A 57,671-nucleotide genomic window follows, 5' to 3' on the forward strand; every position below is an offset into this window, starting at 1 on the left:
CAATTCATTTTTTGGAAAATGCCTGGTTCCGTTGAATTGCATATGCTCCAGGAAATGCGCTAACCCCCGCTCGTTCTCATTTTCGACTATCGATCCGACCCTGGTAGCGAGATACATGACAACGCGATCCTTGGGCTCTTCGTTATGGCGTATATAATATACCAGGCCATTGGGAAGTTCCCCTCGTATGACACCGGTGTCCATAGGAAGCGTATCCGTCAGCCGCAGACTGTCCGATGGCGAAAATTGGCATGTGCCCAATGCGGTAGCCTGTGAAAGCGACAAAAGCAATGACACCGTCACAGCACAGGTAAATCGTTGGTAAAAAGACATATATAAAAAACTTTAATGTCAATGACGTTAAGCTGTGTTTTGATACAGCATCGATGCCAAATGTAACATTAATTCAATTGTTATTTGTTAATTGGTGCTAACATCAAGCCTCTACTGTTCATAAAACCTTAAAGTATAAACTTTTTCCATCATTATGTAAACCTTATCCTGCTTCGCGTGCCGATATTTGTTTACATCAATAAATAGCATGGAAAACTCAAAAAACACCATATATTTACCACTGGAAGACGTCAGCAGTGAGCACTGCGCGATGATTGTAGACAATGGTCTGGCCGAATTGCCAAATATCGACCGCCATCACGTGGAGTTGAACAATAAGCGCGCGGTCATCGTTGCCGACAACGTCGCGCCCTTGATACCGCAAGCCGTGAAGAAAATCCGGGATCTTGGTTACGGCGTCCCGTCAACGAAAAAGACATTTCCCGTGCTTAATCTATCCTGTGCTTCTTGTGCCAACAGTACGGAGACCATCCTTGCTGCGCAGCCCGGCGTGATTACCGCTTCGGTAAACTATGCCAACGCCACCGCGCAAGTAGAATACATTCCCGGCGTCACAAATGAGCAGCAGTTGAAAGCGGCCGTGCAGTCCGCTGGCTATGATTTGGTGGTGGAAGAAACGGAGGAAGTCGTTGATACGCTGGAGATGCTGCGGCTGTCCCATTTCAAATCGCTGAAAAAGCGCACAGTCAGTGCTGTCATATTGGCCATTCCCTTGGCTATTATCGGTATGACACCGGTGCTGATGAATCAAGGATGGGCAACTTATGTAATGTGGCTGCTGGCTACGCCCATCGTTTTTATTTTTGGAAGGCAGTTTTTCGTCGGAGCCTACAGACAGGCCAAGCACCGATCCGCCAACATGGACACATTGGTGGCACTAAGCACAGGGGTAGCCTACCTATTCAGTGTGTTTAACATGTTGTTTCCCGATTTCTGGCACAGCCGCGGGCTGCATGCGCATACGTATTATGAAACAGCGGGAGTGGTCATTACCTTTATCCTGCTTGGCAAACTGTTGGAAGATCGGGCAAAGGGAAACACGTCATCAGCTATTAAGAAATTAATGGGGCTGCAGCCCAAAATGGTAACGGTCGTGCACCACAGCGGTCATCAAATGGAAGTCCCCCTCGCTACAGTGAAGGTCGGCGACATCCTTTTGGTGAAACCCGGCGAAAAAATTGCTGTAGACGGCACCGTGATCTCCGGCTACTCTTATGTGGATGAAAGCATGATTAGTGGCGAGCCGGTTCCGGTGGCCAAACAAGCCGGATCCATCGTCTTTGCCGGCACCATCAATCAAAAAGGAAGCTTCCAGTTTCAAACCGAAAAGGTAGGTAGTGAAACACTCCTTGGCCAAATTATTAAGTTGGTACAGGACGCGCAGGGCAGTAAAGCTCCCGTACAAAAGCTGGTCGACCAGATAGCAGGTATATTCGTCCCTATTGTGATTGGCATCGCTGTCCTGAGCTTTGGCTTATGGATGATACTCGACGGTCAACAGGGTTTCACACATGGTCTTTTGGCATTGGTCACCGTGTTGGTTATTGCATGTCCATGTGCGCTGGGCTTGGCTACCCCTACTGCCATTATGGTGGGCATGGGTAAGGGAGCGGAACAAGGCATCTTAATCAAGGATGCCGAAAGCCTTGAGCAGGCCAAAAAGCTTGATGCCATCATACTGGATAAGACCGGTACCATCACCGAGGGCAAACCAGAGGTGATAGCGCAGCAATGGTTTGTGCAAGAAACAGATGAACTGCGCAATATTCTGTACAGCATCGAGAAGTCATCGGAGCACCCTTTAGCTGATGCTGTGGTTGCCGCTTTTCATGAGCAGGCGGTATTTCTGAATGGTTTAGGGATAACGAACATGCCAGGGCAAGGGGTATATGGCACTTACGCGGGAAAAACATATTCGATCGGTAATATAGGGCTGCTGCAACGGAGCGAAATCATCGTCGGCCCGGAGGCCGAGCCGTGGATAAACAAACAGTTGGAACTCGCCCATACCGTCATTTATTTTGCCGATAATACCATGTTACTCGCGGCGATTGCCATTGCCGACAGCATAAAAACCACCTCCAGCGAAGCTGTCCGCAGCCTGCAAGCGGCAGATATCGACGTTTATATGCTGACTGGCGACAATGAACGAACCGCACAAGCGGTAGCTCGGCAAATCGGCATCGCCAATTACCGGGCAAACGTATTGCCTGCAGAAAAGGCTGATTTCGTTAAGGAGCTGCAAAACCAGGGCAAAGTAGTGGGGATGGTAGGCGACGGCATCAACGACAGCAATGCCCTGGCACAAGCCGATGTAAGCATTGCTATGGGTAAAGGAAGTGATATCGCCATGGATGTAGCCAAGATGACTATCATATCCAACGATCTCACTAAGATATCGCAAGCTATTCAGCTTTCGCGAAAAACGGTACGGACGATCAAACAAAACCTCTTTTGGGCGTTTATTTATAATGTCATCGGTATTCCCATTGCTGCAGGGATCCTCTATCCTATCAATGGTTTTTTGCTGGATCCGATGATTGCCGGGGCTGCCATGGCACTCAGCAGTGTCAGCGTGGTGAGCAATAGCCTGCGGCTGAAATGGAGTTAACACAAAAAAACACATATCATGAACGAACAACTCAAATTCAAGACAACTATCCACTGCGGAGGCTGCGTGGCGGCCGTGACCCCATCCCTTAATCAAGCTGTTGGTGAAGGAAAATGGCAAGTAGACATCAACAATCCTGATAAGGTATTGACTGTAGCTGCGGATACGGCAACGGAAGAAGTGATTATTGCGGCAGTCGGCAAAGCAGGATTCAAGGCGGAGCCACTGACCGCTTAATTCATTGACCATCATGAAAACGGGATTATTCCTTGCGTTGCTCTGCTGCTGGGCTTCGCTGTTGCATTATACGGAGAAGCCGGCAGGCGGTGGATTGACGTTTACATATTAAAAACCTACCTTTGCGGCATGGATAATTATGCGGTCATTTTTGACATGGATGGGGTTATTGCCCATACCAATCCTTACCACACGGAGGCATTCAAGCAATTTTTTGACAAATATCGTGTTCCTTACACTGAGCAGGAATTTGAAGATCATATGTATGGCAAGCACAACAGCTATATCATGAACTACTTCTTCAAGCGTGTCATTGAAGGTGACGAATTTATCCGCTTGGAACAAGAAAAAGAAGGGCTTTTCCGTGAAATTTACAAGACTCAGGTCAAACCTATCGATGGATTCCTAACGTTCCTTGCAGCACTTAAGGCCGAAGGCTTCCGTACAGGTGTAGCCACATCGGCTCCTCGGGCCAACCTCGATTTGATTATGGACGGATTGGGCTTCGAATCCCAAATGGAATCAATATTAGCGAGTGAGGATGTCACGGCACACAAACCCGATCCTGAGATCTATTTGAAATCTGCCAGCAACCTTGGCGTATCGCCGGCAAACTGCGTCATTTTCGAGGATTCCTTTTCCGGCGTATCCGCGGCCATCAATGCCGGTGCCAATGTGGTTGGAGTGCTCACTTCGCATACGAAGGAACAACTTCCCCCCTGCCGGTATTATATCAGCGATTATCACGATATCAGCATCGATCACATCAAGCAACTGCTGACCCCCCGCCATGCCTGATTTTTCCGGCCTGTTGCAAGGACCGGAATGGGTCGTTTTTTTTTGTTGCGCCCTGCTTATCGGCATGTCCAAGACAGGCCTACCTAATATCGGTACGCTCACAGTGCCGGTTTTCGCATTACTTTTTGGCGCCAAAAACTCGACCGGAGTCGTACTGCCGATGTTGTGCATGGCCGACTTATTGGCCGTCATTTACTATCGCAAGAAATTCCATCGAGAATTGGTTTTCGGACCCATGCCCTGGGCACTACTGGGCTTGATGACCGCATTGGTGCTGGGGCATGTTGTCCCCGAATCGGGATTCCGGGTAATGATGGCTGGATGCATTCTGCTGGGAATCGGCACCATGTTCGCGTCCAGCCGCACGGAAAAGCTCGAACTCCTCACGACTTCACGGTGGTTCGCTCCTTTTATTGGACTTGCGCTTGGATTTTCCACGATGATTGGCAATGCCGCAGGCCCTATACTTACCGTCTACCTGCTTGCTATGCGCCTGCCGAAATTCGCCTTTGTCGCTACGGGCGCATGGTTCATCATGATATTGAACTACCTCAAAATCCCATTGCAGCTATTCGTCTGGGACAACATCACCACCGCCGGCTTTTTGCTTGATTTGACTGCATTACCCTTCATTGTTTTGGGCGGCTTCATCGGTATCCAAATGGTCAAGGTAATACCTGAACAGCAATTTAAGCGACTCATGATCTGCTTGACGGTAATAGCTACGCTTATTTTATTGATTTAAGGCGACTGCCCTTTGACCGCTTATTAATTTTTCCTATTATTGATTAATTTATCAGGAACGGATGGATGCATATCAAAAAAAAACCAGTGCGTTCTTCATCTACGCGTTGAGTGAATATGCGGTTACACTTGATTTCGGTGAAGAATTGCGGGCCGACCACTTAACGCGCATCACAGCCTTTAACATGCTGTTGCACAGCAATCCATTCGATGGATTCCGTGCCTCGGTGCCTGCTTACACGACATTAAGCGTTTTTTTTGATCCCATGGTGGTTATTCGGTCACCCAATCTTGCCGGTATTCATTGTTTTGAGCGCGTGTCCGATTACCTGAACAAGCTCACTGATGAGGTGGATAATTCTGTGCGGGCCAAATCCCAGCCAATCAGCATTCCGGTTTGTTACGGAGGCGTATACGGCCCGGATTTGGAAGCGGTAGCCAATCAGCATGGCATGACTTCCGAAGAACTCATCGAGTTGCATTGTACGGCAAGCTATCAAGTACATCTGATAGGATTTACGCCTGGGTTCGCCTATTTGGGAGGAATGCCCGAGCGTTTGGCAACGCCCCGCAGACCCACTCCCCGCGCTATGGTTCCTGCGGGATCCGTAGGTATCGCCGGAAAACAAACGGGCATATATTCACTGGACACACCGGGAGGTTGGCACATCATCGGCCGCACGCCACTTCGCCTTTTTGATGCCAATTGCACGCCGCCCGCTTTGTTGAAAGCAGGCGACACGGTCGCTTTCCAAGCCATCACGCCCCGCCAGTTTAAACTTTACAACAAACACTATGGGCATCCGTATACTTAAAGCTGGCATCATGAGTAGCGTACAGGACATGGGGCGCTGGGAATACCTGTCGCAAGGCGTGCCCATTTCAGGGGCCATGGATCGGTTGGCGGCCCGAATTGCCAACTTAGCGGTTGGCAATCTTGGGAACGAGGCTGTTATTGAGTTCACCTATGGACATGCGGCATTCCAAACCAACCAACCGGCACTATTAGCCTATTCTGGCGGCGGTGCTATCCTTAAAGTGGGGTCCGGAATGTTGCCGGCAGATAGGCCCCTGTTTGTTCCATCGGGTACAACCATTCGTCTCATCAATGATGCCCATGGCTGCCGCAGCTATCTTGCCGTAGCGGGCGGATGGGACGTCCCGGAGGTATTAGGAAGCAGGAGCACCTACATAACAGCGGCCATTGGTGGCTACCAGGGACGATTGCTACGGAATGGTGACGCGTTGGAAGCACGCCGTGAACTTACTGACATTGCGGTGGAACTGTACCGTAGGCTGGAAGGGCAGATCATCAACTATCCCAAGTGGGCTATCGCCCGCCCGCTGTTATTACCCAAAGATCGCCATACCGTGCGGGTAGTCCCCGCGCATGAATTTACTTGGTTCGGCGGAAAATCTGTCGTGGATTTCCTATCCGCTCCTTACACGGTCAGCACAGCTTGCAATCGGATGGGTTACCAGCTAAACGGGCCGCCAATACAACGGTTTGTCGACCGGGAACTGCTTTCTACAGCTGTGGCCCCCGGTACCATCCAAGTAACCGGCGATGGCAACCTGATCGTATTGATGGCAGATTGCCAGACATCTGGCGGATACCCCCGGATTGCGCAGGTGGCGGCGGTGGATATGCCGCTGTGTGCCCAGCTGAAGCCCGGCGACACCATCTATTTTCGGGAAATCAGCCGCGCTGAAGCGGAGAAGCTATATATCCGCCAAGCGGATCAATTAAATAAGTTGGCTGCTGCGCTGGCAGCCGACCTACCTGTTGCATTCAAATGACTACGATAGACTTAAACTGTGACATAGGCGAAACTCCGGGGAGCCAGTCCAACGTGATGGACGAATTGTTGCTTGCTTATGCCTCCTCGGCGAATATCGCTTGCGGTTTCCATGCCGGGGATCCATTACGCATGCAGTTGACTGTCCAACAAGCGCTTCTGCGAGGCGTGGCCATCGGTGCCCATCCTGGATTGCCGGACGTCGATAACTTTGGCAGGCAAGAAAGGCCTATTTCGCCCGATGAAGTGTATCAAATCACCCTTTACCAAATCGGCGCGTTATCTGGCTTCACTAAGGCGGCAGGAGCTACCCTTCATCATGTTAAACCACACGGTGCATTGTACAACATGGCGGCACGAGACATAAATTTAGCTGAAGCACTGGTATCGGCTATCTATGAATTTGACAGTAATTTAGTGCTTTATGCACTCGCTGGTAGTGCAATGGTAGACGCAGCACAGACAAAAGGGATACGCGTGGCCACGGAAGGTTTTATGGATAGAACATACGAAGCTGATGGTTCGCTTACACCGCGGTCTCGTCCCGGTGCGTTAATTACAGATACGCTACAAGCCCTTAAACAAGCCTTCACGCTACTCGAAAAAGTAGACACCCTTTGCATTCATGGCGATACACCACATGCCATCGCATTGGCCAGAGTCGTATATCACGCGTTCTTACAGGATGGTATTGCCGTTAAAGCACCGTTCGTATCATGAGCAAATACAATTGGAGTGTTTTATTGGGAGCCTCCTTCCTAATGGCTACTTCGGCAATTGGCCCCGGATTCCTCACGCAGACCGCAGTGTTTACTGCCCAGCTTGGTGCAAGCTTTGCTTGCATCATCTTGCTGTCCATCTTGATTGATGCCGCAGCCCAACTGAATATCTGGCGAATCATTACCGTGGCCAACCAACCAGCCCAGCAGGTTGCCAATCAGGTATTGCCCGGGCTGGGCTACGCGATAGCTATCCTCGTATTTCTCGGCGGAATGGCCTTCAATATCGGTAATGTCGCGGGGGCTGGCCTGGGATTGAATGTGCTCCTCGGACTGGATGTGGCACATGGCTCCATCATTAGTGCAGGTATTGCGATTGCAATATTCATTTATCGAGAGGCCGGAAAAGCGATGGACTGGCTAGCCAAACTACTGGGCATGCTGATGATCGCGCTAACGCTCTATATTGCTTATCGAAGTAGACCGGCCATGCATGAAGTGTTGGTTCAGTCTATTTTTCCGAAGACGTTCAGTTTTAACGCTCTACTGACCATAGTTGGCGGCACAGTGGGCGGTTATATTACGTTTGCCGGTGCCCATCGGCTTCTGGATGCGGGGATCGGGGGCGATCGCCATCTGCGGGCTGTTAACCGCGGAGCCCTCAGTGCCATCGGCATTGCCTCGCTGATGCGTATCTTGTTATTTATCGCTACACTCGGGGTCATTCACGCTGGTGCAGTTCTGGATCCCACCAACCCGCCGGCTGCCGTGTTTAAGCTCGCGAGCGGCGAAGTCGGCCATAAATTATTCGGCTTGGTTATGTGGTCAGCCGCGATTACCTCAGTAGTAGGTTCTGCTTATACCTCAGTGTCTTTTATTCGGAGCTTCCATCCGCGCATCACGCAATGGAATAGACTGATTATCATCGCTTTCATTGTGGTTTGTTGCGCCGTGTACCTCGCCGTTGGCCAGCCGGTCAAGACACTTATTGTGGCGGGCGCTTTCAACGGCTTGATTCTGCCGGTATCACTTGCGGTGATGCTCATAGCAGCCTATCGCCCAGCGATTGTGGGCGGGTACAAGCAGCCGCTATGGCTCAGTGTTTTTGGACTAGCCACGGTCGTCCTGATGGCTTGGATGGGGTGCCAAACTATCGCGCAACTACTGGCATAATACCAGTTTTTCCGTATCTTTGATGATATGGCGTGTATGAGCAAGTAAGCAAATGATTAACACCGATCCAAACCATGTGCACACTTATGATGAGCATGGTCATAAGGCCTGCTGCACGATGGAAGAACAAAGCCAGACTGCGGTCGCCGCTGACCACGGTCATACACACGAACTCGCCCGCGATCAGCATGTTGCGATCTCGAACGTAATAATGATGTTCCGTCCGGCCATCGTTAGCTTGGTGTTATTACTCTTAGGGCTTGCCTTTGATAATAGCTGGATACCGGTACCTCGTTTTTTTGATGGTTGGATACGATTGATTTATTATGCGCTTGCCTACTTCCCTGTTGGCCTCCCGGTCATTATCGAAATGTTCAAGGCCTTCGTTAAAAAAGAGCTTTTCTCCGAATTCACCTTAATGACCATTGCTACGATTGGCGCTTTCTCTATTGGCGAATATCCGGAGGGCGTAGCAGTCATGCTATTTTATACCATTGGCGAAAACTTACAGAGCCTCGCCGTGCGGCGGGCTAAGGGAAACATCAAGGCTTTGCTTGACCAGCGCCCGGAACAGGTGACCATTCTTGAAGACGGCCGCCCCCGTACCATCATGGCGCGGCAAACGGCCGTTGGGCAGACGATTCAGCTGAAGCCGGGCGAAAAGCTCGCGTTGGACGGCCAGTTGCTGTCACAACACGCTTCCTTCAATACCATCGCACTCACCGGCGAAAGCAAACCGGACACCAAGGTTAAAGGTGATGCTGTATTGGCCGGTATGATCAATCTAAACACCGTGGCACAAGTCCGTGTCACTACTGCGTATGCCGACAGCAAGCTCAGCAAAATTATTGAGCTGGTACAGCATGCGGCAACTCAGAAGGCTCCTACCGAGTTGTTTATCCGTAAATTTGCAAAAGTATATACGCCCATCGTGGTCGTATTGGCAGCCTCTATTGCTGTTGCTCCCGCGCTGTTCGTAGCCGATTATGTCTTCAGCGATTGGTTGTACCGCGCACTGGTCTTTCTCGTTATTTCGTGTCCCTGCGCACTCGTTATCTCCATCCCGCTTGGCTATTTTGGTGGGATTGGGGCAGCAAGCCGACACGGCATCCTGTTTAAAGGAGGCAACGTCCTTGATGCGCTGGCCGGTGTGAAACAGGTTGTGCTGGATAAGACGGGTACGCTCACTAAGGGGGTATTCCGCGTCCAAGAAGCAGTCGTCGTTGATGGGTACGATCGCAAGGAAATCCTTGCCTTGGTCAATGCGTTGGAAAGCCATAGTACCCATCCCGTAGCAACGGCTATCCATGCCTTTGTAGGTGAGGCCGATCACACCATTCCTTTGGAGCAGGTAGTGGAAATTCCTGGCTATGGGTTGACGGCGATGGTGGCGGGCAAGAAGCTCGTCGTGGGAAATTTAAGACTGCTCGACCGGGCCGGGATCGTACATGAGGTTGAAACGAGCGGTATTCCCCACACCATCGTGGCAATAGGCTATGATGGCCGTTTCGTTGGTTACCTTATCATCGCAGATGAAATTAAGCCCGATGCGACGGAAGCGGTCAACCGGCTGAAAGCACTTGGGATTACGCTTACCATGCTCAGTGGAGACCGTTCCAGCGTGGTGCAAGCCGTGGCCGGTACATTGGACATACTTGCATACGGCGACTTGTTGCCGGAAGATAAAGCCAATAAAATCAATGAAATGCGATCGATCAACTCCCGTATCGCTTTTGTCGGTGATGGAATCAACGATGCTCCCGCTATCGCACTAAGCGATGTAGGTATAGCTATGGGCGGGCTTGGCAGTGACGCAGCGATCGAAACTGCTGACGTGGTCATTCAAGACGACCGGCCCGGCAAGATTCCGTTAGCCGTCCACATTAGCAAAGCCACGCGCCGCATTATCTGGCAAAACATTACGATGGCCTTCGCTGTGAAAGCTGCTGTACTTATCCTCGGTGCCGGTGGCCACGCCAATATGTGGGAAGCCGTCTTTGCAGACGTAGGCGTAGCATTACTGGCTATTGGCAATGCTATGCGTATACAACGAATGCATTTTTAGGTGTCTTGACATCTATTGATGTAGCCCCCCTGGTTGCCGCGACCGTCCGCTATGGTTTAGGGTTATGGCGATTTTCCAAGTCGACTACTCGTTTTTCTATCGCCTCCATGATCTCGGTTAAACTTGACACGGCTTCCTTAATCTGGGCGTCCGTTACTTTTTGCTCCAAGTGTTTCATTTCTGTGGTTAACGCATCCAGCCGCTCGTGTAATGCACGAAAATCAGCGGTCGATTGCTGATCTTTTTTCTTGAATACGGATAAGGCAGCAATGACCAATGCTATGATTCCAATAGCGAGGGCGAGGTAGGCTATCATGTTATTGTCTGTTTTAGTGTTGTCGTTACGACTGGCAAATTGCTCAGGATTGGTTTGGAGTAATTCGTCAGTACCGGGGAGTGATTCCTGATTGGTATCCACGGCGATTTGCTCCATGGGTGTTTCTTCGACGGCGGGATGTATCAACCGCTCGACCCGAGCCACATATGCCTCATAGCCTGGTAGCTGCTTCCGATAGCTTTTCCCCGGCCGTTCAAAAATATCCGCAAACACCTGATCCCGCAAGGCTACCAATCCAGCTTCATCAGTGACCCTCATGGCACGCCAACTCGCATACCATCGTTCAATGCCCGCTATGGGTTTACTGGCCAGCTGGTCCGTGAAGCAGTCGTAATCCAAGGTCTCACAGGATATGTCGAAGCTGGTATCTTGCGAAACCGCTTTGTCCGTTGCCAAAAAGTTAATCGTTTCCCGGATCAGCTCGTATTTGGCATGGCCTACCTGGTCTTGTGCGAAGACGGACCAAGCAGATACAACCAGGTATACGATAGTTACCAAACTGCCCCTCACATTCTTAAAATTTGTCATAAACGTAGTCGTTGGCTTACTTGACGGCTAAAATAGAAAGAAAATGAGGAGCAATTACGCTTTTTCTAAAAATTATATTGCCTATCCCGAGGTCAAATTTTGCATCAGTCCAACCGGTTCAACGCATTACGCGACAATTCGATCGGAAACCATTGCTGGCTTTTTTTATTTTTATGGCGAGATACATCGATGTGCCGCATGGCGCATGATGGAACATCAAATTCATCCGTTATGTTTTTTTATCCTTCTTTGCTTGCCGCTTTTAGTGTCTCTTTCTTATTCAACAAAGAACCCCACTTTACCGCTGAAACCATCGACGATCAGATCAACGCTGGACTTAGCTTAGCGGTTGGCGATGTAGACGGCGACGGCCGACCAGATATCCTACTGGCCGACAAATCGCAGTTGGTCTGGTACCGCAATGGCGATTGGAAGCGCTTTGTCATGGCGGACGATATCATCCAATCCGACAACGTCTGTATTGCTGCCCGTGATATAGACGGGGACGGAAAAGTAGACGTGGCTGTAAGTTCAGGCGCTGTGCATTACCTAATCCGGCCAGGCGATCCGACACGGTTATGGTCTCCGTTAAAGCTTTGCCATAGATCTTCTGCAAACCGGATAAGTTGGGTTAAGACGGGTGACAGCTCTTATCAGTTGGTCGTGTTGCCCATATACGGCGGGGACGGCACGGACAACCAAGGCCGATCCGCAAATATTGTGGCATACCAAAAGCCAGCGGATCCAACGACGTCATGGGGGCATCGGACCATCTGGCAACCCATGTTAGCGAGTCATTTGGACGTGTACGACTATGGAGACAGGGAGGTCTTTTATGTCTGTGGCGATAGTGGCATGATGGGATTTTCCTTTAAGGATGGACGCTGGATGCGCAACTCGGCTGATTGGTTAGCGCGCGGACGACAGATTAGTGGGGCGCGCATCGGTAGCACGGCTAGCCGGAATACGCATGTCTTTGCCGCTATTGAACCATTTTGTGCAAGTATGGCAACGGTGTATACCCCTAAGCTTACCGACAGTGTATTGGTATACAATAAAATAGGACGGATAGTAATCGACCGGCAAATCAATGAAGGCCGTGGATTGGGAATGGCAGACTTTTTGGATTTAAAAAGAGACCAGGTTGTGGTCGGATGGAGAAAATCAAATGCGAACGGCCATTTTGGGATCAAGTTATACGTGCCATTCAACCACTATTGGGAAGCAATGGATGTCTATTGGATAGACCGTGGCGGTATCGCCTGCGAGGGCCTGCAAATTGCCGATATGGACGGCGATGGCAAGCCGGACATCATCGCATTTGGCCGTTCAACTCACAACCTGAAGATTTATTGGAACCAAAGCAAGTGACATCTGAAATTCCCTGAACCAAAAGATGTCGTCGCAACATTGGCCTATATATGTGCGCACAACGTGACAAAACGGCCGTTGTTTGTCTGACGCCCGTAAAAATGAAGCGGCTTCCACCGCAAGCAGGCCATCTAGACTGCCAAACCGGAAAAATGGCTACAAAATTGCACGGCATATCAAACGGACGCTGCGTGCTGCGCGCCGGTATGATAAGCAATGAAACTATTACTATCCTATTTAAGCAGGTACAAAGGTTTAATCTTCTTAGCCTTGTTGTTAGCCGCCATTAACCAAGTCTTTTCCTTACTCAACCCGTATATCCTGGGTAACTTAATCATTGACCCCTATGCCAATAAGGCGGCCGATTTCCGCGCACAGGGTGCCGATTCGGCGTTTTTTTCCGGTATAACGATTGGGCTGCTCCTGATCATCGGCGTTGCTATGGTTTCGCGCATCGCCAAGGCTTTTCAGGATTACGTGGTCAATGTCATCATCCAAAAATTCGGCGCGCGCTTATATACCGACGGACTGCGCCATGCGTTGCGGCTGCCTTTCCAGGATTTCGAAGATCAGCGTAGCGGCGAAACATTATCCGTATTACAAAAAGTAAGAGCAGATTGCGAAAAATTTATTACCAACTTTGTAAATGTACTGTTTGCTACGCTGGTGGGCATTGTTTTCGTAGTTATTGTCGCTTTTCGCCTGAGCCCTTCACTACCGTTAATTTACCTCATAGGCGCAGTGACCCTGGCTTTCCTTACCAGCTACCTAAGCAGGAAAATCAAATTTATCCAAAAAAATATCTTAAGTGAGACAAACGCATTGGCTGGCTCGACCACCGAATCGCTGCGCAATATCGAGCTGGTAAAAAGCTTAGGACTTACTCAACAGGAAATTCGCCGGCTCAATACCACCACCATGAAAATCCTACAACTGGAGCTACGGAAGGTGAAAAGCGTACGGGCCGTCAGCTTTGTGCAGGGCACTTTTGTGAATTTCCTACAGCAATGCATCATGTTTGCCTTATTGTTTTTTGTGTTCAGGGACCAAATCACCGTAGGCCAAATGATGATGATGCAGTTCTATTCCTTCTTCATTTTTGGCCCATTGCAGGAACTTGGCAACATTATCCTGTCATACCGCGAGGCAGAAGCCTCCCTGCACAACCTTCAAAAACTATTCAGCCGAAAGCCGGAATTTCAGCCCACGAATCCGGAAAAGATCAACGCCATCACCAGTCTGCGGTTTGACAACGTGCACTTTCAACACCAGTCCGCCAACCGATCGGCATTGGAGGGAATTTCTTTTGAGGTGCAACGGGGAGAAACCATTGCTTTCGTTGGTCCCTCCGGCGCGGGCAAGACGACGTTGGTCAAATTATTGGTGGGCCTTTATCAGCCCAGCAATGGCCATATTTTCTATAATGATTTTAGGGGCGACCGCATAGACTTTGATGAGTTTCGTCACCAGATAGGTCTAGTGACGCAGGATACGCAGTTATTTTCAGGCACCATACGGGAAAACCTGCTCTTCGTGAATCCGGCTGCTACGGATGAGCAGATCATGGATGTAATGCATAAAGCTGCGGGACAAAACATACTCGCTCGGGCAGATAATGGGCTGGATACCGTAATCGGTGAGGGCGGGCTGAAGCTGTCCGGCGGCGAACGGCAGCGACTCTCCATCGCACGGGCCTTATTGCGGCGGCCTCACCTCATGATTTTTGACGAAGCGACCTCGGCACTTGACTCCATCACAGAGGAGGAAATTTCCAATACCATACGCCGTATCACGGCAGAGCGGCAGCACATTACGATTATGATTGCTCACCGCTTATCGACTATCATGCATGCCGATCGCATCTTTGTACTGGAAAAAGGGCAAATTATAGAAGCAGGTAACCACGCCAGACTGCTCGATGCAAAAGGATTGTATTACGCAATGTGGCGACAGCAGATCGGCGAACGTAAAGACACCATGCCTGCCGCGGTTTAGCCGCTGTATCCTTGATACAGATCGGCTTTACTCATCTTCAAGTTCGGCTAATTTTATTGATACGCAATTACGAGCATTCTTAAGGAATGGGAATTAAAGGATAAAAAACGTTTTGGGTTTTGCCGGTTCCGGCCATGTATCCTCACCAAGCAACTGCCGGATATTGATTTCAATAGTACGTGCAATTGCCGTCATCGGAATATCGCTCGGACGGTTCCTGAACGGATCTTGTAGATTGTATGCAGTCTTTTCCGCCAGGAAAAACAAGGCAGCAATCAATACCAATAGTGGAATCTCAAATAGTGCGTGGACATCCTGTATCGCAATCGACAAGGTGATGAGGAAAAGATAGATCGCCGCATGCAAGAACAACCGGTATGTGACGGGGAATACCGTTGTGTTAATACGTTCTGCTCGTCCCATCGAATCTACCAGGCGAACGAGTGTCTTATCAAGTTGTACACGACAAAACACATCCAGTGCACCTCGATTGGCCAGTTCCTTGATAGCGTATGCTTGTTGCTGTGTAAGGGCAAGGGCTTTATTTTGGTGGTTTGATAGCTTTGCAATATCTTCTTGCCGCAGGCATCCGGTATCGCGTGTCAATGGATTCAGCCCACGTAACGAATCACCCAATGCATAGCACCAAGCGATTTGCCGGTGTCCGATTTCAGTAATGACAGCCTGATGCTCGGCGGTCAAGTAGCTCTGCAGTTGTATGACCAAGGTCCGCGAATCGTTTACGATGGATCCCCAGATTTTCCGCGCCTCCCACCACCGTTCATAAGACTGGTTCATCTTGAAGGAAAGTAAAATGGAGATCGCGGTACCCAAAAACGCCGGTACACCTAATGGCATCTCAGGTAAACGGTCCGACAAGAGGTAGGTAAAGGTGTTGAAGATCAAACCGACAATAAAAACTACCGCTACTTCGAGTTTAACTTTATTAAACATGTAGCGGAATGGTATACCTTTGGTTTTTATAAGCATAGATAACTTGCGTATGATGAAGCGGGTCCGTGTTTTTCGATAAACAACATTTACCCCCAGATGTTTTGATAAATTAACGTGTTTTATTACGCGTATTTGATGCGTATACTGTACGTAGAAAGCGTTATCCGTACGCACCATAATAGGCTGCCCCGATTAGCGCAGCCTTGCTATTCAATATCGTTTTTATGGATACGCTTTGTAACAGTTCAGACATGCGCGAATTCTGAATAAATTGTTGCCGGAACAGCTCTCTACGCAGCAATGGGTAGATCCTGGGTGGTATACCGCCGCCCAGCAGGAGTCCTCCCGTTGCTTTATGCTTCAACACCAGGTTAGCGGCTTCCCGTGCCATATAGCCTACAAATAACTCCATTGCCATGATGCAAGTACCATCCAGCTCACGCATAGCCGCATGACTAATTACAGCGGCCGGGTCACGGTTATGCTTAAAATTTTTCGTTAGCCAGGCAGGTTCTTTACGGCCCTTTATGTCGCGCAGAAAGCGGTAAATCCGGTAAATACCCGGACCCGACACAACGTGCTCCCAACTTACGATATTGAGCTCCGCTTTCAGGTGAGTCCACAGTTCGATATCGAATTCCGTTCGGGGCGCAAATTCGCAGTGCCCGCCTTCCGTTGCAAATGGTCGGTGGGCCTCGCCATCCCAGAAAATACCCGCCTCCCCTAATCCGGTGCCGGGAGCCAAAATGGTCATATTGCCCGAATTCGTCGATCCATTGTCATATATCGTAGCGATATCTTCTTGCGCCAATCCAGCCAACCCATAGGCTGTAGCTTCCAAGTCGTTGATAAGCACAACACGCTCAACGCCGAGATCGCGCTCCAAACGGCTGCCGTCGAGCTCCCACTGCAAATTCGTCAGCTTCACCGTGTTGTCTAAAACAGGACCTGCAACACCGATGGATAACATGGACGGTACACGCTGGCTATCGGCCCGGAATGTTTCAAAAAGCGCTTCAAATGTAAGATGTTCCCCGGATGGGAAAGTGGCCTCACGCAAAAGCGAAAGCTTTTCGCGTTGCACTTCAAACAAACCCAAGCTCGTCTTGGTGCCACCAATGTCGGCAGCCAAGATCAGCTGTTTTCGCGTATCAGGCTTTCCCTTTTTCGGCAGATACAATAGATATGACATTGTTTTTGTATTAAAATGCAGCATATCCGGTTATAACGGGATAACCGAGAAATGTTGTTAAGATAAGCTATGGGGTTGGGATTTGCAAATCGTACTTTTGTATATCAGATTTGCGATAATGAGAAATCAAGCTGAACAACGGATTGCGGACACTGAAGCGGCATACTCCAGCGTTAGAATCGCTGTTCCGACAGCCTATGCAGACGTGTTTTCCCATTTTTATTTTGCCGAAAATAATACGGATGAAGTCGTCGCCAGAACGTTGCTGCCATCCTATCAAACTATTTTAGTTTTCTGTTTTGGCAAAAATGCATTGCTGCGAACGCAGCAAAACACTCCGCTCGAAGTGGACAAATGCCTGGTTTTGGGCCCGATAAAAAAGGCATTTGATTACGCGTTATTTCCGCAATCCAGCATATTAGTCGCCAATTTTAAACATGACGGTTTTTATCGTTTCTTCGGTACCGCTTCAATCAGCGAAAGACCATTGTTGCATCCCGATGAGCTGTTGGAGGAAAACTGTTTTACGGCGCTATGGGCCGAACTCAATCAAATACCCGAAGTAATGCGCCGTGTGGATTATATGCTTGACTTTTGTAAACCTTACCTGGGCCGGCGCAATATTATTGCCGAGCGGTTAGCAAATTTCAACAAACAAAACCTGGACCCGATTAAAGCAGTTGCCAATGAGCAAACCCAGACTGAAAGGAATATTCAGCTCCACCATAAAAAGCATTTCGGCTATTCAGCTAAAGAACTAAACCGGTATCGGCGATTTTTGAGTGTCATCGAACGGATACAAGTGATTGCAACCAACCACTCCAGAATGGATTGGTTTGAAGTCATCGACGAATGTGGTTATTATGATCAAAGTCAACTGATTCACGACTTTAAGTATTACCTCAATATGACCCCGGTGAAGTACTTGGAATTCCAGCAGGATATTTGCAATCCAATGAGCTGATTTCGTTTTCTTACAATTTACGCGGATAATGGCGTACTAACTTTGTCTCAAACAAATAAGTAACATTATGAGACATTTAATCATTTACGCCCACCCCCATCCGCAGAGCTTAAACGGGAGGTTAACACAAAAACTCGCTTTGCATCTGTCGAAAAACGGACACGATATTAAGGTCAGGGACTTGTACAGACTAGATTTCAATCCGGTGCTATCCCTACAGGATATGGAAGGGCAACGCGCAGGAAAGGTGGCCGATGATGTCAGAAAAGAGCAGGAATTTATTCAATGGGCTGATTGTATCACCATCATTCACCCCATTTGGTGGACGGGCCTGCCGGCCATCATCAAGGGCTACATCGATCGCGTATTCAGCTATGGTTTCGCTTACCGTTATGACCAGGGCATTCAAAAAGGGTTACTTACTGAAAAAGCTGCGGTGATCATCAACACACACGGCAAGTCGCAGGCTGAATATGAAGCCATTGGCATGGATAGAGCACTGTCTCTCACCTCCGATACCGGTATATACGCGTACTGTGGGCTTACAGTTAAACGGCATTTTTTCCTCGATAAAGCAGACCGTGCTACGGATACCCGGCTTGAACATTGGATAAAGCAAATTAACGAGGTATATGACACCGTTTTTATTGCATAATTCATTAATCCTTTTTTACTTTTGTATAAGGTATCCAAGGTGTCCCAAAGCAAACGCATGAAGACAAAATTATCCGGACGGCTCACCAGCATTGTTGATGCATTGCCCTTGACAGACGACATCAGGATTTTGGAAATCGGTTGCGGCTCAGGTGGAATGGCGAGGGAAATTTCAAGGCGAATCGGCAATGGACATATTCTTGCCATTGACCGCTCCGCAAAGGCTATACAACAAGCTATAACAGGCTCTCAAGCTGAAATAGAAACCGGTAAACTTTCCTTTAAGCGAGTTGCCATAGAAAGGTTTGAGCTTGAACCCAACGAAGAATTATTTCACATAGCTGTTGCAATACGAGTCGGAGCATTGGATGGGCGACACCCCGAAATTGAAAAGCAATCGTTGACAAATATTGCAAAAGCGCTGAAGGAAGACGGAAAACTATTTATTGACCGAGGAACCCCATTAAGGGAGATATCACTCGACTTATACAGAGAAAATGCCGGCCGCCAGCATAACGGTCAAACACCTAATAAGAAAGGCAATGAATACAAGCGATAAACACAATGAGCGTATAGCTAAAATGACGTTTGCATCCGTGTATCCGCATTACGTCACAAAGGTAGAAAGTAAGGGCAGAACCAAAGAAGAACTGCATCAGGTCATTGAATGGCTGACAGGTTTTGAAGAAAGAAAACTACAAGCGCTTATCGATGAGAACGCAACGTTTGAAACATTCTTTGAGCAAGCAACATTGAATCCCAATGCTCATCTCATTACAGGTGTAATCTGCGGTTATCGAATAGAAGAAATCGAAAATCCATTGACAAAAAAAACGAGATATTTGGACAAGCTGGTGGATGAACTGGCAAAAGGGCGGAAAATGGAAAAGATTTTAAGAACGCCTTGAAGGGATTTGCTCAAGCACGCTTGGCCGACCTGTTAAAGCCTTCTTCTAAAAAAATTCGGACATTAAGTACATTACCTTGCTGGTTCTCGCTGTCAAACGTGAACAGCTTGCGCTTGTCCACGGTGTAATCCGGTCCCTCGTATATAATCGCTTCTTCGCTGATTTTCCCCTCGATTTCCGCCAATCGACCGAGGCACATATCCCTCGCGAATGTTGCCACCGCCTGAATGATGACGAGTTTTTGGCGGCAATTGGCTTGAAATTTGCCGGATACCGTGGCTGCTGCCTTTGCTTTCCTGTTATTTACCGCTTCCTTTGTTGTTGTGGCCTTTAGGTTGAGTCACTCAGTTGCGGTCGCAAGGGAATCCCGTCTTCATTCGAGGACTGGATGATGGTACCCTTCTTTATTATTCAACGTGATTTGATGGTTTTTCCTGACGAACTTCGAGGGCCGACATGCTTGCTTTCGGGAAGTTAATAATCCGCAGCCACTTCAATAACAGGACAATGGGGTATACCGGATCGATTTCGTGCCAGCGCCTGCCGAAGTTAACCGAAGAAGGGTGTTTATGATGGTTGTTGTGATAAGACTCGCCGAGCATCAGTACGTCAACCACCAGCAGGTTTCGTGAAGTGTTTTTAAGCCTGAAATTGATGTAACCGTATTTATGCGCAAACCAATTGATCACAGCCCCATGAAAGGCACCCATGGTAACGACGATGGGAAGCAGCAGGAACCACCAGAAGCTGCTGGCAAACACCAGAAAAAAGGCTATATAGGCGGCTACCCACAGCACTCTCGAAAGCGGTGTATTGCCCCACCCGGTCAAGCCGCTCCCAATTGGGCAGTTTTTTTGTAAACCGCTCTTCCACCAGCATACGCCGCCTGTCAATGTCGAGGTAAGTATTCCGGGTGCGCCACATCATGGCAAAGATATTCGATGAAAAGTTAGGTGAGTGGGGATCGCGCTCGGTATCGGTATACGCGTGATGCATGCGGTGCATGATGGCGTAGGCCCGAGGGCTCATGTAGGAGGAGCCTTGTGTGATATATGAAAAAAGGAAGAAAAAACGTTCCCAAAACCGGTTCATCGTAAATGATCCGTGCGCTGCATACCGATGCTGGAAAAAGGTTTGCGAGAATAACGAGAGGTACCATATCCCTACGAAAAAAAATAAAATGACCATGATGATGGGCTTTAAAATGTAAACGATGGATGCAGAGATCGAATATTAAAGCCCACTTTGGTTGTGGTAAGAGGAAAGTGGTAACCCGGAGACGTGTATCTGTATCGCATTAATTACCATAAAGGTAGGTTATTTGTTTGGAAAAAACGCCGCAACACCCGTATTTATTTTTTTCATCCCCCCTAATCACGGTACGATGCTTTCATAGGGCTTTTCAAAGGTATGTTGCAGCGCCAGGTACGAAATGAGATAGGCTAAGGTGCTTTCCGCTCCCTGGTTGCGGTTTACGCCGTCGTGTTGCAGCCCATCGCAGCAACCATGGGTATCGAAATCATAAATGCTCACGCGGAGATCGTTCTCGCCCAAGAACCACATGAATGACGTATACAGCCGGCTGAGGTAACGGGGATCTCCCGCATAGTTGTACGCCTGGAAGTAAAGCAGCACCATGGCCATGGCATCAACGGGCTGTTGGGCAAATGGCGATGGAACACCGGTTTGCATATACCAATTCTCGTTTCCGATGAGACTCAGGTGCCCCTTGGACAGGGTATGCGATTCCAAGAATGCCAGGCTTTCAAACGCCACATCCCTGAATGAGGCATTGTTTGTCACCTCGGCCGCACACAGCATGGCCATGGGCAGCAGTCCATTGTCATAGGCCAAAAGCGATTCATACCAATGCCAGGTGTCCGTTCGGTGCAGTTGATAGGCCTCATAAAGACGTTGGGCGAGCTTCCGAGCCAATTCGACCATCTCTTCGTTTGATGGATTGTCTTTCAAATAGTAATAAAGGCCTATAAGTGTATTGGCAATGCTCCGGATAGACTTCAGGCGTTCAAAATGGGGTACCGAATTGGCAAAGAGCCGTTGTACAACCTGATAATAGGCGTCCATCGGCGAATAGGCCGTAGCATATCCGAGCGCCCAGACAGCCCTTCCAAAGGCATCCTCCGAACTCACTTCATCGAGGAAACTCCGATTGAACCCCATGAAGTTCCGGAACGTGCCATCCGGGTTCTGCGCGTAATTCAGGTAGCCAAGGTAAACAGCGATTTGTTTGAGCGCCGCCTCACTGTTGGTCCGCCTGTAAGCCATCAGCATCATGAGCAGCGCGCGTGCATTGTCATCAAGGCAATACCCTTCGTGGTAATTCGGTATCCCGAAGTTGGCATGCTGGAATATGCCCACCCGATCCGTGAGCCGTTCGATGTGGTCGAAGCGCAATGGAGGCAGTATGCTGCGGTCCAATGCCGGATCCTTTTTGAGGATCGCTTTAGGGACGTTGGCCATGAGATCTCTGGTAAGTTCATGGTACCTTGCTCCCGTTTTCGGCCAGGTGATGGTTTTCCCATATTCCCCCGCCTTGTCGCGTAAGGATTCCAATTTATCGGGATGTGCGAGTAAATCCACCAGCAGGTTGGTCAGTTGCCCCTCATCGGCGAAATTGAACAGCTCCCCCCGCCCTTCGGCCAATAGCTCGGCCGCGTGCCAATAGGGAGTGGATACGACGGCTGAACCAACACCGACTGCATAAGACAGGGTGCCACTGGTAATCTGTGCTTCATTGAGGTAGGGAGTGAGGTAAATGTCGGAGGCCGCTAGGTATTTGAACAAATCGTCTTCCGATGCGTACTGATTAAGGAATACCACGTGGTCTTCGAGGCCAAGTTTCTTGACCAGCCGGTGCAAAAATAACCGATATTCTTCGCCCGCGTGCCGGACCACATTGGGATGCGTTTTACCAAGGACAACGTACACGACGTCGGGGTATCTGGCTACCACCTGCGGCAAAGCGCATATAGCCGTTTCGATCCCCTTGTTTCGGCCAAGGAAGCCAAATGTCAGCAATACCTTTTTTGCCTCCAGCCCCAACTCAAGCCGGGCTGCTGTCCGATCGTACCGGATGGCCGGCACACCGTGCGGCACCAGTTCGATTTTTTCGGCCGGTACCCCATACGTTTGCTGCAGTATCTCCGCTGCCTTGTGGGCCATGACGATCAATTTGCCGGCAACCCTGGTGATTTCTTTCATCACCGCCAGCTGATTGTAGGATGGCTTATTGAGCACGGTGTGGAATGTAGCCATCACGGGAACGTCCAGACTATGCAGCAACGTCAGGATGAATATGCCGTTCTGCCCGCCGAAAATACCAAATTCGTGCTGGACAATACATACATCCACCTGGTTTTGGTTAATGAAATCAGCCGCCTTGAGGTACGTGCCATGGTCGTCCTGGTCGATGATAAATTTCACTTCCGGAGGATACATATAAGTACTGCCGGGATCATTGATGGCGACGACAAAATTGCCTGATGTCCCGGAACCGTCGCCGGTAGATTGGAAGAGGTGCTGCGTAAATGACCCGATACCGCATTGGCGGGGGGCGTAAGTGCCGATAAAAGCTATTTTCATTCGAATTATTATTAATTTTTGTCTGCTTTTCGGTATTAATGAATGCTTCGCAGTTTGTTTTAATGGCAATGAAGCTTGCATAAATTAATCATGTCCTTTTGTTTATGGCAATTTATGCAGGTTTCATCTGATTAATTTTAGGAGTGTAGGTTTTTTCACCGTCTGTTTGCTTTCAAACGCGCTCAAGCGATTGCTACGATTAATTTATTGCCTTTTGTTTATGGCAATTTATGCACGTCTCTTGGGGTGTAATTTTTAACTGTAGAAAAGGCGGCAAAAGACCGTCGTAAAGAGCTTGAAGGAAAAACGTGCTGACAAGAAGGAGAAACAGGCAGAGAAACGCAGGAAAGATTAATTCCTGAAGTGGATCAGCTTTTTCCCTTCCGTAGAATGCTGCAACCAAGCCAATGCCTTGGTTTTGATCTGCCTCACACGTTCGGTAGCCAATCCCAACTGCCGACTGATTTCTCCAAGGTTTTTCGGTTCAGACCCACCGAGTCCGAAAAATAGTTTCAGCACCAGTTGCTCCCGTTGCGGGAGCCTGCGTATCGCATCCCCGACAACGATTTCCAGCGAATCGCTCATCGCCTGATGGTCCGTCGGCACCCCGCCATCAGGCAATGAATCCAATAAGCTCATATCCGGCGAATGAAGGGAGGGGGCATCTACCGAAACCTGCTTGTTGCCGTTTAACAATATGCGGCCCAATCGCTCAGACGAAACGCCAAGCACCTCGGCCAGCTCCTCCACGGTAGGTTCACGCTCCAAATGCTGCTCCAGCTCGGATTGCGACCGCTTCACTTTGACCAAATCAGCGATTTGGTTTAATGGTAGACGGACCGTGCGCGACTGCACGGAAATGGCCGACATGATGCTCTGCCTGATCCACCAGACGGCATAGGATATAAATTTAAAGCCGCGTGTCTCGTCAAACCGTTTCGCTGCTGTGACCAGCCCCAGGTTTCCCTCGTTGATCAGATCCTCAAGCACCACGCCCTGATGCTGGAATTGCTTGGCTACCGAAATCACGAACCGAAGGTTCCCATTGACCAACCGGTTCAACGCCGCGGTGTCCCCTGCTCGTATCCGGACGGCCAGCGCAACTTCCTCATCGCCGGTGATCAAGTCATATTTACTTATATCATGCAAATAGCTATTCAGGGATCGATTGGCGCGGTTGGTAATCGATTCGGATATTTTCAGTTGCCTCATGTGCTGCTTTCGTGTGAAGGGTATGCCGTAAATGTAGGCAATTAAGTCGGACAGATTGGGGAAAACCCGATAATATCCTGCCGTTGCGCCATCCTTTCTGAATTTCCGTGCTCACCAGGTGTGAGTGCTGTCGTGTGCTAACACTTTTTTAAACAAGTCATTGCAATTTACATCATTCAATTTCATCGACTGTAAATAGTCAATAACTAAGATCTCGTACACTTTGCGTCCTGCAAGCGCGGTGTGGAAGGAATAAAAAACCACCAGGGTTAATGCCCGGTGGTCTTCATACAATATCTGAAAAATAGAAATTAAATCAATTTTACGTTTACTGCATTGAGGCCCTTTTGGCCCTGCTCGACTTCAAATGAAACATCATCATTCTCGCGGATCTGGTCTTTCAACCCGGAAGAGTGAACAAATACCTCTCGTCCACCGTCTTTTGGGGTGATGAAACCGAAACCCTTAGTCTCATTGAAAAATTTTACTACGCCTTCTTGCATGGCTTTTGAATAAAAATGAATTGAATTATTAATTGGCTTAAAGGTAAGAATAAAATATTGTAATTCAGCGTTTTTTATTTCGGTAGAGCGAGATCGTATACTCCTAGGTATACCGCGGAAGTTGGTGATGCTGCAAGACACCATATTGATATAATAAAATATGCAACACCTTTTGCACAAGCGGAAACCTGCGCGACACTGATAATGGAGCAGGCGGTTAAGCGGTAGGTATTTTATACGCCACGGCATTCATATTCACGCCAGCGCCCATGGAAGCAAATACAATCACACTTCCTTTCTGCAGGACTTGATCAGTTAATTTCCCTTTATGCATCAAGTCGTATAAAGTGGGTAATGTTGCTACAGAACTGTTCCCGAGCCATGAAATCGTCATGGGCATCATGTCTTTTGGCGAGCTACTCAGGCCATATAGTTCAAATAGGTTCCTCAGGATCGCCTCGTCCATTTTTTCATTTGCCTGATGGATCAGCACTTTATCGACTGCCGTGACTGATAGACCCGATCGGTCAAGACACTCCTTCATGGTTTGTGGCACGGCCTTCAACGCATACTCGTACAGCTTCCTGCCATTCATTTTGAGGAACAGGTGATCGTGGCTGTATTCAGGATTAGAAGACTTGCCCATGCGTAATACATAAGCCAGTTCGGCGGCGTAAGACTTAGTGGCATGGCTCAGTACGCCCTCCGGTGTGTCACGCTGCCTGGCTTCCAAGACAACAGCTCCGGCTCCATCGGCGTAGATCATACTATCCCGGTCGTGCGGATCGGAGATCCGTGAGAGTGTTTCCGTTCCGATGACCAATACCCGTTTGGCACTGCCGTTGCGGATGTAAGTATCTGCCTGGATCACACCTTGTAACCAGCCGGCACAACCGAAAGGCAAATCATAGGCGATGGTTGACGGGTTTTTGATAGTTAAACGATGCTTGACCCGGGATGCCAACGTCGGCACGAATTCACTTCTGCGGTTATCTGCCCTGATGTCGCCAAAGTTATGGGCAACGATGATATAATCCAGTGTTTCCCCGTCTATCCCGCTTGACACCAGCGCGTCCTGTCCGGCGAATGCGGCAATGTCAGACGCTACCAGGTCATCGGTCACGTACCTTCTTTCCTGGATACCGGTAATCCGGCCAAATTGCCTGATTATCTCCGCATTCATTTTTTTCAGCCTGGTACCATCTTGGTCATAAAAGGCATGTTCAAGGAAATCTTCGTTTCGTATTCTTCTGGTCGGAATATAACTGCCGCTTCCAACAATAACGGCATAACTCGGATGATCCATTGGGTTGTGATGTATGAATTATTCCTTTCCAAGGAGCTTTAGCATTTTTGCAGATCGGATTATTGCCCATTAAAGAACAAGCTTGCAGAAGTATTGTTTAGCAAAAATTAATCGGACCGGATGTCTATTTTAGTTAGGGCTTGTGCTGCTGAGATACGCGAAAGCATGTATGGGTGTAACTCTTGCCGGGGTGATCCGGGCGATACCCGCCTTGGTAATATCACGGTCGAATGGTCCAAGTAACGCTATTTAACCTTGCTGTAATCATCTTCAGGGTAGTCAAAATGGCTTCTTCCTCTGGTAATTGTCCGTACACTGGGTCTTTGAAATTGCCAGTATAAGCGGTGCGCAGCCCGCGCCAGCTATTTTCCAAATCTTGCTCAAAGATTTTCCGAAACGCGTTATCCGCCTTTTTCAACGCCCAAGACGATATATCCGACTTCAAGTAAAACCCCTTCTTTAATGCCGGGAGCAGCATCAAAGAAAGACGGATAGTATCGACGATCATGATCAGGTCTTTGAAATCCCTGTGATGATGAAGATAGTCCGCGCGCTTAGCGAGACCCTAAACCAACCATTTTTAGGGTCTCGCTAGAACAGGGAATTATTGAATGATCAAAAAGGCTTATAAAAGAAAAAACCCTATAAACGCGCTGTTTATAGGGTTTTGATAGAAAGGATTCCTTTGTTGCGGAGAGGGCGGGATTCGAACCCGCGATACGCTCAACACGTATACACACTTTCCAGGCGTGCTCGTTCGACCACTCTGACACCTCTCCGTAATACCGGGATGCAAAAGTAAGAGTTTTTCAGCATATCACAACACGGAATAATGAATATTTCAATGTCCTCCGCCCTTACGTATCTTGAACACATGCAAGATAGCCGGGAATATTGCGTCCATGGTTTCGCGTACGCCCTTCGGAGAACCGGGTAAGGTGATAATCAACGTGTCTCCCATAAACCCAGCTATCCCCCGCGATAACATGGCCAGTGCCGTGCGCTCTTGGCCATAACGCCGGGCAGCTTCCATCACGCCGGGTATTTCTTGATCAAGCAAAGGCTTAATCGCTTCGGGAGTGACGTCACGGACGGATAATCCTGTCCCCCCACTGAAAAGGACAAGGTCATATCCTTGCGCATGTAGACGCATTGCTGTCTCCTGGATTTGGCTCACTTCGTCCGGCACAACGGTAAATTCGCTGGGCGCTATCTCCCATTGTTGCAGCATATCGACCAGCACCTTCCCCGACACATCGGTTTCAAGTCCGGCCGAAATGCGGTCGGAGCAAATCACCACCGCACACTTGAAGCCAGGCAGTACGGCCACCTTATGATCCGACTTGCCCCCGCGTTTACTTTCAAGCCTTACGGACTTTATTTCCAGTTCTTTATCAATGGGCTTCAGCATATCATACAGCGTAAGCGCTGTTATCATTGCCCCATGCATAGCTTCGACCTCCACGCCTGTTTTGTAGATGGTATGCACTTCAACCCGGATTTCTATCAACTGGTCCTCCATGCGGTAGGTGATAGCTGCATATTCAATGGGCAACGGATGGCAATCAGGGACCACATCGCTGGTTTTTTTAATAGCCAACAGGCCGGCTGCACGGGAAAATTCAAGTACATCTCCTTTCGGTACGCTTCGCTCCTGTACGGCCCGGATTGTTTCCGCATTCGAGACTTTCACGGTCGCCAGCGCAATTGCCTGGCGGAGCGTCGTCGTTTTGTGCGTAATGTTTACCATGTTATTGATTTGTCTTCCATTGGTATTCTTCGCCTGCAAAGTGCTCTTTGCCCCAGATAGGCAGTTCACTCTTTATACGCTCCACAAGCTCCCCGCACGCGTCCATGGCCGGACGGCGATGGCCCGCGGCCGCAAGTACAAAGAGACAAATTTCACCCGCCAAAACGGTGCCCAAGCTATGCTTCACCACGATTCCATTCAGTGCATAGCGCTGGCAGACGTCAACGGCAATCGCCTCCAGATGCTCGTCAACCATAGCCGTATACGCTGTATATTCAATGGCTGTTACCGACTTCCCTCCAACAACGTCTGCCCGTACCTGACCGATAAAACAGGAGTACGCCCCCACCGTCGTTTCAGCGGCGTATTGTTGGACGCATTGGGCGACCATCGTAGCCGGAATGGCGCCTTGCACAAAAATCGGTTTTGCAGTTACTCCCATGTTGTTATATCATTACTTTGATAAGATGCACGCGCCGTCATGCGCCACTTCTCCTAACCTAACCACCCGAAAAAGGCGGTAAGAAGGCTATCTCGGCGTGCGTAGCGAGCCGCGTATTTTGGCGAACGATTTTCCGGTCCACGGCGATTACATAGGTAGCCTTTTGGAGCGCCGGATATCGCGTGTAAAGCCACCGCAAAAGCTCATCTGTATCATCCACCTGTGGTGCGCCCACGTTTGAACAGCCCGTAAGCTCGATCAGCTGCCCGAAAAACTGTACTGATAACGTATTACTCACCATACATTCGGTAAAAATAACTTAAATGAAGCCACAGCCAATACCATGGCCAATAAAAATTTTATCGTTCGCTGCTGAAAACGCAAGGCTCCGAAATACGATCCCAACAGTCCACCCGAAAAAGCAATCACTACATATGCCGCCATGTCCGAATCGAAGGAAACACCTTGGTTAAGCTGTCCTGCCAGGCCCGAAAGCGAATTGGCGAAAATAAACAAAGCGCTGATGGCTGCAGCTTGCTTCTGGTCCGCCCAAGCCAGCAATAACAAAACAGGAGATAGGATGATACCACCGCCGATACCCAGTATTCCTGAAAGCAAACCGATTGTGGCGCCGACGAGCAACAACCATACGGTCTTGGGGTTGGCCGTACCGTCCACCTTGATGTCGCTAAAAAACAAGAAGCGGACAACAGGTATCAGCAGGAATATACCAAGCATCTTCTTATAAGCATCCGAATGTAGCGCCAGGCTCCCCCCCACGAATGCCATTGGCACGGAAGCCAGTGCCAGCGGGATGAACAGCTTGCGATTGAAGTAATGCCCCCGGTAATAAAAAATAAACGAAGTCAACGAAACAAAGAGATTAAGTAATAACGCAGTAGGTTTCATGATTTCCGGCGTCGCACCGAACAACGCCATAAGCGCTAAATAACCGCTGGCACCACCGTGACCGACAGACGAATACAAAAAAGCTACACAAAAAAGCAATAGATAAAACCAAAGTATATTATCCATAATGGGGCAACAGGTGTATATCGACTTTCTCATTCGCTTCATAATGCCGTTCCGTTTCGTCGAGTACGACAAAGCAGTTGGCAACGGCAAACGTACGCATCCGATAGGATTCCTGGGCTGGGAGGATGGCCACATATCCATCTCGGTACAAGCCCTTGAGAAAATGCGTAAGCTGGTTGTTTTTTTTATACGCTGCGGCCAGCGGCACTTGCAAAACCGTCAATAAATCGTTATGCCCTGTAAGCCTGCGCAGCACCGGCCATACGTATTGATAGAAACAGGTCAATACGGACGATGGGTTCCCCGGCAATCCAAACACCGGTTTGTTGTTTTTCCGACCCGCGAAAAGCGGTTTCCCCGGCCGTTGTTTAACGCGATGGAACAATTGTGTTATACCGCAGTGCTTAGCCGCTCTCACCACAAAATCGTATTCACCTACACTCACCCCGCCAGTAAGCAAGACCACATCCGATACCTGCAAAGCGATGGCCAGCGCTTCGGCTGTCGCTTCAAAAGTGTCCGCCGTATACTGAACTGATACATCCGTGATTCCCATCTGAGCCAGTGCCGCCCGCAGCATCGACGAAGATGCTTCGTATACTTGACCATGTGATAAGGTTTCACCCGGTTGTTTCAGTTCGTCACCCGTAATAATCAATGCAACAACCGGTGGTTCATAAACAGTTACCCTATCGCACCCCACTCCCGCAAGGAAACCCACAGCTGCAGCGCTAAGCGGCGTTCCGTGTGCCAATGCAACTTCTCCCGCATTGATTTCGGCACCTCGGATCCGGACATGGTCACCCCGCTTTATATCCGCTTGATTAATATGCAGCTGACCACCGATCACTTCGGCACGTTCCTGCATGACCACTGTGTCTGCGCCTTCCGGCAGTGGAGCACCGGTGAAGATGCGTGCGGCCTGGCCCTGCCCTATCGCTATCCGGTCGGCCATGCCGGCTGGCACTTCACGGATCACAACCAACGGATCGCGGGGCTTCCATTCGTTATAGGCAAACGCGTAGCCGTCCATCGATGACTGGTCAAAGGCCGGCACGTCTACTTGTGCACAAACGTTTTCCGCCAGCACGCGCCCAACGGCTTCAGGCAGCGCCTTGCATGCCGTCTTTGCATGGAAGTTTTGGTGTGCTAAGATGGTCTTAGCCTCAGATACTGAAATAATTTGATCGCTCATCGTCTGTCGTTATCCCCCGATACTAATCATACTCCGGTTGACAAGTTTGTCACCCGGCAAGTCTTTGAAGGGTATATCCCCAAATTGACCGCCAAGTCGCTCGGCTTTCCCTAAGATGTTTTTGCGTATGAATTGCTCCAGCGGTTTGCCGCTACGTAAGGCCGAAAGTAAATCGCTTTCGGTTTTCGAAAATAAGCAGTTTTTCATTTTGCCGTCTGCAGTGAGCCGCATGCGATTACACCCCGAGCAGAAAGGTGCACTCATTGTACTGATGATAGCAAACGTGCCCTGGTGACCCGGTACCTGGTAAGGTTGGCTTGTTGCATGGGGGTCGTGGCGAAGAGGTACGGCATGATACTGCTCGGTGACGAGATTCATGATTTCCTGTTTTGGAAAGACCTGGTCGCCGGTCCATCTGTTGCCTTCAAACGGCATAAATTCAATGAACCGTACATCGATCGGATCGTCTTTCGTCCATGCCACAAAACCAAGTACTTCATCGGCATTCACGCCATTCATGACCACGGTATTGATTTTTACATGGAATCCGCGATCAATAGCCGTCCGGATATTACGCATCGTCTGGCTGAATTTATCCCTACGGGTAAGTTGAAAGAACCGCTCGGCAGATAATGTATCCAGACTGATGTTGAGACTACGCACTCCAGCCAATTGCAAGGTATCGAGGTGCCGATGAAGCAGTGTAGCATTTGTTGTCAGTGTCAGTTCAACCGGCAATAACGAAAGGCGCATCAAAATATCATCAAAATCGCGTCTGGCCAAGGGCTCACCACCGGTGAGTCGAATTTTGGTCACCCCCAGACGGACAAATACGGCAGCAATCGCTTCAATCTCCGCCGGTTGCATGAGATGGCGCGTTGGCATGAAATCGTAATTTTCATCGGGCATGCAGTAGAAACAACGTAGATTACACAAATCAGTGAGTGATATACGCAGGTATGTATGATTTCGATCGTATGTATCCAGTATCATGATTCAGCGTAAGTTAATCATACGTTGGCAAATAGTTTGTTATAGGCGTCCCGGGTATCTACATCCACCGCCCCCAGCGGGAATGCCACAATGGCCACTTCATCGCCGAAGCTTTCAATCACATGTTTGGCTCCTGTGTCTCCGTTAAGCGCCAACAATAGCGGAAAGACTGATTGATGAAAGAGCGCGGGAACACCTTTCCTTCCCTCGTAGTAGCTGGCCGTAATCGGCGCCGCGGTCAGTCGCTGCTGGTTTATCAACGCTCGGAGATGTGCTGCGTCTACATATGGTTGGTCGCACAACATAACGATAAGATGTGCCACGTGTGGATGGTGGGTCATGACGTGTCGCACACCGCATACCAGCGAGGTAGCCATCCCCTCGGCGTAGTCGTTATTTACCACGGTGTCTACGCTGATATCCGCCAACTGTTTTGCCATTGCTGCCGCTTCGGATCCTAAAACCACAGTTGTGCTTCCTACTCCGGCCTCCAACGCTGCGCTGACGGCATGTTGCAGCAACGTGCGCTCTTGATAGCGCAATTGCTGTTTGGGTGTTCCCATCCGTTTAGATTCACCAGCCGCCAGCAGGAGCACACCATAGGTTTGCAAGGACGGATTAATGCGGGATTGCCGTTGGTGTATCCTGCCTGTCAAATCCCGGAGATGGCTGCCACGCCGGCCGGCGAATACGGCCTTTATTTCCGCTACCACAGCCAGGGCGATTTCCTCGGACGTTTCCGCGCCGATATCCAATCCAACCGGGCCGTAGACTTGTGCCCGTCTGTCTTGGGGAATGACAATCCCTTCTTCTTCCAACTCGTCCAGCATCCGTTGCCGTTTTTTTACAGGGCCTAATATCCCAACGTAGCCTGCAAGGCTGCCAACCACCGCCTTGAATATCGCTTTGTCATAGGCATAATTGTGAGACATTAACACAACAGCAGTCCGCTCGTCGATGCGTACGTTCTGCAACGCTTGCTCCGGTCCCGACACGATGACTTGGCAGTCCGGAAAACGACCGGTATTTGCATAATTAGGCCGGCCGTCTATCAAAGTAAGCTCCCATCCCAAAAGTTCAGCCAACCGGGCCAGCGGCAACACATCGTTGCCCGCCCCGGCTATAACTAAAGCTGGCGGCGGCGCCACATATTCGATACAGGCGAGAATAGCGGTTCCCCCCTCTTGCTCGGACTCATAGGCAATGAAAGCGGTGTGTTGTGCCGCCAGCACGCACTGCATATCCTTACTTATGCGCTCGCATGGCACGAGCGATGTACTGCCCGCTGTATGGATACCTTCCTCCGTCGCTGCGATGGTAGTGCCTTGTCTGCCATTCCTTTTATCGTCCGGTGTAAAAAACGTGACCAGGGCCGATGGCTGGCGGCTTGCCGCCACGCGCTTCAATAACGAAATAGGTGTCTCTTCAATGTGGCTGGTTAGCGGCTCAATCAGTACCCGGATAATCCCATCGCACCCCAGTCCGACGCCCAACACAGAGCCGCCTTCGTCCGAAGTGTCATAAGTGACCAGCATGGGGTGCTCATCCATCATCACAAGCAATGCTTTGCGGAGCGCGTCCCCTTCAAGGCAACCTCCACTAATCGCCCCGGTAAGCCGACCGTCTTCGGTAATCAACATGCGTGCACCTGCACTGCGGTAGGAAGAACCCTCGATATGCACGACAGTTGCCAATGCTGCTTTTTGTTGCTGTTTACAAGCCGTTTCGTAGGCTGCTATAATCTGCTTGATTTCTTTCATCGCTCTTACTGCCCTTCTCCAAAATTTTAATCGGCAACCGTTTCTGCCTCCAGGACAGCGTGGGCAAGCCGATCCGCGGCTTCGTCTACCTCTTCCGCACCGGTAAACCGACCCAAACTAATGCGGATGGTACGACTTGCCTCACCATCGCTCAGCCCCATCGCTTTCAGCACGTGTGACGGTCGCCGAACCAGACCGGAGCAGGCGCTTCCCCTGCTCAAAGCCAGGTATGGAGACAAGGAAAGCAACAGTTGTTCTGCATCACCCCGGGGCAACAACAGGTTGCTTACGTGGGGCAATCGATCCGCATGCCCATTGACCATTACGTGCGGGACATTGTTCCGCAACCTGTATTCCAGCCTATCGCGAAGTTGTTGCATTGCCGTAGCAGCCGCCGCCATTTCATAACGGCATAGCTCAGCGGCCTTGCCAAAGCCAACAATGCCGGGGATATTTAACGTGCCACTGCGGAGTCCCCCTTCATGGTCGCCTCCATGCTGCTGGGGCAGGACGTGTGCCCGCAGTTCGGCGTTCCGAACGACGAGCGCCCCGATCCCCTTAGGTCCGTACAGCTTGTGGGCCGAACAAACCAAGAGATCGATGGCATCCGCTCCGGCGTGCACCGGTATTTTGCCGACGGCTTGCGTGGCATCGCAGAGAAAGGGCACGCCATGTTTCCGGGCAATGGCCCCGATAAGCTTAACAGGATGAATAACCCCCGTCTCGTTGTTGGCATACATGAGCGCGATACAGATGGTATCGTCGCCGATGGAAGCTTCCAGCGCTTTGATATCGATTCTTCCCTGCCTATCCACCTCAAGATAAGTAACCCGGCAGCCTTTTGTCTCCAAGTACGCACACGTATCCAAAACTGCTTTATGCTCCGTCTTACAAGTGACAATGTGACTATCTCGCCCGGCATTCGCTTCGGCAATCCCTTTGAGTGCCAAGTTGATGGACTCGGTAGCTCCCGAGGTAAAGACCAGATCTTGCGGGCGGGCGCTAATCAGCCGGGCAACTTGCTCCCGGGCATCTTCAACGGCCTGCTTAGCCTGCCATCCATAGCGATGATCGGCACTTGCAGCATTGCCGTATTGCTCGGTAAAGTAGGGCAGCATGGCCTCCACCACTCGTGGGTCGCAAGGAGTCGTTGCGTTGTAATCCAAATATATAGGCCGTCGTCCCATTTCAGGCAAATAATCCACTCTTGACAAATGGTTGCGTCCGAAGGCGCACGCCAGTAGCGGCATAGGCCGCGTTGGCAACGGCGGGTCCAGCCGGAGGCAATCCCGGCTCACCCAATCCTGTCGGATCGATGTCACTTTCAATAAACTGGATCTCAATTTCCGGGACCTCCGCCATGCGAATCATCCGATAGGTATTGAAATTCAGCTGGTCCGGCTTACCCCGTGTCAGCGTCAGTTCGGGATACATCGCATGGCCAATGCCGTCTATGATACCGCCTTCCACCACATTTTCAGCACCGCTTTTATTGACGACAATGCCACAATCGACCGCACAGTATATTCTCTTGATCTTCAACTTCCCATCGTCACGTTTTTCCACTTCGGCTACCTGTGCCACGTAGGAGTTGAACGAATATTGCGCTGCAACGCCCTGGAATATGTTCGGTCCTTTAGGTGTACCCCACCCGGCCATCGCTGCTGCCTTTTTGATGACGCCAGCAAAGCGGTCCGGATCGTACTCCAGCTCACCGGCAGGCTGTTGCTTGGCCTGTTCGAGCACCTCCAGCCGGAAGGTCACCGGATCTTTCCCAATGGCATGGGCGACTTCATCAAAAAATGACTGTTCCGAAAAAGCAATAAAGTTATGGATGGGGCCTCGCCAAGGAGCAGTGGTCACCGGTGTTTTATACTCCTGCGCATCCACCTGCAGGTTAGGTACAGCGCCGGCGGGGAAGCTACCTGCCCGGGCCGGGTTACCTGTCGTACCGACAGACTGATGTTGCCATGCAATAAGCCGGCCGTCGGCATCCACGGCGGCCTTATACCGATATGTACACATTGGTCGGTAATAGCCGCCCCCCATATCGTCCTCCCGCGACCAAATGAGGTTTACTGGTACCCCCGCCGTTTTGGATACCAGGGCAGCCTCTTCTACAAAGTCAGACATGAGCCGCCGGCCGAATCCCCCTCCCATACGGGTCATCATCACCGTGACCTTCTCTTCCGGTACATCCACAAGCTTGGCCACCGTGGCCCGTGTCCGCTCCGGCGTCTGTATCGGTCCGTAAAGCTCCACGCCATCGGCACGTACGTCAGCATAAAAATTCATCGGCTCCATGGTGTTGTGTGCAAGGAACGGCGCTTCATAGACCGCCTCGAAGACCTTAGCCGCATTGTTGTAAGCTTGCTGCACATCACCATCCTTCCGTTGGGGATCACCGGCCGGGCGCCTTGCCACGATTTCCCGGAACTTGCGCTGGTAGTCTGCCGTGCTTTCCATCTGCTCGCCGTCTTCCCATTCAGCCTTAATTTTCTTCGCTCCTTGCATCACTTCCCAAGTAGACCGGCCCAATACGGCTATCTTGTTATCGATCCGAAGTACACGCTCTACACCTTGCTGCTGCAACGTTTCGGTATCATCATAGGCTTTGAGTGTCTGGCCAAAAGCGGGTGGCCGCACCAGTGCGGCGTATCTCATCCCTTCGCGTTTGGTATCGATGCCATATTTGTATTGTCCGGTCACGATGGCGCTATTGTCGACATTCGGAATCCATTGGCCGATGATGGCAAAAGATGCGATAGGTTTGACAGGTACATCCTCCGGCACTTCCAGCGTCGCGGCCCGCTCCACGAGCTCACCATAGCCAAGTTTCCTTCCCGAATCATGGTGGATGACCTGCCCCTTTTCGGTCGTGCAGTCCCCGGGTGCAACATCCCACGTGGCCGCTGCCGCGTTGATGAGCATCTGCCGCGCGGTAGCTCCCGCTTTGCGGAAAGACTCCCAGCTATCGCGGACTGAGCCGCTGCCACCGGCGATTTGCCGGCGATATTTGCCGGTATCCAATCCGGCTTGTTCGACCTTGACATCCTGCCAATCGACATCCAGCTCCTCAGCTACCAGCATCGGCAAGGCGGTCTTTACCCCCTGGCCAATTTCCGGATTGGGGTTCATCAGGGTAACCTCACCATTGGTGTCTATTTTCACAAATGCGTTCAGTTCGTATATCACGCCGGCTTCCTGCTGCGGCCCACACGAAGAAAAGAGTTTAAAGCCCAATACCAGCCCTCCCCCGGCAAAAGCACTGATCCGTATAAAATCCCTCCTACTTACGGTATGTTGTTGCGTATTCATTTTATATACTGTTTAGTGATGGTTAATCCATGAATTGCATGAGTCCTTCCGGCATTAAGCCCCTTCGGCAGCCAATTTAATCGCTTTCTTGATGCGATTGTAGGTGCCGCAACGGCAAATGTTGGTCATGGATTCATTGATCGCCTCATCCGTTGGATTTGGATTTTTTTTCAAAAGCGCCACCGCGGTCATGATTTGTCCCGCCTGGCAATAACCACATTGAGGGACATCGATCTGTTCCCATGCCCGCTGCACGGGGTGGCTGCCATCCGCGGAAAGACCTTCGATGGTCGTAATCGACTGGTTAGCGGCACTTTCTACAGGGATAGCACATGAACGCACCGCTGCATCGTCGATATGTACCGTGCAGGCGCCGCATTGCGCGATACCACATCCGAACTTTGTTCCCGTAAGACCGATGACGTCCCGAAGTACCCACAGTAACGGCATTTGCGGGTCTACATCCACTTCGTATGCCTTTCTGTTGACGGTTAACTGTATTGTTGCCATATGAGTTGTTTAGTTAGTTCATTTTTAATCCTTGGGGAATCAAGGGCAGCTGATGCAGCCTGACGCCCGTTGCGTCGGCGATGGCGTTACGTATAGCAGGCGCAGTCCCGACGATAGGCGTCTCGCCCGCCCCCGCCGACGGAATGTCTTTTTGATCAATCAGCACAATATCCAGCGGAGGAATATCAGCAAAGCGCGGCACGCGATAAGTAGACAATGTCGGGTTCAAGATGCGGCCATCCTTAAAATCGATGGCTTCGAACAATGCACCGCCAAGTCCCTGCAAAATGGCGCCAAGCACCTGATTTTCGAGGTGTTTGGGATTGACGATGGCTCCGCAGTCATAGGCAGCCACCAACCGTACGACCTCCAATTGTCCGTTGGCCTGTCCATAGGCCACTTCCGCACACGTAGCGATATAAGAATTTTTGACGAAGCCGCAAGCTATGCCGAAACCATGTCCCGGAGCCTTCTTCCCTCCCCAGCCAAATCGATCCGCAGCCGCCGTCAATACGCCGCGCATGCGTACATCGGTCAATTGACTTAACCGGAACTCCAGTGGATCGCGCTGCAATAGCCTTGCCAAGTCATCCACCATGCATTCGATGGCAAATACATTGGCCGTAGCGGCCAATGCCCGATATGACCCCTGCCTAAGCGGCGTCCGCGATGGATGGTACCGGATGTGCTTCACGCCCGCCTCATAAGGGAGATCGATGCCTGCGTTGCCTGAATTATAATTATGGAATTCCCATGAAGCAATGGTGCCATCGTCCTTCAATGCGGCAGCCACCTCGATGAGCCCAGCCGGCCGGAAATAGGCCCACTTGAACTCCTCTTCGCGGGTCCAAACGATTTTCACCGGTTTGCCTACTACTTTGGCCAGCCGTGCCGCTTCCAGGGCGGCCTCACCACTATGCTTGCCACCATAAGCCGAACCCGTATCAGGCATAATCACCCGCACCTGTTCCTTGGCCAGGGAAAACGCCCCTGCAAGCTCTTCCTGTACCCCAAAAGGCCGTTGTGTGCCAGTCCATACCGTCAACTGGCCGTCGTTCCATTCCGCTATGGCGGCCCGGGGTTCCAAGGGTACATGCGCGATATACTGCACTTCCACCCGATGTTCCAACCGGTGTGTTGAAGCCTCAAATAAACGGCGGGCCTCCTGTCGATCGTCTTCATCCCCCCCACCGTGCCGTGCATTGTCTTTGAGGTAAGCGAAGAGTTCCGCTTTTGACGGTTGCGGCGTGGTATTCCATTGCGCTGCTATACGGGCTAATGCATTGGCTGCGGTTTGCGGATCCGGGGCTGTCACGCCAATAAAATCAGCTGTTTGGACAACCGTTACATGGGGCATCGCTTTTGCCTTTGTTACATCCACGGCAGCCAGCGTCGCCCCATAGGCGGGAGGTCGGAGTATTTTCCCATAGACCATATCGGGCAGTACCATATCCGACGTATATTGGTGTTTGCCCGTAACGAAGTCCCGCCCGTTTATTTTAGGGATCGACGTGCCTGCCACTGTCCATTGCTCAGCTGCGGTCAGCGTTACCGCTTCATTTATCGGTATCAGCAACTTCTCCCCACGGGTGAGGGTCCCATACGCCAACGTTTTGCCCGATGAGCCATCCACAATTTTTCCGGCTTCCGCCCGCAATGCCGTGGCGGGCACTTTCAATGCTTTTGCTGCTTTTTCCAGCAGCGCTTCCCGGAGGGACGCGGCGGCTTTGCGCAGTTGCGGGCCCATATAGGGTGTCGTGCGACTGCCGAAGGTGCCGGCATCGTAAGGTGTCAGTGATGTATCGCCCATAATGAGCGCTATGTGTTGTATAGGTACAGCGAGTTCTTCGGCCACCACCTGCGCCAACGACGTCCGGATATTCTGGCCCACCTCTACTTTGCCGGTAAACACGGACACGCTGCCATCTTCATGGATATGTATCCAGGCAGCAATGGTGTTTTCATCTGCGGCCAACTGCTCGCTCACCGGTGGCGCGTCCGACCAACCGTATACGCATGACTGGGATAGGGCGACCGCGATGCCACCACCAAGCAGACGAAAAAAATTTCGCCTGGTAACGACCTTACTGGAAGTGGCTATCCTTAACCGGTCCGGCGTTTCTTCCGGATATCGTATGGAGTTTTCCATGGTTGTCATGGTCAATTTGTCCATGGGATCTTCTTTTGCTAAACGTTACTTATGGCCTCGATGATGCGCGGATAAGCGCAGCAACGGCAGATGTTTATTTGCATGGCATCAATAATCTCCTGCCGGCTTGGCTTAGGACTTTTATTGGTTAAAGCGACTGCCGAAATAATCATTCCGGACGTACAATAAGCACATTGAAAGGCGTCTTCATCCAGGAAAGCTTGCTGCACCGGATGGAGCCGGCCGTCTTTCGCCAACCCTTCGATCGTGACCACTTCTTTGTGCTGAACGCTACCGACGGGCGTAATACATGACGCCGTAGCATGCCCATCAATGAGCACCCGGCACGCCCCGCATATTCCCTCTCCGCAGCCATATTTACTGCCCGTAAGTTTCAGGTGTATCCGTAAGACATCCAGTAAACTGGTATTCTCCGGCGTATCGATATCATATTCATTGCCATTTATGTGGAGTTTCATAAGCAGGAAGTTAATGAGTCGGCACCGCTTTATTTGATACGTGAAATCAAATATAACAGTAACGGCGAACTTATGCAAACCGTGACCGTATTGTTACGAACGGAGCCTGTCGATGGCCATGTTGGCAGTCACGCCGGTACTTTGACGTCATTGCGTCCTTTTTTGCGCCAGCTCTTCAAGCCTTTTTTGTACATAATCTACATACCGGCTTTCTTCTGGGGGCGGGTTCTGTTTCAGGTATAGGCGGTAGTACCGCAGCGCATTGCGCGTATCGTTGAGCTTACGATCATAAAGCACCGCAAGGCTGTAATAATGTATAGGAATGACGCTAAAGTGAAAGCTGCGCAGGTAGCTCGATGCGGATGCAGACGGCTGGTTGGCCAAATCGTGTAGGTCGGCCTTGCGTCCATAATAAAATGCCGTGTTGGGCGAAATGGCGAGTTCCAATACGTTATCCATACACGCCAACGCCTCCTTATAGTGTTTCAAGGCCTTATGCGCCATGGCCAGGTAATAGTAATCAATTTCGCCCATCCGATCGTGAAGCGCAAGCAACCGGTTATAGGTTTCAATACAGCCATTAAAATCGTCCCGATGGAAATACCCCTTAGCCAGCAGGCCCAGCACTTGCTGGCTTTCATCACCGAGGGCCACCAGCTGTTTTCCCAGCTCCACCATCTCCCCGTATCGCTTGAGCTTATCAGCCACCAGCAGCTTGCCAAGTAACAGCGTACCATGCTGCGGGTCGGCCTTCAGCGCTTCCTGCAAAACCGTATCGGCTTCATGATAACGCTCCAAATCCATACACAATCTGGCGAAATCGTAGGCAATATCACTGTTCGCCGGTTGTATCTGATTTGCCCGCTTGAGATTCACATAGGTCAAATCGAAATTTCCTTGCCTCCTCATCAGGCCAGCGAGCGCATGATAAGCCCCTACATGATTGGTATCTATCGCTACAACACGATCGTAATAGCCAACCGCCGAGGGGTATTGTCCCCGCTGCACATTGATAGCGGCTAAATTCAGCAATACCGAAACATCCAGGCTATCCAACATGTGCAACTGCCGATAATACCGTTCCGCATGGATGTAGTCTCCGGCCATAAGGTAGCAATAGCCCAACCGACTTAATACAGCAGGTTCAGCGATGCTGTCCGGATAAAAACTTAGCAGGTATTCAGCAGCATCAGCATATCGGCGAGCTTGATAGAACTCAACCAATTTGTTATTATCCAACTGCTGGCCAACGGCCGTTTCCAACATTCCCAACAGCCAGATGCCAATTGCCGCAACAACATGGGTGGTACTTCTCATCGATACATTCGTTAACTAATAAACCTTCCGACAACTCAATCGCTCGGATTTCTATAACTAAAACCTTTGCAATATAACTAATTAGTTAGTTTAATCAAAACTTTTTTCATTTTCCCCTGTTTAATATCATAAAAAAGACATGATGGATAAGTTGAAAAAATTTGAACTGATGGAGAAAATTGTCCGCGAGTTGGAAGATTTAAAACGAAGCCAACAGGCGGTTTTGGAAAAAATAGGCAAGATAGAGGTTGATAACATCGAATTGGGAGATAGCCGCCTCGAAAGGGTACTACCCGATATTTATCAACGCACGGCCGAAAATTCGGACGCAATTACCGAATTACTGAACAGCTTTGCAGAAAAAACGGATGACTTTGCGGCAAAAAACAACGTCAACCAATTGAGGCAGCAGCAGGAGTTAACCGGTAACCGAAATACGTAGGGGTGATATCGGTTCCAGACAAGCAGACCTGGCGCAGCCTGCACGACGGCGACACGATTTATAAACGTAAAAGTCCCGATTGTTGAACAATCAGGACTTTTTTTAAGTTTATAACGAGTCAGTTTGCGCCATAAAAATATGGAAAATGGCCTAACTTGCCAATTAATTTATTCGGAAAAGTCATATTTTTTTAAAAATATATTATAAGAATATCTAAACCAACACATTAGCAAAAACAAGATTCCTGTTTGATTGCTATAACCGTTTATAAAAATATAAGATTGCGGCCATGCCCAAAGGTCTTTCGCTCAACGTATAGTAACCGTCTCCTTCGCGGGAAAACGCGATGGCCTCGCCTTGTGGTTCAGGAATATACGGCAACGTTACCGCAGGCCTCTTCAACATGTCCGGTATGGTCTCACCGGGTTTTCGTTTCCAATAAAATACCGCCACCAGATTTTTGACCAAAAGTTCCTGCCCGTCTGCACTGATGGCAGCCGAAGTGGCAAAGGCGAGTGGCAAGTTACCTGCCTTCTTCAGTACCAGTGTGTCTACAGGGCCGGATGGCAGATCCGTATAATAGACACCTACGGAAAGCTCCCGTTTACTGATAATGTACAGGCGTTCGTCTTGAGGATCAAAAAATAACGATTCGGCGTCTCGTGGACCGTCTTCGTATTTCAGTATGATGGAGCATATACCTGTTGGCGGTATCGTATCCACCACCGGCGAACGGACCGTCACCTTGGGTTCTTCAAAGATATGTACGGCAACGTAAGGATATTGCGCTTTATTATCGCCGATATCGCCGACGATGATATAATTCGTTCCATGCCGTCTCATGATGCCGATATCCTCCCAGTCGCGGGCCACAACGCCTTTCAGGTAGCATGTCTTCTTAAGCTGTGCCGAATCGTTTATGAGGAATATCCTTGCATGATCGCCGCTGTCATTGTGGGTCCAGAAATTCCCCGGATTCCGTACCGAAGCGACGAGCCCGGAAGCCTCCTTGATCTCGTCATAGCTGAGACTACCTTTGGCTTCCCGCTCGCCGAATGCGCCCCTCTCCTGCCCGTTTGTATGATTCGTCAGCAAGCTGCATACAACCAAGGCATAGCATACATAAATGATCTGCCGCATGATGCCAAGTTACGAATTAATTTTCTGCCAAAACATTTTCCCTATCTTTGTAGCCTAATTTATGCCTTATGCATATACATCAATTTTACGACAAAGGGTTGGCACAAGCTTCTTATGCCATCATAAGCGAGGGTCAGATGGCTTTAATCGACCCGGCACGCAACCCAAAGTCCTATTTGGATTATGCCGCGGAGCATCAAGCAACAATCGTTGCCGTCATTGAAACCCATCCGCATGCTGATTTTGTCAGTGGACATCTGGAACTGCGTCAACTCACGGGAGCAACCCTTTATACCAGCAAGCTAGTCGGCGCGGAGTATCCGCACGTTCCTTTTGACGACGGCGACCAGCTTGCGCTTGGCAAGTTAGTATTACGGGCCATCAATACACCTGGGCATTCGCCCGACAGCATTTGCATTTTGCTCGTTGACGAAAATGATAAACCTCACGCAATATTTACGGGCGATACGCTATTTGTCGGCGACGTAGGGCGGCCTGATTTACGAGAAAATGTGGGAAACATCACTGCGAAAGCGGTGGCATTGGCCAAACAGCTATACCGTTCCACTCGGGAGAAGCTGATGACGCTGCCGGCTGACGTGCTGGTTTACCCAGCGCATGGCCCCGGCTCCCTTTGCGGCAAAAATATGGGCGACGATCTGACCAGTTCCGTTGGGCGGGAGATCCATCACAACTATGCCCTGCAACCGATGAGTGAAGATGAGTTTGTAGCATTAATTATCGAACAGCAGCCGTTCGTTCCGGGCTACTTTGAATACGACGTGATGCTCAACAAGAAAGGTGCTCCTGCATTCGAGGCAAGCATTGAAGCGGCTCCCTTGCTCAACAGCCCTGCTGAAATTAGCGCGGGTATCCTTATCGTTGACGGCCGGCCGCAGGATCAATACCGTGCCGGGCATTTACCCGGTAGCATCAACATACCGGACGGACTGCGATTTGAAACATGGCTGGGCACGATTGTCCAACCAAATGAAGTGTTTTACTTATTGGGTGGGGACCGCCAGCAGCTGCGGACGCTTCTCGAGAAGGTTGCCAAGATTGGTTACGAGCAGCAGGTGAAGGGACTACTGGCAATTACCGATGGAGCAGCGCAGACCACCCCGTTTAACAAGGAGCATTTTATAGACCACCAACAGGATTACACCATTGTGGATATCCGCAATCGCCATGAGGTGTCGTCCAATCCGATTTTTAATGAATCCATTAATATACCCTTGAACGAACTTCGCTCGCAAGCCCATCTTATCCCGGCTACCCGCCCTATTGTCGTGCATTGCGCGGGAGGATATCGATCGGCAATCGGTTCAAGTATCCTTGCGGCTACGTTGGCCGATACGGTTATACAGGATATGAGTACAGCTATTCTGGATTTTTCTCCTGGAAAATGATCTGGCAGTTCGTTACCTGGGCGGGGCTGATCGTCGGAAATGTGCAGCAGGATTCAACAGCTAATCCGGGATTTGCCGATCAGCTGAACCGTGTTTATCGGCATACCGTTCCGACAGTGACGGTAAGCGAGCTAAAGGCAATGATGAAACAAGGTATCGTTATCCTGGATGCACGGGAGCAGGAAGAGTACGAGGTGAGCCATATGAGGCATGCGCAGCATGTCGGTTACGTATGGTTCGATATGCGCAAAATATATAATATTCCAAAGACCGACACCATCGTTGTTTATTGCGCAATCGGCAATCGCGGCGAGCGTATCGGCGAAAAGCTAAGAAAAGCGGGGTACCAGCATGTATATAACCTATTCGGCGGCATATACGAATGGGTAAACCAACGCAATCCGGTGTACAACAGGAATAATGTACAAACCACCAAAATTCACATATATGAGCCCAGCTGGTCCAAGTGGCTTGAATATGGAACACGCATACATTAATGCGCGATAGGCTACAGGCTATACGATGGCATGTTCTTTGGCCGCAAGGTAGCGTTCAGCTTCCAGTGCAGCCATACAGCCTGTTCCCGCAGCTGTGACCGCTTGGCGATAGATGTGATCCTGTACATCACCGCAAGCGAATACGCCCTCGATATTCGTTCGTGTACTACCCGGGTGGGTGATCAGGTAACCATTGGTATCCATATCCAGGATTCCCTTAAAGAGTTCGGTATTCGGTTTATGGCCGATGGCTACAAAGAACCCGGTTACCGGAAGCAGCCGCTCTTCCAATGTTTGGTTATGATATACCAGTACACCAGTGACGCTCTGGCCATCTCCGATGATTTCCTTCGCCTCGGTGTTGTAATGTATTTCGATATTTGGCGTGTTCAAGACGCGATGCTGCATAGCTTTTGAAGCCCGGAATTCATCTCTGCGCACGAGCATATGTACCTTATTGGCAAGCTTCGCCAAATAAGTCGCTTCCTCGGCCGCGGTGTCTCCGGCCCCTACAATGGCGACGTCCTGTCCCCGGAAAAAGAACCCATCACAGACCGCACAGGCCGATACACCAAAGCCGTTGTATTTTTGTTCACTTTCAAGCCCCAACCACTTGGCCGTAGCGCCCGTAGCGATGATAACGGTTTCCGCCGTTACGGTTTTTTCTCCATCGACCACCACGCGGTGTACATCATTCGAAAACTCCACGGACGTAATGTATCCAAAACGTATATCGGTACCAAAGCGCTCGGCTTGTTTCCTGAAATCTTCCATCATTTGGGTACCTTGTACGCCATCGGGATAACCGGGGAAGTTTTCCACGTCAGTCGTTTGCGTAAGCTGGCCGCCCGGCACTATACCCGTATAGAGAACAGGTTTCAGATCAGCTCGGGCAGCATAAATAGCCGCTGTATATCCCGCAGGGCCCGAACCGATAATTAGGCATTTTATGTGTTCGTTTTCTTGTAACATGGTCGTTTTTTTGACATGCAAAAATACAGGTTTATCCCGGCTAATTCAACATGCGTTTGTCATTTCCCAAACTTCTCTTGCAGGCTTTTCAACATGTCAGCGGTTATGGGGCCAGGCTTTTGTTTAGGGCGTTGATGATGCTGTTGTGCATGGTCACGTTTCTCCTGCTTAGGCTGTGCGGTACCGGGAGCGGGCTTCGGTTGGTTCTCCGATTTATTTGTGACAGCACGTTGTTCCTTTTGCTTTGCCCGAAATCGCTGCCATATCGCATCCAAACATTTTTTTGTATACAATGGAAAATCGCCCTGCATCATCCATGAATAATAACTGGGTTCAATGGCGAATACCTCTTCGACGGTGCGCCCTTTGTGTTTACCGAAGTTGAACACTTCTTCACCTTGTTCATTGAAGACCATCCGTCCCGCAAAATCCACTGGTCGGGTTAGGTTCGTAAACCGGTGCAGCGCTTCGACATCGTTGACCACCGGTACGCATTTATTGCCGAGCTTATCTTCCCATTCCATGCCTTGGTATCGATCCAATTGTGATTTCAACACTTCGTAGGTAGCCTTTACATCGTTTTCGGCACTGTGGGCATTATTCAGTTCACAATTGCAATAGAAGCGGTAAGCCGCCTTCAACGTGCGCTGCTCCATTTGATGGAAGATGTTTTGCACGTCGACGAAGTGCCGTCCCTCCAATGAAAAATCAACGCCCGCGCGGATAAACTCTTCCATGAGCATCGGAATGTCAAACTTATTGGAGTTGTATCCTGCCAAATCCGAGTCTCCGATAAAGTCGGCTAATTCTTGAGCCACTTCCTTAAAAACCGGGGCGTCCTGAATATCTTTATCATAAATACCGTGAAACAAAGACGATTCCATCGGTATAGGAATTCCGGGATTAATTTTAAGCGTTTTTACCTCTTCACTGCCATCTGGAAAAACCTTGAGGATGGAGATTTCCACAATGCGGTCTGCAGACACATTGACGCCCGTTGTCTCCAAGTCAAAAAATGCCAGTGGACGGTTTAATTTGAGATTCATGATAAAGTTGTTTTGCGGAGTGCTTTTAGGTATAGACAAGTGATTAATTGAAATCAGTTAAATAGCATAATACCCAACAGAATACCAACCACCATAATTACATATAGCAGAATTTCATTTCCGGCAAAACGTTTATACCGTGTCCAAAAACTATAATCTTCTTTCTCCGGTTGTTTGATTTCCATTGCGACGCAAAGGTAAACATTATTTCCGATTCTACCCCCATGCTGCCGCGTTAGTTACTCCGTTATAATTCGTATTCCATATGCTCGCAGCTTATGCCTGCGGTCATCAGCAGTTGCACAACCGCCTCGGGCTCAAAATCTAAGGCCACCACACGAAGAATCCGATCACAGTCTTCCAGGTCAAAACTCCATTGCCTGATGGCATCGATCGACCGGAATAATGACGCAACTCGCTCCACATGCGCAGGGGTGTCCACACTGGTTTTGAAAATAAATACTTCATTCATCGTATTCCTGTTTAGTTATGGCGTTACACGTCGCCCTTTTGTTCCTGCTCATCGGCCTCATGCTTCCAGCCACATGCTTTCCAGCGCATATATGCCCCAAAGCGGCTTTTATCTGCCTCGGTCATCGGACTGAAAGCGCCGTGATCGTCCTTTTTCTTCCATCGGCCTCTCCCCCCCTTCGCCCCGTCTCCGCCGAAGCCGAATAAAATTTTACAGAGGAAAAACAAGGCCACGGCCTGCCAAAATGTTATCGTGTTTACCCCCAATAAGGCAGGCAACGTATAGTTCCATAACATCATCACCAAATAACCCACCAATATCACGAACGCAGCAGCCATAATCGGGATCAATACAAACCGCATTTTACTTTTAAATAACTTTTCCATGTTTACTTATCAATCAATTAATTCATCATAAAAAATTTTCAGCTGTTTCCTCAAGTGCAACACCGCGTGGTGCTTCCGCGACACCAGTTTGCCAACGGGTTCGCCGGTGAATTCGGCGATCTCCGCGAAAGGAATACACTCCAGTTCATGCCACACGAATACATCCCGTTGTGCCGGAGGCAACTCATCCAAGGCGGCATAAAACCGCTGCCAGATCACACGTTCGCGATAAGCGGTCTCCGGATTGCTATCGGTAACCATGGAACCCACAGCCTGCACGGCATCCTCTTCCCCATTCGCTTGGTATTTCAGCGGCACTTCCGATTTTTTTCGCCGTTTATCGATAATTTTATTTCTTGCTACGCGGTAAAGCCACGCCCCCATTTGTTCAACCGGCCGCGTGTTAATTACCGCACTCAGCTGATACCACACGTCCTGCAAGATGTCCTCTGCATCAGCGTCATTATTTACATATTTCCGGATAAAGCCAAGCAACCCGTTTCGATGGGACGTTATGGTCGCTGTGATTTTGCTTTGTTTTTCCTGAGTCATTTTCGGCACATTACCGTAATAGCATCTCGCTGTCTGTTTATATAGACGAATAGGTCATGAAAACATTTCAAAAAATTTTACTTTTGTTGCTTACCTTTGCACCATGCAAGTATATTTAGACAATGCAGCCACCACGGCGCTCGACCCCGAAGTCCTCAGCGCCATGGTGGAAACGATGGAAAAATATTATGGTAATCCTTCGTCCATCCATGCGCATGGCAGGCAGGTAAAGGCCATCGTCGAACAGGCACGTAAGACGGTAGCAAGATTGCTAAACGTGGCCCCCGCCGAGATTTTTTTCACATCAGGAGGCACCGAGGCCGACAATACGGCCATCGTACGCGGCATTATCGATCATGGCATCACCCACGCCATCACCTCCCCGTTGGAGCATCATGCGGTATTACACACACTGGAAGAATTGCAAAAAAGCGGCGTTATCCGCCTCACCCTGCTTAACGTTGATCAGCAAGGGCGTGTAGACCTCCACCAATTGGAAAAATTATTGAGCGAAAGCCCGCGTTCATTTGTATCGTTGATGCATGCCAATAACGAAATTGGCACCTTGACAGACATCGAGTACGTGTCGGCACTCTGTAAACAATACAATGCGCTTTTCCATTCGGATACGGTGCAAACCATGGGGCACTATGTGCATGACCTGGCGAAGTTGCAGATCGATTTCGTGACGGGCGCTGCGCATAAATTCCATGGCCCGAAAGGCGTCGGATTTCTTTATGTAAATCACAACACGAAAATCAAGCCTTTCATTTATGGCGGGGCACAAGAACGCAATATGCGTGGAGGCACCGAAAATGTCTATGGCATCGTCGGATTGGCCAAAGCGCTTGAGCTCGCCTATGCACACATCGACGAACACCGCCAATACATTCAAGGATTAAAGGATTACATGATCGCTCAGCTGAAAGCGTCCATCCCGGACATTCGTTTCAATGGAGACATCAGTCCCCAAAACAGTCTGTATACGGTGCTTAACGTTTCATTTCCCTGTACCGACATTGCGGATATGATGTTATTCAACCTCGACATTTCGGGTATTTCCGCCTCCGGCGGAAGCGCGTGCAGTTCGGGTTCGGACATCGGTTCGCATGTGCTCAACGCTATAGGGTCTGACGCCAAACGGCCCTGCGTCCGGTTCTCGTTCTGCAAAAACAACACCCGTCAGGAAATTGATTTCGTGGTGGGCAAACTACGCGAACTCTGCCTGGAAAAAGCATAACGGCGTCCGGCTTCGTACGTCAGATAATTCCCAATTTCTCCAAACATTGGCAGCTACCGGCTGTTGTCCTTTTAGTAATAAGACATAGAAAGGAGAGCAATCATGGATAGGAAAAATCAAGTAACGGAGAACATTCCAAGCAACAACAGGAACGACAAGCCATCAGCAAAAAAGGCAAAGGATGAAAACGAAGTGGTGGCGGAAGCCGAACAGGTAATCGACATGGACAAAGAAAGCTTTGCCGATCGCAATCACAAAAGAAAACATGATTCCCCGGCGGACGTTAGCAACCCTGGAACGGTGTAGTTATTCGTCGTCACCGTCCTCCATACTGGTTGCAGCATGAAAAGCAGCCCGCAATTCGGACAGGGCATGCAGGTCGCGCTTACTTTCCGCCGCCTGCATGCCCTTTTCATAGACGGCTATGGCATCTGCTTTTCTTTCCAAGGCCTCATATAATTTAGCTAAATGGTAGTAGGTTCCCACATAATCGGGATGTTTGTCCAGCAACTCCTCATAATACCGAAGTGCATTATCGACTTGCCCCAATTTTAGATATTCAGTGGCCAGCGCATATTTAAGGAAAGGATCAGACGGACTCTCCGCGAGGAAACCAATCAACTGCTGTAATCGTTCGCTCATCAACGTACTATTTAAGCCACAAACTTACGACTTTTCACGGTACTTCCCGTGTGGAGCGCCATCCTTCCGCTTGTATAAAAGCAAAAGTTTGTCGATGTTTGTAGAAAACCAGTGTTATGAACATATTAGTATGCATCAGTAACGTTCCGGATACGACCTCGAAAATTACCTTTTCCGACGGCAATACCTCACTCAACACGAGCGGAATTCAATATATCATCAATCCGTATGATGAGATCGCGTTATCGAAAGCGATCGGCCTGGCCGAAGGGGGTAAAAGCACGGTGACCGTTCTCAATGTTGGCGAAGCGGGTACCGAAGCAACCATCAGAAAAGCGCTGGCCACCGGTGCGGATGAGGCTGTCCGTATCGATGCCGCACCCCGTGACGGGTGGTTTGTAGCTCATCAAATAGCCAGTTATGCCAAAAGCAGATCGTTCGATCTGATTCTGACCGGCAGCGAATCCATCGACTACAACGGCGCACAGGTAACCGCATTTGTCGGGGAGCTCCTGGGTATACCCTCGGTGTCCATAGCGAAGAAAATTGAGATAAACGGCGGTATGGCCACCGTCGAACAGGAAATCGAAGGCGGCAAAGAAGTGCTGTCTATCCCGCTTCCCCTGATTGCGGGCACGGCCGAAGGCGTTGCCGAGCCCCGTATCCCAAACATGCGCGGTATCATGGGCGCCCGCACCAAGCCATTGGCAATCGCCGAACCGGTGGATGTCCCTGTGCTGTCGAGCATTGTCCGGTACGAGACTCCTGAGCCCAGGGGTACGGTTACATGGGTGGACGCTGGAGACATCGACAAACTGGTTGATCTGCTTCGTCACAAAGCCCGGGTGATTTAACCATTGTATGAACTTGTAGAACACGAATATAGCGAACATGTCAATTTTAGTATATGCCGAACATGCCGATGGCACATTCAAAAAATCTGCATACGAAGCAGTCTCCTATGCCAAGGCCATTGCTGATATCACGAATACATGGGTTACAGCGGTAACCATCGGTGATATATCCACATCCGAGCTGGCGTCTCTTGGTCATTACGGCGCAACGACCGTGTTGCATGTGTCGTCAGAGCAACTCAACCGATTTATCAATCAAGCATACGCGTCCGTCGTAGCAGCAGCCGCCAATCACGCCAATGCGGACCTGGTGATTGTTTCCAATTCTTTCAGCGGAAAAGGCTTAGCACCCCGGATAGCTGCCAAGCTCGGTGCCGGGTTAGCTGACGGGGCAGTGGAACTGCCCGTTGTCGAAGGAAATAAACTGACGGTTAAGAAAACTGCTTTTTCAGGTAAAGCTTTCGCCTTTACCGAGCTGATTTCCGATAAAAAGGTTATTTCACTCAATATCAATGCTTTCGAGGCACAGGAAACAGGGGACACCCCCCAGATCGAGACGTTTAGCCCACCTATCGAGGAACGCGACTTGGCGACTATCGTCGAAGAAATTGTCCGCATCACGGATAAAGTATCACTGCCCGAGGCCGAAATCGTGGTCTCCGCAGGCCGTGGCCTCAAAGGCCCCGAAAACTGGGGGATGATCGAGGAACTTGCAGACGCACTTGGTGCCGCCACCGCCTGCTCAAAACCGGTGTCGGACGCCGGTTGGCGCCCCCATTCGGAGCATGTCGGCCAAACCGGCATCACAGTAAGCCCCAATCTGTATATCGCCATCGGAATATCTGGCGCCATTCAGCATTTAGCAGGGATCAGTGCTTCAAAGACCATCGTAGTCATCAACAAGGACCCCGAGGCGCCGTTCTTCAAAGTAGCTGATTACGGCGTCGTCGGCGATGCCTTTGAGGTGATACCCAAGCTTACAGCGGCCATCAAGGCTTATAAAGGCCATTAATGGATGGGATTTGCCATGGATACCGCTAATTTTATAGCAGAAATGAATAAAGGAAGCGGAATTTTTCAATAACAATTCGCATCTTTGTGATCGTGCATCGAATCAGGCATGAAAAAGATTAAATTAGATATCGTCGGTTTATCCTACAGTCAAACCCAATCGGGAGCTTATGCATTGGTTTTGGGAGAAGTCTCGGGCCGCCGCCGTCTACCAATCATCATCGGTGGATTTGAAGCACAAGCCATCGCCATCGAAATCGAAAAGATGACGCCCAGCAGGCCATTAACCCACGATCTATTCAAAACATTTGCCGAAACCTATCACATCCGTATCGATGAAGTGATTATCTACAACTTAGTGGATGGCATCTTTTATGCCAAAATCATCTTCAACGACGGCCATAAGCAAACTGAGATAGACGCTCGGACATCGGATGCAATCGCATTGGCCGTGCGGTTCAAGGCACCGGTATATACCTACGAATTCATCCTGGCTTCTGCAGGCATCGTCATCGAGGGCAATGATTTTGTATTCCTTGAAAATATCGAGTCATCGGGTGCCAATGATCCGGAGATCATGGCTTCGAAAGAAACCTCTTCGTTTGCATCGATGACCGATGATCAACTGCAAGAAACGCTATCGAAGGCATTGGCAGAGGAAATGTATGAAAAGGCAGCCCGTATCCGGGATGAAATCACCCGAAGGAAATCGTCTTAACACGACGAGGTTTCTTGTTCTCAGTCGTCGTTAACCTAACAATGACATGTCAATAAAAATCCGACTCATCGTCATGAACTTCCTGCAATTCTTTGTATGGGGTTCTTGGCTCATTTCCCTCGGTGGATATATGAGTACCCAATTGGGATTCTCCGGTCTGCAAATCGGGTCAGTTTATTCAACGATGGGTATTGCGTCTGTTTTCATGCCGGGGTTGCTGGGCATCGTGGCCGACCGATGGATCAATGCCGAGCGCGTATTTGCTGTTTCGCATTTCATCAGCGCAGGGGCGCTCATTGCGGCCACCCGTGTGACCGATTTTCAAATGTTCTATTCCTTAATGCTCGTCAACTCGCTGTTTTACATGCCTACCCTCGCCTTGTCCAACTCCGTATGTTACAACGTTTTGACCCGCAAGGGATACGATGTGGTCAAAGCCTTCCCTCCCATCCGTGTATGGGGCACGGTAGGGTTTATTGTAGCCATGTGGACGGTCGATTTCATGGGCTGGACCAAAAGCACCTTCCAGCTCTATCAAGCTGCAGGTGCAGGCATTTTTTTAGGCTGCTATGCATTCACCGTACCGCCGTCCCCACCTTTCCTTGATGAGACCCGTAAAAAGTCGCTCGCATCTTCACTGGGCCTGGATGCGTTTGTCTTGTTTAAACACAGGGATACAGCCTTGTTTTTTATTTTTTCGCTGTTGCTCGGCGCAGCGTTACAAATAACCAACGCCTTCGGCGGCCCGTTCCTCGATGATTTTAAGACCACCTATCCCGATTCGTTTGGCGTACAGCATCCCAACCTTTTGTTGTCTATATCCCAGATTTCCGAAACATTTTTTATTTTGCTGATCCCCTTCTTTTTGACGCGGTTTGGTATCCGGAACGTGATTCTGTTTAGCATCTTCGCCTGGGTACTCCGCTTCGCCCTTTTCGGCCTCGGCAATCCCGATGACAAGCTTTATCTCCTGATATTATCGATGATTATCTATGGGATGGCTTTTGATTTCTTCAACATTTCCGGTTCGCTGTATGTCGAGAAAGTCGCCGAACCGAAAATCCGTTCCAGCGCACAGGGGGTATTTATGATTATGACCAATGGCTTCGGCGCTATCGTCGGCGGATATGGTAGCGGCTGGGTAGTCGACCACTTTACCACGGAAGGAATACGAGACTGGCCAAGTATCTGGTTCACATTTTCGGGTTACGCCTTGGCTTTGGCCGTGTTGTTTCTGTTGGTATTCCGCGATAAACGGATAGCCGTACGGTAGATAAGGCGGCCACCTACCGGGCCGCACGCATGAGATCATGCTATCGATGACCTACAGCAGTCCCAATAGCTGGTCTTTATCCAATGTCCTGAAAAATGACGCATCGCTACCTACCAAGCCATCTGCCAACGCACGTTTAGTAGCTTGCAATTGCAGCACCTTTTCCTCTACTGTCGCCGGTGTCACCAGCCGATAGGCCGTCACCTTCTTATCTTGTCCGATGCGGTGCACCCGATCGATGGCTTGGTTTTCCACGGCGGGATTCCACCATGGATCCACCAGATACACCACTTCGGCAGCGGTGAGGTTTAAGCCTGTTCCTCCGGCCTTAAGGCTTATGAGAAAAACGCGTATCGCTGGATCTTCTTGAAACGCGTTGACGACTTGTTCACGCATACGTGTGCTACCGGTAAGGCTTACATAACGTACTCCGATATCATCCAGCATACGCGCAATCAGGTGCAGCATCGCCACAAACTGTGAGAAAACCACTATTTTGTGGTAGGGGGCCTTGTCTTGGATCTGTTCTTTCAGTACTGCGATTTTGGCTGATACAGCGGTATTTAACATCCCATCGGGCAACAATGCCGGCGAATTACAGATTTGGCGGAGCCGGGTCAATCCGCGAAGCACATGCATTGGGCTGACATCCAGTTCCTCTCCGGAAAGAGCTGATACAAAGTCCCGGAATTCCTTTTCATATGCATCATATATCTTGCGTTGTTGATCGCCCATTTCGGCGTACAGTATCACCGAGACCTTCTCGGGCAGGTCCGACGCAACGTCCTGTTTCGTGCGCCGCAAGATAAACGGCTGTATTTTCCGCTGGAGTTCCTTCCGGCGTTTCTGGTTCTTGAATTGGTCTATAGGCTTGCCATATACATCCCGAAAATACCGCTTGTCACCCAACAACCCCGGACAAGCAAATGATAATTGCCCATACAGGTCAAATGAGCTGTTTTCAAATGGAGTTCCACTGATGGCTATCCGGTTGCGCGCTTGCAACAGCTTGGCGGCCTTATGCCGTTGCGAATCGGGATTCTTGATGTTCTGTGATTCATCCAGGTATATGGAGTTGAAAGCGAAATTTTTCAAGAAACGAATGTCAGCCAACAGTGTCGTGTAGGACGTCAGCACCACATCATGCCGTCCGATAGCTTCGATTGACTTGGCGCGGCCGGCGCCGTACAATGTCAGCAACGTCAATGAAGGTGCCAAATTGGCCAGCTCCCGCTGCCAATTGAAAATCAACGTCGCAGGGACCACAACAAGGTCCGTGCCGATACGGCCGGCTTCCCGCTGTGACAGCATAAAAGCAATAACCTGCACGGTCTTGCCCAATCCCATTTCATCTGCCAGTATACCACCGAAATTAACGCTGTCTAAAAAGCCGAGCCAATTCAGGCCTTGTCGTTGGTACGGACGGAGACGAACGGTCAAGCTACGGGGCTCGGCCACCGGTTGTGCCGATCCAAGATCGGCTATCCGTTCACGCAACATCTTTATTTCCTCGTTTGCTTTTTCGTCAAACATCGATGTGTCGTAAAGTGTCGCCACAGTCTCGAAGTTAGCGCTGGCAAAACGGATGGTTTCGTCATCGACTACTTTCCCTGCAAGGAAATATTGCCTGAATTTTTCCTGCCACTCCTTCGGCAGGATCCCCACCGTGCCGTCATCCAGGGCCACATATTTGCTCTTGTTGCGCAGCGCCGCCTGAATTTTTTTTAGCGACGCCTTTTTCTTTCCGAAACGCACCAGATGCGTGGCATTGAACCAATTTAAACCGCTAATGATTTTGATATCAACCGTTACTTTATTTGGGTTTAGCTTATTGTTTGTCAACTCATTAAATCCAAAAACCTGGATTCCTGCTTCATACCACGTGTCGAATACAGGCAGAAACCATTCTTCTTCAAGAAAGTATTTCTTATGCAAATAAAAATAATAAAGCTGATTATTTAGCTGTTCGGCAAAATGCGGATGCTGCTTGACCAGCAACTCAATGAAGGTCTGTTCAAAATCGCTATCCCTCGGCACCAAAAAATCATTCCCTTTCCCGTCCATCGCCTTCAACTGTTTCTCGGTACGAATCGCCACCTCCGCATCGCCGTAGCGCACAACGGGGATAACCATCACCTGATCGCCGAAGTCCGACAGGTAAATCACCCGTTCCAACGGTGCCCCGAGGCCAGTTTCGGCAAGTTGCTCCGCCGTGCCTTGTTTGACGTCGGGGTATTCCACGCAAATGCTGTCAGCCAGCTTATCCAACAATCGCTGGAAATCCCGGAATTTGCTGGCATGGACGAGCAGTTTGCCTCCGCTTTCCTTCAGCAGCACCGTCACAGTGCACAAGAGCGGATGGTCCAATAGATACAATATGTTATCGTCAGATTGAAGAAAATAGCTGAACTTCAACGGCAGTGCCTGCAGGGGATATGATTTTTCTGCGAGGGTTATGGCGCCCGTCAGCGCGTAGCACACACCTTCGGTCCGCACTGACAGTCTCATTGCGCCGTGCAGCAGCGCTGTTTTCACCGGCATAAGTGATTTGGAAGAAAAATTCTCGCTAAACTGTTCGTCATGGTAATAAAACCGGCAATTACGGCCGTTTTCAACGATAATTTGCAGAGCCTTCAAATCCCATGTTGTACGGTCCCCTTCCTGTACCTGCTGGAGTTGTGCTATCGCCGCATAGAATTTGGCTTCATCGGCACTTGTGGCGGCTGTGGCCAGCTTGAGTGGATCGATTCGAGTAAAGGGAGGCTTTAGCCTGCCGGATTTGGTTAGTTCAGTGTCAATGAGTTCCACTATCGGATTCCGATAATATTTATGGCGACTGATAACGACGGCGAGCCTGTCGGCAGGTGGTGTGCTGACGGGTTGCCGGTGGGGTTGGTGCTGGTACAGCTCCGCCTGGTCACTTAGCATCCGCAACCTGGGCGACGTGAGCGGCAACAATCCCGCTAAACGTGGCCGGATAATCAGCCGCCCGTCTGAAAATACCGGCATCAGGTATCGCTCGAGATCCGGTTCATGCTCCAGCCCATAGGCAATGGCTGCCTGCCGCAGCTTTCGATGGCGGAGCAACGGCCTGAAAAACACACCAAATTCCTCCCTCCGCAGAATGGTGATTAACACGGCAGCTTCCGCCGGGGTCAACCGGTCGGGCAAACCGGTCGTATCGCTGGACAATGTTACCTGCCCATGTTCTTGCACAACCTTCACCGTGGCCGTCGGGCCGTCGCCCATGCAGCAGGTGAATGTCCCAGCATCCACGTTCAACATGTTTGGCTGCACCGTAGGCGCCGCCGGAAAATCCGTCCAAAGGCCGCGATCGATCACTGACGCTGCGGTCCCTCCCGAAAGCTGATCCATCAGCTGATTGCGAAATGTGAAAACATGCGACTCCTGGAACTCAAGCATGCTGCAAAGATATCCTTTTCCTATCTTTGCCGGGCATGGCAGCACGTTTTGATTTGACACAGGTCCACCTCCCTATTGTAGCGGCGATCCCGCAGGTGAGGCAACACCTCGCTACACAGAACACCCTCATCCTCAGCACACCGCCGGGAGCGGGAAAAAGCACCATTATACCGTTGTCTCTTTTGGATGAACCTTGGTTAGCCGGACGAAAAATCGTCATGCTTGAACCACGCCGGCTAGCCGCGAGCAGCATCGCCCACCGTATGGCGTCCTTATTGGGCGAAAAGGCCGGTGAGACCGTAGGCTACCGTGTGCGCTTCGAAAACCAGACGTCTGCCCGCACACGCATCGAGGTGGTCACCGAGGGTATCCTCACCCGTATGCTGCACCAGGACAATGCGCTGGAGGACGTCGGTATTGTCATCTTCGATGAATTTCATGAGCGAAGACTGCACACCGATCTGTCCATGGTACTTTGCCGCGAAAGCCAGCAGGTGCTTCGCGCGGATCTTCGATTGCTCGTGATGTCGGCGACATTAGATACCAGCCAACTCGCTGCGCTCCTCCATGCACCGGTTGTGGAAAGCCAGGGACGGCTTTATCCCGTTGACATCATTCA

Annotated in this window: 58 protein-coding genes and 1 tRNA gene (2 of these 59 running past the window's edge); 25 read left to right on the forward strand and 34 right to left on the reverse strand. The window is 50.0% G+C overall.

Annotated elements, in window-relative coordinates; all coding sequences use genetic code 11:
- Positions 1-333: the start of a M16 family metallopeptidase gene (locus tag B5X72_RS05985; protein ID WP_079715897.1), read on the reverse strand. The gene continues 2,508 nt to the left of window position 1, outside the view; only the first 333 of its 2,841 coding nucleotides appear in the window; it begins with the start codon at positions 331-333; its stop codon lies beyond the left edge, outside the window.
- Between the two features lie 208 nt (positions 334-541).
- Between B5X72_RS05985 and B5X72_RS05990 the strand changes: the two genes are divergently transcribed.
- From B5X72_RS05990 to B5X72_RS06030, 9 genes are all read left to right on the forward strand, one after another.
- Entirely contained in the window at positions 542-2,965 is a 2,424-nt protein-coding gene (locus tag B5X72_RS05990) for a heavy metal translocating P-type ATPase (protein ID WP_079715898.1), read from the forward strand.
- A gap of 18 nt (positions 2,966-2,983) precedes the next feature.
- Entirely contained in the window at positions 2,984-3,202 is a 219-nt protein-coding gene (locus B5X72_RS05995; RefSeq protein WP_079715899.1) for a heavy-metal-associated domain-containing protein, read from the forward strand.
- Between the two features lie 129 nt (positions 3,203-3,331).
- Positions 3,332-4,000, forward strand: coding sequence for an HAD family hydrolase (locus B5X72_RS06000; protein ID WP_079715900.1), 669 nt, complete (start codon positions 3,332-3,334; stop codon positions 3,998-4,000).
- The gene (locus B5X72_RS06005; protein WP_079715901.1) at positions 3,993-4,745 is read left to right on the forward strand and encodes a sulfite exporter TauE/SafE family protein; all 753 of its coding nucleotides are present in this window, start codon (positions 3,993-3,995) and stop codon (positions 4,743-4,745) included. The genes B5X72_RS06000 and B5X72_RS06005 overlap by 8 nt, the downstream gene beginning before the upstream one ends.
- A 61-nt stretch (positions 4,746-4,806) precedes the next feature.
- Entirely contained in the window at positions 4,807-5,559 is a 753-nt protein-coding gene (gene pxpB / locus B5X72_RS06010) for a 5-oxoprolinase subunit PxpB (RefSeq protein WP_079715902.1), read from the forward strand.
- A gap of 10 nt (positions 5,560-5,569) precedes the next feature.
- Positions 5,570-6,544 carry a 5-oxoprolinase subunit C family protein gene (locus B5X72_RS06015; RefSeq protein ID WP_245826849.1) on the forward strand — a complete coding sequence of 325 codons (975 nt, stop codon included), beginning with the start codon at positions 5,570-5,572 and terminating at the stop codon, positions 6,542-6,544.
- Entirely contained in the window at positions 6,541-7,263 is a 723-nt protein-coding gene (locus tag B5X72_RS06020; protein ID WP_079715904.1) for a LamB/YcsF family protein, read from the forward strand. Before B5X72_RS06015 ends, B5X72_RS06020 begins: the two co-directional genes overlap by 4 nt.
- The gene (locus B5X72_RS06025) at positions 7,260-8,435 is read left to right on the forward strand and encodes an NRAMP family divalent metal transporter (protein ID WP_079715905.1); all 1,176 of its coding nucleotides are present in this window, start codon (positions 7,260-7,262) and stop codon (positions 8,433-8,435) included. The genes B5X72_RS06020 and B5X72_RS06025 overlap by 4 nt, the downstream gene beginning before the upstream one ends.
- A 52-nt stretch (positions 8,436-8,487) precedes the next feature.
- Positions 8,488-10,500 (forward strand): heavy metal translocating P-type ATPase, encoded by a 2,013-nt coding sequence (locus B5X72_RS06030; protein WP_079715906.1) that lies wholly within the window; start codon positions 8,488-8,490, stop codon positions 10,498-10,500.
- 49 nt (positions 10,501-10,549) lie between these two features.
- On the opposite strand, the gene B5X72_RS06035 is transcribed toward B5X72_RS06030, so the two are convergent.
- Positions 10,550-11,365 (reverse strand): hypothetical protein, encoded by an 816-nt coding sequence (locus B5X72_RS06035; protein WP_079715907.1) that lies wholly within the window; start codon positions 11,363-11,365, stop codon positions 10,550-10,552.
- Between the two features lie 231 nt (positions 11,366-11,596).
- Here B5X72_RS06035 and B5X72_RS06040 point away from each other — a divergent pair, with 231 nt between their 5' ends.
- The gene (locus B5X72_RS06040) at positions 11,597-12,736 is read left to right on the forward strand and encodes an FG-GAP repeat domain-containing protein (RefSeq protein WP_176146113.1); all 1,140 of its coding nucleotides are present in this window, start codon (positions 11,597-11,599) and stop codon (positions 12,734-12,736) included.
- A gap of 216 nt (positions 12,737-12,952) precedes the next feature.
- Complete coding sequence (locus B5X72_RS06045) at positions 12,953-14,731, forward strand: ABC transporter ATP-binding protein (RefSeq protein WP_079715909.1); 1,779 nt, start codon at positions 12,953-12,955, stop codon at positions 14,729-14,731.
- Between the two features lie 93 nt (positions 14,732-14,824).
- Here the strand turns inward: B5X72_RS06045 and B5X72_RS06050 are convergent, their stop codons facing one another.
- Together B5X72_RS06050 and glk are read right to left on the reverse strand one after the other, a co-directional pair.
- The gene (locus B5X72_RS06050; RefSeq protein WP_233632595.1) at positions 14,825-15,685 is read right to left on the reverse strand and encodes a bestrophin family protein; all 861 of its coding nucleotides are present in this window, start codon (positions 15,683-15,685) and stop codon (positions 14,825-14,827) included.
- Between the two features lie 160 nt (positions 15,686-15,845).
- The gene (gene glk / locus B5X72_RS06055; RefSeq protein ID WP_079716046.1) at positions 15,846-16,877 is read right to left on the reverse strand and encodes a glucokinase; all 1,032 of its coding nucleotides are present in this window, start codon (positions 16,875-16,877) and stop codon (positions 15,846-15,848) included.
- A 118-nt stretch (positions 16,878-16,995) separates the two neighbouring features.
- Here glk and B5X72_RS06060 point away from each other — a divergent pair, with 118 nt between their 5' ends.
- The 4 genes from B5X72_RS06060 to B5X72_RS06075 all read left to right on the forward strand — a co-directional run bounded on the left by B5X72_RS06060 (position 16,996) and on the right by B5X72_RS06075 (position 19,403).
- Positions 16,996-17,841, forward strand: a complete 846-nt coding sequence (locus tag B5X72_RS06060; protein WP_079715910.1) for an AraC family transcriptional regulator — start codon at positions 16,996-16,998, stop codon at positions 17,839-17,841.
- Positions 17,842-17,908: 67 nt separating this feature from the next.
- Complete coding sequence (locus B5X72_RS06065; RefSeq protein WP_079715911.1) at positions 17,909-18,496, forward strand: NAD(P)H-dependent oxidoreductase; 588 nt, start codon at positions 17,909-17,911, stop codon at positions 18,494-18,496.
- A gap of 57 nt (positions 18,497-18,553) precedes the next feature.
- Entirely contained in the window at positions 18,554-19,054 is a 501-nt protein-coding gene (locus B5X72_RS06070; protein WP_079715912.1) for a class I SAM-dependent methyltransferase, read from the forward strand.
- On the forward strand, positions 19,038-19,403 hold the full coding sequence (locus tag B5X72_RS06075) for a DUF2200 domain-containing protein (RefSeq protein ID WP_079715913.1): 366 nt from the start codon (positions 19,038-19,040) through the stop codon (positions 19,401-19,403). Before B5X72_RS06070 ends, B5X72_RS06075 begins: the two co-directional genes overlap by 17 nt.
- A 10-nt stretch (positions 19,404-19,413) precedes the next feature.
- Here B5X72_RS06075 and B5X72_RS20510 read toward each other — a convergent pair whose 3' ends face one another.
- The 22 genes from B5X72_RS20510 to B5X72_RS06175 form a co-directional block, all read right to left on the reverse strand.
- The gene (locus B5X72_RS20510) at positions 19,414-19,623 is read right to left on the reverse strand and encodes a hypothetical protein (RefSeq protein ID WP_139378553.1); all 210 of its coding nucleotides are present in this window, start codon (positions 19,621-19,623) and stop codon (positions 19,414-19,416) included.
- Between the two features lie 187 nt (positions 19,624-19,810).
- Positions 19,811-20,164 carry a fatty acid desaturase gene (locus B5X72_RS21120; protein WP_262497465.1) on the reverse strand — a complete coding sequence of 118 codons (354 nt, stop codon included), beginning with the start codon at positions 20,162-20,164 and terminating at the stop codon, positions 19,811-19,813.
- Positions 20,070-20,591 (reverse strand): fatty acid desaturase, encoded by a 522-nt coding sequence (locus tag B5X72_RS06080; RefSeq protein ID WP_262497466.1) that lies wholly within the window; start codon positions 20,589-20,591, stop codon positions 20,070-20,072. The genes B5X72_RS21120 and B5X72_RS06080 overlap by 95 nt, the downstream gene beginning before the upstream one ends.
- 186 nt (positions 20,592-20,777) lie before the next feature.
- A complete protein-coding gene (locus B5X72_RS06085) occupies positions 20,778-23,006 on the reverse strand; it encodes a glycosyltransferase family 4 protein (RefSeq protein ID WP_079715914.1) in 2,229 nt (742 codons plus the stop codon).
- 351 nt (positions 23,007-23,357) lie between these two features.
- Complete coding sequence (locus B5X72_RS06090; protein ID WP_079715915.1) at positions 23,358-24,218, reverse strand: sigma-70 family RNA polymerase sigma factor; 861 nt, start codon at positions 24,216-24,218, stop codon at positions 23,358-23,360.
- Positions 24,219-24,529: 311 nt separating this feature from the next.
- A complete protein-coding gene (locus B5X72_RS06095) occupies positions 24,530-24,721 on the reverse strand; it encodes a cold-shock protein (RefSeq protein WP_079715916.1) in 192 nt (63 codons plus the stop codon).
- A 217-nt stretch (positions 24,722-24,938) separates the two neighbouring features.
- A complete protein-coding gene (locus tag B5X72_RS06100; protein WP_079715917.1) occupies positions 24,939-26,027 on the reverse strand; it encodes a 3-oxoacyl-ACP synthase III family protein in 1,089 nt (362 codons plus the stop codon).
- A 220-nt stretch (positions 26,028-26,247) separates the two neighbouring features.
- Positions 26,248-26,535 (reverse strand): hypothetical protein, encoded by a 288-nt coding sequence (locus B5X72_RS06105; protein ID WP_079715918.1) that lies wholly within the window; start codon positions 26,533-26,535, stop codon positions 26,248-26,250.
- Positions 26,536-26,718: 183 nt separating this feature from the next.
- Positions 26,719-26,806 (reverse strand) — tRNA-Ser (locus B5X72_RS06110).
- Positions 26,807-26,868: 62 nt separating this feature from the next.
- Complete coding sequence (gene moaCB, locus B5X72_RS06115) at positions 26,869-27,777, reverse strand: bifunctional molybdenum cofactor biosynthesis protein MoaC/MoaB (protein WP_079715919.1); 909 nt, start codon at positions 27,775-27,777, stop codon at positions 26,869-26,871.
- A gap of 1 nt (position 27,778) precedes the next feature.
- A complete protein-coding gene (locus B5X72_RS06120; RefSeq protein WP_079715920.1) occupies positions 27,779-28,219 on the reverse strand; it encodes a molybdenum cofactor biosynthesis protein MoaE in 441 nt (146 codons plus the stop codon).
- A gap of 58 nt (positions 28,220-28,277) precedes the next feature.
- Positions 28,278-28,520 (reverse strand): MoaD/ThiS family protein, encoded by a 243-nt coding sequence (locus tag B5X72_RS06125; protein ID WP_079715921.1) that lies wholly within the window; start codon positions 28,518-28,520, stop codon positions 28,278-28,280.
- Complete coding sequence (locus B5X72_RS06130; RefSeq protein ID WP_079715922.1) at positions 28,514-29,254, reverse strand: sulfite exporter TauE/SafE family protein; 741 nt, start codon at positions 29,252-29,254, stop codon at positions 28,514-28,516. The genes B5X72_RS06125 and B5X72_RS06130 overlap by 7 nt, the downstream gene beginning before the upstream one ends.
- Positions 29,247-30,449 (reverse strand): molybdopterin molybdotransferase MoeA, encoded by a 1,203-nt coding sequence (locus B5X72_RS06135; RefSeq protein WP_079715923.1) that lies wholly within the window; start codon positions 30,447-30,449, stop codon positions 29,247-29,249. The genes B5X72_RS06130 and B5X72_RS06135 overlap by 8 nt, the downstream gene beginning before the upstream one ends.
- 9 nt (positions 30,450-30,458) lie before the next feature.
- Positions 30,459-31,442: a GTP 3',8-cyclase MoaA gene (gene moaA / locus B5X72_RS06140; RefSeq protein ID WP_079715924.1), complete on the reverse strand. Its 984-nt coding sequence runs from the start codon at positions 31,440-31,442 to the stop codon at positions 30,459-30,461.
- A gap of 17 nt (positions 31,443-31,459) precedes the next feature.
- A complete protein-coding gene (locus B5X72_RS06145; RefSeq protein ID WP_079715925.1) occupies positions 31,460-33,202 on the reverse strand; it encodes an XdhC family protein in 1,743 nt (580 codons plus the stop codon).
- Between the two features lie 26 nt (positions 33,203-33,228).
- Positions 33,229-34,389, reverse strand: a complete 1,161-nt coding sequence (locus tag B5X72_RS06150; RefSeq protein ID WP_079715926.1) for a cysteine desulfurase family protein — start codon at positions 34,387-34,389, stop codon at positions 33,229-33,231.
- A gap of 1 nt (position 34,390) precedes the next feature.
- Positions 34,391-36,520, reverse strand: coding sequence for a xanthine dehydrogenase family protein molybdopterin-binding subunit (locus tag B5X72_RS06155; RefSeq protein ID WP_079715927.1), 2,130 nt, complete (start codon positions 36,518-36,520; stop codon positions 34,391-34,393).
- Between the two features lie 54 nt (positions 36,521-36,574).
- A complete protein-coding gene (locus B5X72_RS06160; RefSeq protein WP_079715928.1) occupies positions 36,575-37,030 on the reverse strand; it encodes a (2Fe-2S)-binding protein in 456 nt (151 codons plus the stop codon).
- Between the two features lie 13 nt (positions 37,031-37,043).
- Entirely contained in the window at positions 37,044-39,203 is a 2,160-nt protein-coding gene (locus tag B5X72_RS06165; protein WP_217698097.1) for a xanthine dehydrogenase family protein molybdopterin-binding subunit, read from the reverse strand.
- Positions 39,204-39,217: 14 nt separating this feature from the next.
- A complete protein-coding gene (locus B5X72_RS06170) occupies positions 39,218-39,658 on the reverse strand; it encodes a (2Fe-2S)-binding protein (RefSeq protein ID WP_079715929.1) in 441 nt (146 codons plus the stop codon).
- Between the two features lie 147 nt (positions 39,659-39,805).
- Positions 39,806-40,975 carry a tetratricopeptide repeat protein gene (locus tag B5X72_RS06175; RefSeq protein WP_079715930.1) on the reverse strand — a complete coding sequence of 390 codons (1,170 nt, stop codon included), beginning with the start codon at positions 40,973-40,975 and terminating at the stop codon, positions 39,806-39,808.
- Between the two features lie 142 nt (positions 40,976-41,117).
- On the opposite strand from B5X72_RS06175, the gene B5X72_RS06180 reads away from it, so the two are divergent.
- Positions 41,118-41,417, forward strand: a complete 300-nt coding sequence (locus B5X72_RS06180) for a hypothetical protein (RefSeq protein WP_079716048.1) — start codon at positions 41,118-41,120, stop codon at positions 41,415-41,417.
- Positions 41,418-41,672: 255 nt separating this feature from the next.
- Here B5X72_RS06180 and B5X72_RS06185 read toward each other — a convergent pair whose 3' ends face one another.
- Entirely contained in the window at positions 41,673-42,557 is an 885-nt protein-coding gene (locus tag B5X72_RS06185) for a hypothetical protein (protein WP_079715931.1), read from the reverse strand.
- 68 nt (positions 42,558-42,625) lie between these two features.
- On the opposite strand from B5X72_RS06185, the gene B5X72_RS06190 reads away from it, so the two are divergent.
- Together B5X72_RS06190 and B5X72_RS06195 are read left to right on the forward strand one after the other, a co-directional pair.
- Positions 42,626-43,966: an MBL fold metallo-hydrolase gene (locus B5X72_RS06190; RefSeq protein ID WP_079715932.1), complete on the forward strand. Its 1,341-nt coding sequence runs from the start codon at positions 42,626-42,628 to the stop codon at positions 43,964-43,966.
- Positions 43,963-44,463, forward strand: coding sequence for a rhodanese-like domain-containing protein (locus B5X72_RS06195; RefSeq protein ID WP_079715933.1), 501 nt, complete (start codon positions 43,963-43,965; stop codon positions 44,461-44,463). The genes B5X72_RS06190 and B5X72_RS06195 overlap by 4 nt, the downstream gene beginning before the upstream one ends.
- Before the next feature lie 18 nt (positions 44,464-44,481).
- On the opposite strand, the gene trxB is transcribed toward B5X72_RS06195, so the two are convergent.
- The 5 genes from trxB to B5X72_RS06220 form a co-directional block, all read right to left on the reverse strand.
- Positions 44,482-45,435, reverse strand: coding sequence for a thioredoxin-disulfide reductase (gene trxB, locus B5X72_RS06200; protein ID WP_079715934.1), 954 nt, complete (start codon positions 45,433-45,435; stop codon positions 44,482-44,484).
- A 59-nt stretch (positions 45,436-45,494) separates the two neighbouring features.
- Positions 45,495-46,481, reverse strand: a complete 987-nt coding sequence (locus tag B5X72_RS06205) for a 3'-5' exonuclease (RefSeq protein WP_079715935.1) — start codon at positions 46,479-46,481, stop codon at positions 45,495-45,497.
- 247 nt (positions 46,482-46,728) lie between these two features.
- Positions 46,729-46,953, reverse strand: coding sequence for a hypothetical protein (locus B5X72_RS06210; RefSeq protein WP_079715936.1), 225 nt, complete (start codon positions 46,951-46,953; stop codon positions 46,729-46,731).
- 23 nt (positions 46,954-46,976) lie between these two features.
- Positions 46,977-47,339 carry a hypothetical protein gene (locus tag B5X72_RS06215; protein WP_079715937.1) on the reverse strand — a complete coding sequence of 121 codons (363 nt, stop codon included), beginning with the start codon at positions 47,337-47,339 and terminating at the stop codon, positions 46,977-46,979.
- 9 nt (positions 47,340-47,348) lie between these two features.
- Positions 47,349-47,891: an RNA polymerase sigma factor gene (locus B5X72_RS06220; RefSeq protein ID WP_079715938.1), complete on the reverse strand. Its 543-nt coding sequence runs from the start codon at positions 47,889-47,891 to the stop codon at positions 47,349-47,351.
- Positions 47,892-47,994: 103 nt separating this feature from the next.
- Between B5X72_RS06220 and B5X72_RS06225 the strand changes: the two genes are divergently transcribed.
- A complete protein-coding gene (locus B5X72_RS06225) occupies positions 47,995-49,131 on the forward strand; it encodes a cysteine desulfurase family protein (RefSeq protein ID WP_079715939.1) in 1,137 nt (378 codons plus the stop codon).
- A 102-nt stretch (positions 49,132-49,233) separates the two neighbouring features.
- Complete coding sequence (locus B5X72_RS06230; RefSeq protein ID WP_079715940.1) at positions 49,234-49,437, forward strand: hypothetical protein; 204 nt, start codon at positions 49,234-49,236, stop codon at positions 49,435-49,437.
- Here the strand turns inward: B5X72_RS06230 and B5X72_RS06235 are convergent, their stop codons facing one another.
- Complete coding sequence (locus B5X72_RS06235) at positions 49,438-49,773, reverse strand: tetratricopeptide repeat protein (protein ID WP_079715941.1); 336 nt, start codon at positions 49,771-49,773, stop codon at positions 49,438-49,440.
- Positions 49,774-49,889: 116 nt separating this feature from the next.
- Here B5X72_RS06235 and B5X72_RS06240 point away from each other — a divergent pair, with 116 nt between their 5' ends.
- The 4 genes from B5X72_RS06240 (at position 49,890) to B5X72_RS06255 (ending at position 53,629) form a co-directional block, all read left to right on the forward strand.
- Complete coding sequence (locus tag B5X72_RS06240; RefSeq protein WP_079715942.1) at positions 49,890-50,627, forward strand: electron transfer flavoprotein subunit beta/FixA family protein; 738 nt, start codon at positions 49,890-49,892, stop codon at positions 50,625-50,627.
- 37 nt (positions 50,628-50,664) lie between these two features.
- Complete coding sequence (locus tag B5X72_RS06245; protein WP_079715943.1) at positions 50,665-51,639, forward strand: electron transfer flavoprotein subunit alpha/FixB family protein; 975 nt, start codon at positions 50,665-50,667, stop codon at positions 51,637-51,639.
- Positions 51,640-51,747: 108 nt separating this feature from the next.
- A complete protein-coding gene (locus tag B5X72_RS06250; RefSeq protein WP_079715944.1) occupies positions 51,748-52,356 on the forward strand; it encodes a bifunctional nuclease family protein in 609 nt (202 codons plus the stop codon).
- Between the two features lie 46 nt (positions 52,357-52,402).
- Positions 52,403-53,629, forward strand: a complete 1,227-nt coding sequence (locus tag B5X72_RS06255; protein ID WP_079715945.1) for a nucleoside permease — start codon at positions 52,403-52,405, stop codon at positions 53,627-53,629.
- Between the two features lie 51 nt (positions 53,630-53,680).
- Here the strand turns inward: B5X72_RS06255 and B5X72_RS06260 are convergent, their stop codons facing one another.
- Positions 53,681-57,052, reverse strand: coding sequence for a DEAD/DEAH box helicase (locus tag B5X72_RS06260; RefSeq protein ID WP_079715946.1), 3,372 nt, complete (start codon positions 57,050-57,052; stop codon positions 53,681-53,683).
- A 35-nt stretch (positions 57,053-57,087) separates the two neighbouring features.
- Between B5X72_RS06260 and hrpB the strand changes: the two genes are divergently transcribed.
- Positions 57,088-57,671, forward strand: partial view of an ATP-dependent helicase HrpB gene (gene hrpB / locus B5X72_RS06265; RefSeq protein ID WP_079715947.1) — the 5' end (the start) only. Its footprint extends 1,930 nt past the window's final position; only the first 584 of its 2,514 coding nucleotides appear in the window; it begins with the start codon at positions 57,088-57,090; its stop codon lies off the right edge, out of view.

Origin of the sequence: Parapedobacter luteus (assembly GCF_900168055.1) — a bacterium.
Lineage (GTDB): Bacteria > Bacteroidota > Bacteroidia > Sphingobacteriales > Sphingobacteriaceae > Parapedobacter > Parapedobacter luteus.

Excerpts from the sequence above, each read along its gene's own strand:
- B5X72_RS05990 (WP_079715898.1), top strand. The coding sequence starts at position 542 with ATGGAAAACTCAAAAAACACCATATATTTACCACTGGAAGACGTCAGC.
- B5X72_RS05995 (WP_079715899.1), top strand. The coding sequence starts at position 2,984 with ATGAACGAACAACTCAAATTCAAGACAACTATCCACTGCGGAGGCTGC.
- B5X72_RS06000 (WP_079715900.1), top strand. The coding sequence starts at position 3,332 with ATGGATAATTATGCGGTCATTTTTGACATGGATGGGGTTATTGCCCAT.
- B5X72_RS06005 (WP_079715901.1), top strand. The coding sequence starts at position 3,993 with ATGCCTGATTTTTCCGGCCTGTTGCAAGGACCGGAATGGGTCGTTTTT.
- pxpB (WP_079715902.1), top strand. The coding sequence starts at position 4,807 with ATGGATGCATATCAAAAAAAAACCAGTGCGTTCTTCATCTACGCGTTG.
- B5X72_RS06015 (WP_245826849.1), top strand. The coding sequence starts at position 5,570 with ATGAGTAGCGTACAGGACATGGGGCGCTGGGAATACCTGTCGCAAGGC.
- B5X72_RS06020 (WP_079715904.1), top strand. The coding sequence starts at position 6,541 with ATGACTACGATAGACTTAAACTGTGACATAGGCGAAACTCCGGGGAGC.
- B5X72_RS06025 (WP_079715905.1), top strand. The coding sequence starts at position 7,260 with ATGAGCAAATACAATTGGAGTGTTTTATTGGGAGCCTCCTTCCTAATG.
- B5X72_RS06030 (WP_079715906.1), top strand. The coding sequence starts at position 8,488 with ATGATTAACACCGATCCAAACCATGTGCACACTTATGATGAGCATGGT.
- B5X72_RS06035 (WP_079715907.1), bottom strand. The coding sequence starts at position 11,365 with ATGACAAATTTTAAGAATGTGAGGGGCAGTTTGGTAACTATCGTATAC.
- B5X72_RS06040 (WP_176146113.1), top strand. The coding sequence starts at position 11,597 with ATGTTTTTTTATCCTTCTTTGCTTGCCGCTTTTAGTGTCTCTTTCTTA.
- B5X72_RS06045 (WP_079715909.1), top strand. The coding sequence starts at position 12,953 with ATGAAACTATTACTATCCTATTTAAGCAGGTACAAAGGTTTAATCTTC.
- B5X72_RS06050 (WP_233632595.1), bottom strand. The coding sequence starts at position 15,685 with ATGTTTAATAAAGTTAAACTCGAAGTAGCGGTAGTTTTTATTGTCGGT.
- glk (WP_079716046.1), bottom strand. The coding sequence starts at position 16,877 with ATGTCATATCTATTGTATCTGCCGAAAAAGGGAAAGCCTGATACGCGA.
- B5X72_RS06060 (WP_079715910.1), top strand. The coding sequence starts at position 16,996 with ATGAGAAATCAAGCTGAACAACGGATTGCGGACACTGAAGCGGCATAC.
- B5X72_RS06065 (WP_079715911.1), top strand. The coding sequence starts at position 17,909 with ATGAGACATTTAATCATTTACGCCCACCCCCATCCGCAGAGCTTAAAC.
- B5X72_RS06070 (WP_079715912.1), top strand. The coding sequence starts at position 18,554 with ATGAAGACAAAATTATCCGGACGGCTCACCAGCATTGTTGATGCATTG.
- B5X72_RS06075 (WP_079715913.1), top strand. The coding sequence starts at position 19,038 with ATGAATACAAGCGATAAACACAATGAGCGTATAGCTAAAATGACGTTT.
- B5X72_RS06080 (WP_262497466.1), bottom strand. The coding sequence starts at position 20,591 with ATGGTCATTTTATTTTTTTTCGTAGGGATATGGTACCTCTCGTTATTC.
- B5X72_RS06085 (WP_079715914.1), bottom strand. The coding sequence starts at position 23,006 with ATGAAAATAGCTTTTATCGGCACTTACGCCCCCCGCCAATGCGGTATC.
- B5X72_RS06090 (WP_079715915.1), bottom strand. The coding sequence starts at position 24,218 with ATGAGGCAACTGAAAATATCCGAATCGATTACCAACCGCGCCAATCGA.
- B5X72_RS06095 (WP_079715916.1), bottom strand. The coding sequence starts at position 24,721 with ATGCAAGAAGGCGTAGTAAAATTTTTCAATGAGACTAAGGGTTTCGGT.
- B5X72_RS06100 (WP_079715917.1), bottom strand. The coding sequence starts at position 26,027 with ATGGATCATCCGAGTTATGCCGTTATTGTTGGAAGCGGCAGTTATATT.
- B5X72_RS06105 (WP_079715918.1), bottom strand. The coding sequence starts at position 26,535 with ATGATCGTCGATACTATCCGTCTTTCTTTGATGCTGCTCCCGGCATTA.
- moaCB (WP_079715919.1), bottom strand. The coding sequence starts at position 27,777 with ATGGTAAACATTACGCACAAAACGACGACGCTCCGCCAGGCAATTGCG.
- B5X72_RS06120 (WP_079715920.1), bottom strand. The coding sequence starts at position 28,219 with ATGGGAGTAACTGCAAAACCGATTTTTGTGCAAGGCGCCATTCCGGCT.
- B5X72_RS06125 (WP_079715921.1), bottom strand. The coding sequence starts at position 28,520 with ATGGTGAGTAATACGTTATCAGTACAGTTTTTCGGGCAGCTGATCGAG.
- B5X72_RS06130 (WP_079715922.1), bottom strand. The coding sequence starts at position 29,254 with ATGGATAATATACTTTGGTTTTATCTATTGCTTTTTTGTGTAGCTTTT.
- B5X72_RS06135 (WP_079715923.1), bottom strand. The coding sequence starts at position 30,449 with ATGAGCGATCAAATTATTTCAGTATCTGAGGCTAAGACCATCTTAGCA.
- moaA (WP_079715924.1), bottom strand. The coding sequence starts at position 31,442 with ATGATACTGGATACATACGATCGAAATCATACATACCTGCGTATATCA.
- B5X72_RS06145 (WP_079715925.1), bottom strand. The coding sequence starts at position 33,202 with ATGAAAGAAATCAAGCAGATTATAGCAGCCTACGAAACGGCTTGTAAA.
- B5X72_RS06150 (WP_079715926.1), bottom strand. The coding sequence starts at position 34,389 with ATGGGACGACGGCCTATATATTTGGATTACAACGCAACGACTCCTTGC.
- B5X72_RS06155 (WP_079715927.1), bottom strand. The coding sequence starts at position 36,520 with ATGAATACGCAACAACATACCGTAAGTAGGAGGGATTTTATACGGATC.
- B5X72_RS06160 (WP_079715928.1), bottom strand. The coding sequence starts at position 37,030 with ATGGCAACAATACAGTTAACCGTCAACAGAAAGGCATACGAAGTGGAT.
- B5X72_RS06165 (WP_217698097.1), bottom strand. The coding sequence starts at position 39,203 with ATGGACAAATTGACCATGACAACCATGGAAAACTCCATACGATATCCG.
- B5X72_RS06170 (WP_079715929.1), bottom strand. The coding sequence starts at position 39,658 with ATGAAACTCCACATAAATGGCAATGAATATGATATCGATACGCCGGAG.
- B5X72_RS06175 (WP_079715930.1), bottom strand. The coding sequence starts at position 40,975 with ATGAGAAGTACCACCCATGTTGTTGCGGCAATTGGCATCTGGCTGTTG.
- B5X72_RS06180 (WP_079716048.1), top strand. The coding sequence starts at position 41,118 with ATGGATAAGTTGAAAAAATTTGAACTGATGGAGAAAATTGTCCGCGAG.
- B5X72_RS06185 (WP_079715931.1), bottom strand. The coding sequence starts at position 42,557 with ATGCGGCAGATCATTTATGTATGCTATGCCTTGGTTGTATGCAGCTTG.
- B5X72_RS06190 (WP_079715932.1), top strand. The coding sequence starts at position 42,626 with ATGCATATACATCAATTTTACGACAAAGGGTTGGCACAAGCTTCTTAT.
- B5X72_RS06195 (WP_079715933.1), top strand. The coding sequence starts at position 43,963 with ATGATCTGGCAGTTCGTTACCTGGGCGGGGCTGATCGTCGGAAATGTG.
- trxB (WP_079715934.1), bottom strand. The coding sequence starts at position 45,435 with ATGTTACAAGAAAACGAACACATAAAATGCCTAATTATCGGTTCGGGC.
- B5X72_RS06205 (WP_079715935.1), bottom strand. The coding sequence starts at position 46,481 with ATGAATCTCAAATTAAACCGTCCACTGGCATTTTTTGACTTGGAGACA.
- B5X72_RS06210 (WP_079715936.1), bottom strand. The coding sequence starts at position 46,953 with ATGAATGAAGTATTTATTTTCAAAACCAGTGTGGACACCCCTGCGCAT.
- B5X72_RS06215 (WP_079715937.1), bottom strand. The coding sequence starts at position 47,339 with ATGGAAAAGTTATTTAAAAGTAAAATGCGGTTTGTATTGATCCCGATT.
- B5X72_RS06220 (WP_079715938.1), bottom strand. The coding sequence starts at position 47,891 with ATGACTCAGGAAAAACAAAGCAAAATCACAGCGACCATAACGTCCCAT.
- B5X72_RS06225 (WP_079715939.1), top strand. The coding sequence starts at position 47,995 with ATGCAAGTATATTTAGACAATGCAGCCACCACGGCGCTCGACCCCGAA.
- B5X72_RS06230 (WP_079715940.1), top strand. The coding sequence starts at position 49,234 with ATGGATAGGAAAAATCAAGTAACGGAGAACATTCCAAGCAACAACAGG.
- B5X72_RS06235 (WP_079715941.1), bottom strand. The coding sequence starts at position 49,773 with ATGAGCGAACGATTACAGCAGTTGATTGGTTTCCTCGCGGAGAGTCCG.
- B5X72_RS06240 (WP_079715942.1), top strand. The coding sequence starts at position 49,890 with ATGAACATATTAGTATGCATCAGTAACGTTCCGGATACGACCTCGAAA.
- B5X72_RS06245 (WP_079715943.1), top strand. The coding sequence starts at position 50,665 with ATGTCAATTTTAGTATATGCCGAACATGCCGATGGCACATTCAAAAAA.
- B5X72_RS06250 (WP_079715944.1), top strand. The coding sequence starts at position 51,748 with ATGAAAAAGATTAAATTAGATATCGTCGGTTTATCCTACAGTCAAACC.
- B5X72_RS06255 (WP_079715945.1), top strand. The coding sequence starts at position 52,403 with ATGTCAATAAAAATCCGACTCATCGTCATGAACTTCCTGCAATTCTTT.
- B5X72_RS06260 (WP_079715946.1), bottom strand. The coding sequence starts at position 57,052 with ATGCTTGAGTTCCAGGAGTCGCATGTTTTCACATTTCGCAATCAGCTG.